Origin of the sequence: Streptomyces sp. NPDC005722, from assembly GCF_040630935.1 — a bacterium.
Taxonomy (GTDB): Bacteria; Actinomycetota; Actinomycetes; order Streptomycetales; family Streptomycetaceae; genus Actinacidiphila.
Map to the genome: position 1 here is coordinate 115,344 of NZ_JBEXYN010000011.1, position 57,671 is coordinate 173,014.

General features: G+C 70.1%; 46 protein-coding genes, 1 tRNA gene and 2 pseudogenes (1 of these 49 only partly in view). 24 read left to right on the forward strand and 25 right to left on the reverse strand.

Annotation, left to right across the window (positions count from 1 at the left end; genetic code table 11):
- Positions 1–105: 105 nt before the first annotated feature.
- From ABZ479_RS15665 to ABZ479_RS15680, 4 genes are all read right to left on the reverse strand, one after another.
- Positions 106–747 (reverse strand): carbonic anhydrase, encoded by a 642-nt coding sequence (locus tag ABZ479_RS15665; protein ID WP_500462099.1) that lies wholly within the window; start codon positions 745–747, stop codon positions 106–108.
- A gap of 217 nt (positions 748–964) precedes the next feature.
- Complete coding sequence (locus ABZ479_RS15670; protein WP_500462100.1) at positions 965–2,146, reverse strand: metal-dependent hydrolase family protein; 1,182 nt, start codon at positions 2,144–2,146, stop codon at positions 965–967.
- Positions 2,147–2,428: 282 nt separating this feature from the next.
- On the reverse strand, positions 2,429–3,427 hold the full coding sequence (locus ABZ479_RS15675; RefSeq protein WP_500462101.1) for an AraC-like ligand-binding domain-containing protein: 999 nt from the start codon (positions 3,425–3,427) through the stop codon (positions 2,429–2,431).
- 105 nt (positions 3,428–3,532) lie between these two features.
- Positions 3,533–4,543, reverse strand: a complete 1,011-nt coding sequence (locus ABZ479_RS15680) for a zinc-binding dehydrogenase (RefSeq protein ID WP_500462102.1) — start codon at positions 4,541–4,543, stop codon at positions 3,533–3,535.
- Between the two features lie 563 nt (positions 4,544–5,106).
- On the opposite strand from ABZ479_RS15680, the gene ABZ479_RS15685 reads away from it, so the two are divergent.
- Positions 5,107–5,634, forward strand: coding sequence for a YbhB/YbcL family Raf kinase inhibitor-like protein (locus ABZ479_RS15685; RefSeq protein WP_500462103.1), 528 nt, complete (start codon positions 5,107–5,109; stop codon positions 5,632–5,634).
- A 152-nt stretch (positions 5,635–5,786) separates the two neighbouring features.
- Here the strand turns inward: ABZ479_RS15685 and ABZ479_RS15690 are convergent, their stop codons facing one another.
- Together ABZ479_RS15690 and ABZ479_RS15695 are read right to left on the reverse strand one after the other, a co-directional pair.
- Complete coding sequence (locus ABZ479_RS15690) at positions 5,787–7,049, reverse strand: hypothetical protein (RefSeq protein WP_500462104.1); 1,263 nt, start codon at positions 7,047–7,049, stop codon at positions 5,787–5,789.
- Positions 7,042–8,583, reverse strand: a complete 1,542-nt coding sequence (locus ABZ479_RS15695; RefSeq protein ID WP_500462105.1) for an alkaline phosphatase D family protein — start codon at positions 8,581–8,583, stop codon at positions 7,042–7,044. The genes ABZ479_RS15690 and ABZ479_RS15695 overlap by 8 nt, the downstream gene beginning before the upstream one ends.
- Positions 8,584–8,902: 319 nt before the next feature.
- Between ABZ479_RS15695 and ABZ479_RS15700 the strand changes: the two genes are divergently transcribed.
- On the forward strand, positions 8,903–9,145 hold the full coding sequence (locus tag ABZ479_RS15700; RefSeq protein WP_500462188.1) for a hypothetical protein: 243 nt from the start codon (positions 8,903–8,905) through the stop codon (positions 9,143–9,145).
- Between the two features lie 196 nt (positions 9,146–9,341).
- Here ABZ479_RS15700 and ABZ479_RS15705 read toward each other — a convergent pair whose 3' ends face one another.
- On the reverse strand, positions 9,342–9,950 hold the full coding sequence (locus ABZ479_RS15705) for a hypothetical protein (protein WP_500462106.1): 609 nt from the start codon (positions 9,948–9,950) through the stop codon (positions 9,342–9,344).
- Positions 9,951–10,109: 159 nt separating this feature from the next.
- Between ABZ479_RS15705 and ABZ479_RS15710 the strand changes: the two genes are divergently transcribed.
- Positions 10,110–10,643, forward strand: coding sequence for a Type 1 glutamine amidotransferase-like domain-containing protein (locus ABZ479_RS15710; protein WP_500462108.1), 534 nt, complete (start codon positions 10,110–10,112; stop codon positions 10,641–10,643).
- Between the two features lie 150 nt (positions 10,644–10,793).
- On the opposite strand, the pseudogene ABZ479_RS15715 reads toward ABZ479_RS15710, so the two are convergent.
- From ABZ479_RS15715 to ABZ479_RS15735, 5 genes and pseudogenes are all read right to left on the reverse strand, one after another.
- Positions 10,794–10,933 (reverse strand): annotated as a pseudogene (locus ABZ479_RS15715) (PEP/pyruvate-binding domain-containing protein); the annotation flags it as partial.
- Between the two features lie 104 nt (positions 10,934–11,037).
- Positions 11,038–11,625 carry a tetratricopeptide repeat protein gene (locus tag ABZ479_RS15720; RefSeq protein WP_500462109.1) on the reverse strand — a complete coding sequence of 196 codons (588 nt, stop codon included), beginning with the start codon at positions 11,623–11,625 and terminating at the stop codon, positions 11,038–11,040.
- Positions 11,626–11,760: 135 nt separating this feature from the next.
- Positions 11,761–11,952: pseudogene (locus ABZ479_RS15725) on the reverse strand (hypothetical protein); the annotation flags it as partial.
- A 224-nt stretch (positions 11,953–12,176) separates the two neighbouring features.
- A tRNA-Met gene (locus tag ABZ479_RS15730) sits at positions 12,177–12,254 on the reverse strand.
- A gap of 53 nt (positions 12,255–12,307) precedes the next feature.
- Positions 12,308–13,327, reverse strand: coding sequence for an NAD(P)-dependent alcohol dehydrogenase (locus ABZ479_RS15735; RefSeq protein WP_500462110.1), 1,020 nt, complete (start codon positions 13,325–13,327; stop codon positions 12,308–12,310).
- A gap of 117 nt (positions 13,328–13,444) precedes the next feature.
- Between ABZ479_RS15735 and ABZ479_RS15740 the strand changes: the two genes are divergently transcribed.
- The gene (locus ABZ479_RS15740; RefSeq protein ID WP_500462111.1) at positions 13,445–14,110 is read left to right on the forward strand and encodes a TetR/AcrR family transcriptional regulator; all 666 of its coding nucleotides are present in this window, start codon (positions 13,445–13,447) and stop codon (positions 14,108–14,110) included.
- A 236-nt stretch (positions 14,111–14,346) separates the two neighbouring features.
- Here ABZ479_RS15740 and ABZ479_RS15745 read toward each other — a convergent pair whose 3' ends face one another.
- Together ABZ479_RS15745 and ABZ479_RS15750 are read right to left on the reverse strand one after the other, a co-directional pair.
- Positions 14,347–16,296 (reverse strand): phospholipase D family protein, encoded by a 1,950-nt coding sequence (locus ABZ479_RS15745; RefSeq protein ID WP_500462112.1) that lies wholly within the window; start codon positions 16,294–16,296, stop codon positions 14,347–14,349.
- 12 nt (positions 16,297–16,308) lie between these two features.
- Positions 16,309–16,899: a hypothetical protein gene (locus ABZ479_RS15750; protein ID WP_500462113.1), complete on the reverse strand. Its 591-nt coding sequence runs from the start codon at positions 16,897–16,899 to the stop codon at positions 16,309–16,311.
- A 1,101-nt stretch (positions 16,900–18,000) separates the two neighbouring features.
- Here ABZ479_RS15750 and ABZ479_RS15755 point away from each other — a divergent pair.
- From ABZ479_RS15755 to ABZ479_RS15765, 3 genes are all read left to right on the forward strand, one after another.
- On the forward strand, positions 18,001–24,459 hold the full coding sequence (locus ABZ479_RS15755; RefSeq protein ID WP_500462114.1) for a hypothetical protein: 6,459 nt from the start codon (positions 18,001–18,003) through the stop codon (positions 24,457–24,459).
- 1 nt (position 24,460) lies between these two features.
- On the forward strand, positions 24,461–28,084 hold the full coding sequence (locus ABZ479_RS15760; protein ID WP_500462115.1) for a hypothetical protein: 3,624 nt from the start codon (positions 24,461–24,463) through the stop codon (positions 28,082–28,084).
- 814 nt (positions 28,085–28,898) lie between these two features.
- Positions 28,899–30,971: a serine/threonine protein kinase gene (locus ABZ479_RS15765; RefSeq protein ID WP_500462116.1), complete on the forward strand. Its 2,073-nt coding sequence runs from the start codon at positions 28,899–28,901 to the stop codon at positions 30,969–30,971.
- A gap of 117 nt (positions 30,972–31,088) precedes the next feature.
- On the opposite strand, the gene ABZ479_RS15770 is transcribed toward ABZ479_RS15765, so the two are convergent.
- The gene (locus ABZ479_RS15770) at positions 31,089–31,319 is read right to left on the reverse strand and encodes a hypothetical protein (protein ID WP_500462117.1); all 231 of its coding nucleotides are present in this window, start codon (positions 31,317–31,319) and stop codon (positions 31,089–31,091) included.
- Positions 31,320–31,742: 423 nt separating this feature from the next.
- On the opposite strand from ABZ479_RS15770, the gene ABZ479_RS15775 reads away from it, so the two are divergent.
- The 6 genes from ABZ479_RS15775 (at position 31,743) to ABZ479_RS15800 (ending at position 37,516) form a co-directional block, all read left to right on the forward strand.
- Positions 31,743–32,516 carry an SDR family NAD(P)-dependent oxidoreductase gene (locus ABZ479_RS15775; RefSeq protein ID WP_500462118.1) on the forward strand — a complete coding sequence of 258 codons (774 nt, stop codon included), beginning with the start codon at positions 31,743–31,745 and terminating at the stop codon, positions 32,514–32,516.
- 235 nt (positions 32,517–32,751) lie between these two features.
- Entirely contained in the window at positions 32,752–33,351 is a 600-nt protein-coding gene (locus ABZ479_RS15780; RefSeq protein ID WP_500462119.1) for a molybdopterin-dependent oxidoreductase, read from the forward strand.
- A complete protein-coding gene (locus ABZ479_RS15785; RefSeq protein ID WP_500462120.1) occupies positions 33,321–34,076 on the forward strand; it encodes a ferredoxin reductase in 756 nt (251 codons plus the stop codon). The genes ABZ479_RS15780 and ABZ479_RS15785 overlap by 31 nt, the downstream gene beginning before the upstream one ends.
- A 279-nt stretch (positions 34,077–34,355) precedes the next feature.
- Positions 34,356–35,762 carry an FAD-binding oxidoreductase gene (locus ABZ479_RS15790; protein ID WP_500462121.1) on the forward strand — a complete coding sequence of 469 codons (1,407 nt, stop codon included), beginning with the start codon at positions 34,356–34,358 and terminating at the stop codon, positions 35,760–35,762.
- Between the two features lie 147 nt (positions 35,763–35,909).
- Positions 35,910–36,248 (forward strand): ATP-binding protein, encoded by a 339-nt coding sequence (locus tag ABZ479_RS15795; RefSeq protein WP_500462122.1) that lies wholly within the window; start codon positions 35,910–35,912, stop codon positions 36,246–36,248.
- Positions 36,249–36,625: 377 nt separating this feature from the next.
- Positions 36,626–37,516 carry a COG4705 family protein gene (locus ABZ479_RS15800; protein WP_500462123.1) on the forward strand — a complete coding sequence of 297 codons (891 nt, stop codon included), beginning with the start codon at positions 36,626–36,628 and terminating at the stop codon, positions 37,514–37,516.
- A 116-nt stretch (positions 37,517–37,632) separates the two neighbouring features.
- Here ABZ479_RS15800 and ABZ479_RS15805 read toward each other — a convergent pair whose 3' ends face one another.
- Together ABZ479_RS15805 and ABZ479_RS15810 are read right to left on the reverse strand one after the other, a co-directional pair.
- Complete coding sequence (locus ABZ479_RS15805) at positions 37,633–38,571, reverse strand: M56 family metallopeptidase (protein WP_500462124.1); 939 nt, start codon at positions 38,569–38,571, stop codon at positions 37,633–37,635.
- A gap of 10 nt (positions 38,572–38,581) precedes the next feature.
- Positions 38,582–38,965, reverse strand: a complete 384-nt coding sequence (locus ABZ479_RS15810; protein WP_500462125.1) for a BlaI/MecI/CopY family transcriptional regulator — start codon at positions 38,963–38,965, stop codon at positions 38,582–38,584.
- Between the two features lie 142 nt (positions 38,966–39,107).
- On the opposite strand from ABZ479_RS15810, the gene ABZ479_RS15815 reads away from it, so the two are divergent.
- From ABZ479_RS15815 to ABZ479_RS15825, 3 genes are all read left to right on the forward strand, one after another.
- The gene (locus tag ABZ479_RS15815) at positions 39,108–39,764 is read left to right on the forward strand and encodes a DedA family protein (RefSeq protein WP_500462126.1); all 657 of its coding nucleotides are present in this window, start codon (positions 39,108–39,110) and stop codon (positions 39,762–39,764) included.
- A 131-nt stretch (positions 39,765–39,895) separates the two neighbouring features.
- A complete protein-coding gene (locus tag ABZ479_RS15820) occupies positions 39,896–40,732 on the forward strand; it encodes an undecaprenyl-diphosphate phosphatase (protein WP_500462127.1) in 837 nt (278 codons plus the stop codon).
- Positions 40,733–41,041: 309 nt separating this feature from the next.
- Positions 41,042–41,248 (forward strand): hypothetical protein, encoded by a 207-nt coding sequence (locus tag ABZ479_RS15825; RefSeq protein WP_500462128.1) that lies wholly within the window; start codon positions 41,042–41,044, stop codon positions 41,246–41,248.
- A gap of 626 nt (positions 41,249–41,874) precedes the next feature.
- On the opposite strand, the gene ABZ479_RS15830 is transcribed toward ABZ479_RS15825, so the two are convergent.
- Complete coding sequence (locus ABZ479_RS15830; RefSeq protein WP_500462129.1) at positions 41,875–42,459, reverse strand: hypothetical protein; 585 nt, start codon at positions 42,457–42,459, stop codon at positions 41,875–41,877.
- A gap of 184 nt (positions 42,460–42,643) precedes the next feature.
- Here ABZ479_RS15830 and ABZ479_RS15835 point away from each other — a divergent pair, with 184 nt between their 5' ends.
- Together ABZ479_RS15835 and ABZ479_RS15840 are read left to right on the forward strand one after the other, a co-directional pair.
- On the forward strand, positions 42,644–43,045 hold the full coding sequence (locus tag ABZ479_RS15835) for a hypothetical protein (RefSeq protein ID WP_500462130.1): 402 nt from the start codon (positions 42,644–42,646) through the stop codon (positions 43,043–43,045).
- A gap of 343 nt (positions 43,046–43,388) precedes the next feature.
- Positions 43,389–44,285 carry an NmrA family NAD(P)-binding protein gene (locus ABZ479_RS15840; protein ID WP_500462131.1) on the forward strand — a complete coding sequence of 299 codons (897 nt, stop codon included), beginning with the start codon at positions 43,389–43,391 and terminating at the stop codon, positions 44,283–44,285.
- A gap of 108 nt (positions 44,286–44,393) precedes the next feature.
- Here the strand turns inward: ABZ479_RS15840 and ABZ479_RS15845 are convergent, their stop codons facing one another.
- The 6 genes from ABZ479_RS15845 to ABZ479_RS15870 all read right to left on the reverse strand — a co-directional run bounded on the left by ABZ479_RS15845 (position 44,394) and on the right by ABZ479_RS15870 (position 49,681).
- Positions 44,394–45,053, reverse strand: coding sequence for a hypothetical protein (locus ABZ479_RS15845; protein WP_500462132.1), 660 nt, complete (start codon positions 45,051–45,053; stop codon positions 44,394–44,396).
- 211 nt (positions 45,054–45,264) lie between these two features.
- A complete protein-coding gene (locus tag ABZ479_RS15850) occupies positions 45,265–46,113 on the reverse strand; it encodes an ABC transporter permease (protein WP_500462133.1) in 849 nt (282 codons plus the stop codon).
- A gap of 69 nt (positions 46,114–46,182) precedes the next feature.
- The gene (gene efeU / locus ABZ479_RS15855) at positions 46,183–47,031 is read right to left on the reverse strand and encodes an iron uptake transporter permease EfeU (protein WP_500462134.1); all 849 of its coding nucleotides are present in this window, start codon (positions 47,029–47,031) and stop codon (positions 46,183–46,185) included.
- A gap of 19 nt (positions 47,032–47,050) precedes the next feature.
- The gene (efeO, locus tag ABZ479_RS15860) at positions 47,051–48,211 is read right to left on the reverse strand and encodes an iron uptake system protein EfeO (RefSeq protein WP_500462135.1); all 1,161 of its coding nucleotides are present in this window, start codon (positions 48,209–48,211) and stop codon (positions 47,051–47,053) included.
- A 142-nt stretch (positions 48,212–48,353) separates the two neighbouring features.
- On the reverse strand, positions 48,354–49,313 hold the full coding sequence (locus tag ABZ479_RS15865; RefSeq protein WP_500462136.1) for a M56 family metallopeptidase: 960 nt from the start codon (positions 49,311–49,313) through the stop codon (positions 48,354–48,356).
- Positions 49,310–49,681, reverse strand: a complete 372-nt coding sequence (locus tag ABZ479_RS15870) for a BlaI/MecI/CopY family transcriptional regulator (RefSeq protein ID WP_500462137.1) — start codon at positions 49,679–49,681, stop codon at positions 49,310–49,312. The genes ABZ479_RS15865 and ABZ479_RS15870 overlap by 4 nt, the downstream gene beginning before the upstream one ends.
- A gap of 150 nt (positions 49,682–49,831) precedes the next feature.
- Between ABZ479_RS15870 and ABZ479_RS15875 the strand changes: the two genes are divergently transcribed.
- The 3 genes from ABZ479_RS15875 to ABZ479_RS15885 all read left to right on the forward strand — a co-directional run bounded on the left by ABZ479_RS15875 (position 49,832) and on the right by ABZ479_RS15885 (position 52,268).
- A complete protein-coding gene (locus ABZ479_RS15875) occupies positions 49,832–50,506 on the forward strand; it encodes a DedA family protein (RefSeq protein WP_500462138.1) in 675 nt (224 codons plus the stop codon).
- Between the two features lie 7 nt (positions 50,507–50,513).
- Positions 50,514–51,242: a phosphatase PAP2 family protein gene (locus tag ABZ479_RS15880; RefSeq protein ID WP_500462140.1), complete on the forward strand. Its 729-nt coding sequence runs from the start codon at positions 50,514–50,516 to the stop codon at positions 51,240–51,242.
- A 153-nt stretch (positions 51,243–51,395) separates the two neighbouring features.
- The gene (locus ABZ479_RS15885; RefSeq protein WP_500462141.1) at positions 51,396–52,268 is read left to right on the forward strand and encodes an AAA family ATPase; all 873 of its coding nucleotides are present in this window, start codon (positions 51,396–51,398) and stop codon (positions 52,266–52,268) included.
- Here ABZ479_RS15885 and ABZ479_RS15890 read toward each other — a convergent pair.
- A complete protein-coding gene (locus tag ABZ479_RS15890; RefSeq protein WP_500462142.1) occupies positions 52,171–54,096 on the reverse strand; it encodes a glycoside hydrolase family 35 protein in 1,926 nt (641 codons plus the stop codon). The two genes, ABZ479_RS15885 and ABZ479_RS15890, sit on opposite strands and share 98 nt — an antisense overlap.
- Before the next feature lie 50 nt (positions 54,097–54,146).
- On the opposite strand from ABZ479_RS15890, the gene ABZ479_RS15895 reads away from it, so the two are divergent.
- The 3 genes from ABZ479_RS15895 to ABZ479_RS15905 all read left to right on the forward strand — a co-directional run.
- Positions 54,147–55,163, forward strand: a complete 1,017-nt coding sequence (locus ABZ479_RS15895; protein ID WP_500462143.1) for a LacI family DNA-binding transcriptional regulator — start codon at positions 54,147–54,149, stop codon at positions 55,161–55,163.
- A 264-nt stretch (positions 55,164–55,427) separates the two neighbouring features.
- Positions 55,428–56,753: a carbohydrate ABC transporter substrate-binding protein gene (locus tag ABZ479_RS15900; protein WP_500462144.1), complete on the forward strand. Its 1,326-nt coding sequence runs from the start codon at positions 55,428–55,430 to the stop codon at positions 56,751–56,753.
- Between the two features lie 152 nt (positions 56,754–56,905).
- Positions 56,906–57,671 carry the 5' portion of a carbohydrate ABC transporter permease gene (locus ABZ479_RS15905; RefSeq protein ID WP_500462145.1) on the forward strand. It continues 176 nt past the right edge of the window, so only the first 766 of its 942 coding nucleotides appear in the window; it begins with the start codon at positions 56,906–56,908; its stop codon lies beyond the right edge, outside the window.

The window sequence follows — 57,671 nt, forward strand, 5'->3', positions numbered from 1 at the left end:
GCGCACTCCGTCGGTTCCCCTACGTGCACGGTCCTGCTCGATCCGCATGAGCAGCGGTTGTTCCCCGGGCGCAGGTGTCTGCCACAGGCAGCCTGACCGTTCCGCTCAGGACGTTGCGGGGACCGCGGCGTCGAGGCCGCGGGACGCGACGAGTTGTGCGCTGCCGTCGGCCAGCCGGTAGCACAGGCCCACGACGGCGGCCTGTCCGGCGGTGACCCTCTCGGCGAGTGACCGCGACCGGTCCAGGAGCAGGTCCACGGTGTGCCTGACGTGCTCGGCGAGGATCTCCTCCGGCTCGGTCCGTCCTGCGGCCCGTGCCGCCAGGACACTGGGGGTGACCCGCTCGACGACGTCCCTGACGTACCCGGCTGGTACCACGCCGTCCTCCAGCGCGGCGCACGCGGCGCCCACCGCGCCGCACGAGTCGTGCCCGAGCACCACGACCAGCGGACAGCCCAGTACGTCGACGCCGTACTCGATGCTGCCGATCACCTCCGCGCCCATGACGTGCCCTGCGGTGCGGACCACGAACAGGTCACCCAGGCCGCGGTCGAAGATGATCTCGGCGGCCAGCCGCGAGTCGGAGCATCCGAACAGCACTGCGAAGGGCTGTTGGGCGGGGGCGATCTCGGTGCGACGGATCGCGTCTTGATTGGGGTGCTCGGGGGCCCCGGTGACGAAGCGCTGATTGCCTTCCATCAGCAGGGCGAAGGCGTCGTGAGGCATCGCAATCGGGATACTGGTCATGGCGGCAGCCTATGAGCCGGCACCAGTCGTCGCATCGTCAGACCGGGCGCTCTCACCCGGCCGGACCAGCCCCGTCGGCTCCGAGCCGGCGCCGCATACGGTGACGGCGTCGGTGCCACACGCCACGTGCCGGCTCGCACGCCCGCCGGAGCAGGAGCGCGCGGGTCGAGGCGAAGGTGTTGCGATCGTCCTCGACCCGCTTGACGCTCAGGGAGCGTCAGCGCGCCCGGACCCCGGACCGGAATACCGCCGTGACGTCCAGCAGTGCTGCCGCGTCAGATGATGGGTCGCCGCTGACAACGAGCAGGTCGGCGTCGTATCCAGGACGAAGGTGCCCCTTGCGCGAGCCGAGACCGGACGCCTCGGCTGCCAGCGCGGTGACTGCGGACAATGCCTCCTCGGAGGAGAAGCCGAGGGCGAGAAGCTCGGCAACCGCATGGGGGAGGACGTTGTGCGGCTTGAAGGGGGCTACGCCGGCGTCGGTGCCCACCACCACCCGCGTGCCCCGCTCATGCAGCGCCCGGTAGCCGGCGGAGATCTTCGCGAACTGTGCAGAAATAGCCGCCGGCGCAGGCACGGTCGGATCGAACCCCAATGTCATGCTGGCGAACACATCGCTCTGCGCGATCGTGGCCAGCACCTCCTCGTCGGGGGCGAATCCCTCGGGCGTCATGAAGCTGACGTGCTCGAGCGTGTCGACGCCCGCATTGACCGCGTCGAGGATGGCCTCGTTCCCGTGTGCGTGCGCGGCCACGGGCAGGCCGATCTTGTGTGCCTCCTCCACGACCGTGCGCAGTTCGTCCGCGGTGTACTGGGAGGCGTACATCGGCTTCGATCCCGGTGTCATGTGGCCGCCGCTCGCCATGATCTTCACCACGCCGCATCCCTGCCTGCGGCGCTCCCGCACGGCGGTCCGCAAGGCGTCGGTTCCCTCGGCCTCGCCCCCCAAGAAGTGTCCATGCCCGCCAACGGGGGTCAGCGGCGGCCCGGCGGAGACGATGTGCGGGCCCAGGGCAGGATGCTCGTCGAACTCCTTTCCGAGTACGACCGACAGAAAAGCTCTGTCGCCAAGGTCGCGGACGGATGTGATGCCGGCGGACAAGGCGCTGGCGGCCGCTCGCTGCATTTGTTCCAGCAGCCCGTCATCATCGGTCTTGATCAGTGCGGTGACCGGGTCAGCGCTGGCGTCGAGAGCCAAGTGCATATGAGTGTCGATGAGTCCCGGCAGGATACAGGAATCGGCACCGAAGTCGAAAACCTCTGATACGTAGGGGTCGCTATGCATCTCATAGGCGCCGGCCACCTTGTAAATTCGGCCATTCTCAACGAACAGCGCGCAGGGTCCGGACCATGCCATCCCGTTGAACATCCGGCCGGCTTGTATGACGTATTTGCTCACGTTCGCAGACTAGCCATGAATCCGTTGACAGCCGCACGAAACCGGCCCGCTGGCACGATCGGTCATATCCTGTGGCACACATTGCCACCAGCGCGAAAGGAGGTGCCTCGAGACTCGCACGCAAGGCCGCAATGCAAATAACTACGCCGGGTCATCGTGCTCGACTTTGTGCGTCGCTACGGCGTCCTTGCCCGCGGCTGCGGACTCAGTCACTCCATCCTGCGGCTCGCGTTCTTACGCCGGGTTTGGCGTCCGGTGGACTATGAGTCCTATGGCGACGGGCTATTGGGCCCGAAACGGCTCCACCGAGTGCGGGCGGGGGACACCGGGCTGCTGGTCGCTTGCCTTCCGGTAGGCCCCGGGGGTTGTCCCGGTGGTGGCACGGAAGGCACGGTGCAGTTGCGCGACACTGCCGAAGCCGCAGTCCCGGGCGACGCCGGCGAGCGGTCGTTCCGGCGTGGTGCGCAGGACTTGTTGGGCACGGGTCACCCGCAGCCTGCGGATCAGCTCGGTGAGCGTCTCCGCGTCCGCGGACAACGTGCGAAACAGGGTCCTGCGAGAGATACCGCAGCCGGCCGCGACGGCCGAGGCGTCCAGAGTCGGGTCGTACGCATGACGTCGCACGAAGCGGTGAATCCGCTCGCGCGTGAGGGCAGAGGCACTGGCTTTCGCGATACGGCCCTGACCGGCCCACTCCAGGGCGTAATTGAGCAGTCCCAGTGCGTGCGGGACCATGGTCACGGCCACTGCCGGGTCGAGGCGCTGCAAACCCACCAAGAAGTCGGCGACGAGCCCGCCGGGCCCGGCACTGCCGAGCTCGACCGCCGTCGCGTCAGTGAGTACCCGACCGGGAAGCCATGATCGGGGTACCTGGACGGCCAACTGGGAGAACGCGCCATCGGAATCGAGAGCGTAGGGACGGGAACTGTCAAGAAAGGCCATCCCACCGGTTGACAGGGCAACGAGGCGCCCGTCCTGCCGTAGGCGTGTGACACCTTCCCTCTGGATGTAGGCCAGTACGAAGTCTTCTTGGTCGAGGGCGATCAGACGCCTCGTCCGGAAGACTTCCTGCTGCCCTGAAGACACGATGGCCAACCCCAGGCCGTCCACCACGCTGCGTTCGATCCGCCCTGCGAACGGCGCTCTCCCCGAAGTCCTGGCGGCGAGACGAACAGAGCAGGCATCACAGATGACATCCGACCAGTAACGGAACGCATCGACAGAGTCCACATTCGCCGTGGACCAGACTTGACGTATCGGGGCCTGTGCTTCTGCGTTCATGCAATCCAGTTTGCACTGCGTCCACCTTCTGCCGTGTGCGGCAGGCGGCGCTGAGGGGTGCCCTGTGCTGTATCAACCATTCACTCAGCACGAACGCTCGGACCGTCAGTCGAAGACGATGACCATGCGCCCGACGACGTCGCCGCGGCCCAGGGCCTCCAGGTTGTCGTTGATGTCCTCGAGTCCGACCTTGGTGACGTTGTGCTTGACGAGGCCCGCTTCGGCCAGGGAGAGCACCTCGACCAGGTCCAGGTGGTTGCCCCAGAAGGAACCGAGGTAGGTCAGCTCCGTCCCCACGAACGGGAACTGCTTGTGCTCGACGTGGTGGCTCATGAGGCCGACCGCCGCCAGCACACCCTCGGGGCCCAGCAGGTCGAAGCCCATGGAGATGGACGCGTTGCTGCCGACGCAGTCCAGGATGGCGTCGATCGTCCTGCGGCCGGTGAGCTGCTCCAGTTCGTCCTGGATGGCCTCGGTGGACTTGTCGCGGACGTTGATCCCGTGGTCGGCCCCGTTCTCCTTCGCCACGTCTAGCTTGTTGTCCTTGCGTGCCAGCGCCACCACGGTCGCTCCGCCGCCGAGCAGCTTGGCGTACTGGACCGCGTAGCTGCCCAGGCCTCCGATGCCCGTGACGGCCACGGTGCGGCCCGGACCGAGCTTGCCGGTGTCCCGGAGCTTGCGCATTCCGCGGTACGGGGTCATGCCCGCGTCGGTCATCGGGGCGAGGACCTCGGGCGTCTTCGCCGCGTTCTCCGAGACGGGGATCGCGTGGCGGCCTTCCACGGCCATGTACTCGGCGAAGCCTCCGGGGGGCCCGAAGCCCACCCACCTGCCGTTGCCGCTGCACAGCTGTTCGTTGCCCTCCCGGCACTGGCGGCATGTGCCGTCGCCCCAGCTGGGGTTGACCACGACCATGTCGCCCTCGGAGTACCCCACCGACTTCGGTACCGCGCTGCCCATACCGGCCACCCGGCCGGTGACCTCGTGGCCGGGGATGTAAGGGAGCTCAACGGGGAACGGTACCTCGAAGTAACCGTCGAGGAGCTGGTAGTCACTGCGGCACATGCCCGTCGCGGCGACCTTCAGCAGGATCTCGTCCGGCGCCGGGTCGGGCATGGGGACGTCTTCGATTCGAAGGGGCTCCTTGTATCCGTGCATCCGAGCTGCTTGCATCTGCATGGCGCTGCCTCGCTTTCGCCGACAAGTACGGGTTACGTGCCGCGCAGCGTGACGGGCTCGGGTTTCGTCGCAGACCACCGCAGCCGCCCCCTACCTACCTCCAGGTTCCTGCGTCCGCCGCCACGACGCATCCCGGACGGAGCGTGGCACGGCACCGCCGACGGCCGGCGAATCGGGATCCGGTCACGACCGGTTCTCGCCGTGGTTCGCTCTGCACGGCCCACGGTGGTGGCGAGCGGGGCCCACGGTGCTGTGCCGGGCCGGGTGGCCGGGCAGTCGCGGTCTACGCCCCATCGACGCCGTAGTGGTGGCGATGATCCGCCGGCCCTGGCTGCTCGCCTCGCCCGGCGACCGGCACGGCGACATCGTCGTGGCACTGACGCCAACAGCCGCAGGGGCGCCGTAAAGTCAATACATCAGGACAAATTGCCAACTGGCAATAGCGGTCGTAGCGTTGATCGGGGGCAGGACCGGGCCGGGCGTGGATGCGGAGGCTCACCATGATCAAGCCCTACGGTCCCTACGACTTCATGCCGCAGATCCCGGACTTCGCGGTGAACTCGGAGTCCGTCGCCCACGGTGGTCAACTGGCCCTCGAGCAGGCCAGCGGCATTCTGGGAGCGGGTGGGTCGGACATCTCACCACAGCTGAGCTGGACCGGATTCCCCGACGAGACGCGAAGCTTCACAGTGGCGATGTTCGATCCGGACGTACCCACCGCCTCGGGCTTCTGGCACTGGGCGGTGGCCAACCTCCCGGCTTCCGTGACCGACCTTCCGGCCGGGGCCGGAGACGGGAGGGACCTTCCCGGGGGTGCGGTGACACTTCGCAACGACGCCGGCCACCGCAGGTACCTGGGTCCGGCCACGCCGCCGGGCAACGGCCCCGACCGGTACTTCCTGGTCGTCCATGCCGTCGGCGTGGACGAGCTGGACGTGTCCGAGGCGACGTCCCCTGCGCTGATGGACTTCCTCCTGTTCACCCACGCCATCGCGCGGGCCACGATGTACGGCACCTTCGAGAGATGAGCACGGCGCCCGTGGTCTCGGGCCTGTGAGTCACCGCGTTTCCTCACGGACGCCACCCGGTTCCGGGCCACCTCGCGGAGGTGTTCCGACAGAATCGACTGCCGGATCTCCCCACGGGGTGGCCCGGTGGACGTCCGCGGATCGAGGGGACGTCACCAGTCCGAGTTGGTCGCCCCCAGGCTCAGCAGGACCTGGTCGAAGGTGTTGCCGTCGTTGTCGTCGGTGTACGCCATGGAGAGTGTGCCGAACGGGGAGGAGGCCAGCGCGAGCTGCTCCTGCCGGCCGGTCGTGACCTGGCTGACGGACTGGGCCGGCAACCGGCCGGCGGAGGTGCCGTCGGGGTTGAGGCCCCGGGCCCAGACCGCCGGATCGGTGCCGGCGACGCTCCAGCCGACCACGGCGTCGCGCTGGTCGTCGATGCCGACGGTGGGGTTGCCCGCTCCGGCACCGCTGGACACCTCGACCTCGGCCGAGCCGGCCGTGCCGGTCGCGGTGAACGACCGGGCCCAGATGCCACGGGTCCCGGTGTGGTCGGACTCCCACGCCACGGCGAAGTCGCCGTTGAAGTTCGCGGCCACGGCCGGACGCTGCTGCTGCCCGTCGGCGATGCTGTTGGCACTGCGGCGGCTGAGGGTGACCGCCCCGTTGGCCTTGGCCAGCTTCACCAGGCCGATCTGGTAGGCGCCGTTGTTGTCGGTGTCCTCGTCCCAGACGACGACGGCGTCGCCCGAGGCGGACGTCGCGATGTCGGGGTTGTGGTGCGCGCCGCCGGTCGCGTTGACCGTCACCTCGTAGGCCTTGGTCGTGGTTCCGGTGAACCCCGCCGCCTTCACCGTCGCCGCCGCGGTGCCCTGGATGTCCTCCCACACCACGGAGAACGCGACCGCCGTGGTGCTGTTGGGCGCGCCGTCCGGATCGACCGCGACGCGCGGATGGATCTGCTGGCCGTCGGCGCTCGCGTTGGCCTGGCCGGAGCCGAGGAGCGCGCCGGCCGGGGAGAGGACTCGGTAGGTGATGTTGTAGAACCCGTTGCCGTCCGGGTCCTCCGCCCACACGACAACTGTGTTGCCCCGGTCGTCGATGCCCACGTCGGGCTGGAGATGCCGCCAGGCCACGCCCGAGGTGCCGCCGGCCGAGAGCTTCTTCTCGTACGCCGAGACGCCGTTGCGGTACATCCGCACCCACACGTCGCTGTGGGCGTTGTCGCCCGGGGTGGCCGAGTCGCGGTCGTCCTCCCAGACCACCGCGGTGTCGCCGAGGCGGTTGGCGGCGATCGAGGAGGTGTCCTGGTCACCGGCGGAGTCGCTGTTCGCGGTCGCCCAGGACGAGGGCCCGGCCGCCGAGGCCGGGGAGATCATGGCGAGGACCGCGGCGAAGCCGGCAACGGTCGCGCCCAGTACGGAGAGCTTACGCATCGGCCAACCCCGGCTGTCCGTCGTGAATGACAAAGGTCCGCGCGGTCGTCGCCGCCGCGCCGTGTTCGGTCACCGTCGCCACCGACCGGAAGTCGGCTGTGAGCTGCGACCGGGTGATGTGCGTGCGGACGTAGCCGCGCCGGTTGGAGTAGAAGCGCAGGTGCGGGTTGAGGGATCCGTTGGGGATCGCCGTGGTGGCGGTTCCGTTGCCGGTGCTGGTGATGGAGGTGCAGACCAGCTCGGAGCCGATCGTCGCCGACGACGGGTTGGCGTAGTCGGCCTTGAGGTCGTTGCCCCACGACGCGTGCACGTCACCGGTGAGGACGACCGGGTTGCGTACGCCGCGGTCGATGATGCCCTGCTGGATCCGCGCCCGGCTGCCCCGGTACCCGTCCCAGGCGTCCATGTTCATCGCGCCCGCCGAGTTCACGTTGCGGGCGAAGAAGACCTGCTGGCCGATGAGGTCCCAGGTGCTCAGGTGCTGTCCGAGCCCGTCGAGCAGCCATGCCTCCTGGGCCGGGCCGGTGATCGAACGGGACGGCAGATCGGCGTCGGCGCAGACCTTCGTCCCGTCGCCGCAGGCCTGGTCGTCGCGGAACTGGCGGGTGTCGAGCATGTGGAACGTGGCGAGGGTGCCCCAGCGGACCCGGCGGTAGAGCTGGATGCTGTTGCCGGAGGGGGTCGCGGCGGCCCGCAGCGGCATGTTCTCGAAGTAGGCCTGGTACGCGGCGGTGCGGCGCGCGGTCCACTGGGCCGCCGTCAGCGCGGGGCTGCTGTCGGCGCGGACCATGTTGGCGTAGTTGTTCTCCACCTCGTGGTCGTCCGGCACGACCAGCCACGGCGCGATCGCGTGCGCGGCCTGCAGGTCGGGGTCGCTGCGGTAGAGCGCGTAGCGGCGGCGGTAGTCGGCCAGCGACACGATCTCGCTGCCGAGGTGCTGGCGCACGGCGCCGGAGGTGGCGCCGCCCTCGTAGATGTAGTCGCCCAGGTGCAGGATCAGGTCGGGTCGGTCGTCGGCCATGCGCCGGTAGGCGGTGTAGTAGCCCTGCTCGTAGTGGGCGCACGAGGCGAAGGCCATCGTGAAGTCGCGCCCGACCGTGTTCGGAGCCGGCGCGGTGCGGGTCCGGCCCACCGGGGAGATGAATCCCTGGGCCCGGAAGCGGTAGTAGTACTCGGAGTCCGGGGCGAGTCCGCCGGCCAGTACGTGGACCGCGTGGGCCTGTGCGTAGCGGGCGGTGAACGTGCCGGAGCTGACGAGGCTGGTGAAGTTCTGGTTGGTCGACACCTGCCAGTCGACGGCGACGTCGGCGTTGGGCATGCCGCCCTGGCCGTCCGCGTTGGTCGGCGTGGGAGCCAGACGCGTCCAGAGGACCACGCTGGCGTCGTCCGGTTCGCCGGAGGCGACACCGAGGGTGAAGGGGAAGGGAGTGGAGGCGGCGGCCGACGGCTGGGCCATCGCCCCGATTTGGAGCGCTGCGACGCTCGCGGTGGTGAGCCCGCCAAGGATGAAGATGCGGCGACTGAGGTTGCTCATGGCCGCAGATGCTCGCGGCCACGGGTGAACTTCCCGCCCTGCGACGGGAGCGGTCAAGTGACATGATCGAACCGCGAGTTGGTGGGCATTTATACGGATGTCGCGGGCGCTTGAGCCGGCGCTCAGCCGCTGATCAGCCGTTGCGGTTCAGCCGCGCTGTTCACATTCCCGGCGTCTGTTAACCACCTGTCCAATGACGGCTCTGACGCGCAACCCGTCCTTCATCTGCCGGCATGCCTCGGCCAACGAGCAGCACGCCCGTGACCGGGCTCCACGGCATTCACCGTGGAGCCCGGCAGGTCGCACCTGACGGCGTCTCATCGGGCTCATATCGGGCGAGAACACATTGGAACGGTCCGCGCTCGCGCTCTCCGCGATCGCCGGGGCGTGGCTGACGCGGAAACTGATCGGGCACACGGCGTTGGTGGAGACTGACCCCGACGAACTGGCCCGGCGCCTGGAATACCTCTTGCGGACCCTGTCGGAGGACACCCTGCCGGAAAGGCAGTGCCGGACCCGCTCCCCGGCCCACCTCGACGACTCCGCGCGCTCGTCGGCGTGACGGCCGGACAGCGAGGAGTTCACCTCGCTGAGGGCCCGCAGGGGCAGACTGTCCGGTGCGGTCATCGCGCTGATCTCCTTCGAGGCGTCGACTCTTCCGAGAACAGGCGGGCGGCCGGCAGCCAGGCCGGGAACGTCATGATGAAGGAGAGAAGGTCTTACCGGGCTGGGAGCGCTTCAGGATTTTCCGATGCGCTTCAGGACTCAGCCAGGCGGTGGCCGCTCGCGCCGGTATCGGAGTCTCTTCGGAAGTCCGACATGGGCCCGGTCACGCCGTAGGTTCCTTCGTGGAACCTGAAGACGGAAGGCCAGGGGTCGGCCTCCGCACGGAAGTATCCCGCGTAGTCGGGTTCGTCGACGTGCGGAGCCAGCAGTTCGAGGAGCGATACGACGTCGTCCAGCAGGTCCGGCCGGAGGACGCGGACGAACAGGCCCCAGGCATCGTGACCGCCGCGGGACTGGCGTTCCAGACGCGCGAACTCCCCTCCGGGCAGGGGCCTGTCGGTGTCCGGATTCGGAGTCAGCAGCGGATGCGGGTATTCATCGGCGCCGACAGCCGCGGGCCGGTCGGTGAGCAGGCCCATGTGCCAGCGCAGGGTGTCCAGGACCGACTGAGGGGCGTCGTCCTTCAGGAAGCACGTGAAGACCATTTCGTAGCGAATGTTCACGGGGACATTCTGCAGGTCGGCCGAAGGCATGACCTGGCGGAGGGATCGGGGAGAACCACGCCCGGCGACCCGGGAGCCTCCGAGAAGGTTGCCCGAACCACGATGAATTCCAGCACGGTTCCGGGTCTTCAGGTACATCCACCTTTCGCGCGCGAATCGGGAGACACCTTGAAGCTCTTGCTCACCTCAGGCGGCGTTACGAACCCGAGCATCCGTTCGGCCCTTGTGCAGCTTCTCGGCAAGCCGATCGACGAGTGCCACGCCCTCTGTGTCCCGACGGCACAATGGGGTCACCCGATGTGCGGTCCGGCATCGGTACGGGGCCTCGCAGCCGGCGAGCCCCGGTGGCAGCACCTGACAGGCCTGGGCTGGGCCTCGCTCGGCGTCCTCGAGTTGACCGCACTGCCCACCATCGGCGCGGAGCGGTACGTCCCCTGGGTCCGGGAAGCCGACGTGCTCCTGGTCGACGGCGGCGACGCGACGTACCTGTGCCACTGGATGAGGGAGTCGGGGCTGGCCGATCTGCTGCCTTCGCTGCCCGACACGGTCTGGGTGGGGGTGAGCGCCGGAAGCATGGTCATGACGCCCCGGATCGGCAGCTACTTCGTCGAGTGGCAGTCCGCGCCGGACGACCGCACCCTGGGAGTCGTCGACTTCTCGATCTTCCCGCACCTGGACGCCTTCCCGGGGAACACCCTGGCTGACGCTGAGCGCTGGGCCGCCGACATCGGCGGCGCAGCCTACGCCATCGACGAACAGACGGCCATCAAGGTCGTCGACGGCTCCGTCGAGTTGGTCTCCGAAGGGCACTGGACGAAGTTCGGGTCATAGGGCCACCGGGCAGGGTGGCGCACTCGCGCCCGTCGCGGCCTGCCTGGGTGTCGCACAGGCCGGGCGCAAGTGCTGCGATGACAGGTCCGCCGATCGGTTCGGTCCCAAGTGAGCGTTGCCGGCGCTGCCGCGCTGTGGTGCGGCTGACGCGGCCAGTACGGGCGGTTCGACGCCGGTGGTCAGGAACCCCCGGCCGGCCGGGTGGGGATCGTGAAGCCGGGCGGTACGGGCAGACCGATCCGGGTCATCTCGGCCGGCCCCGAGCCCTTGCCGCCCAGCAGGTCGGCCATGATCCGGTCGCCGTCGGAGAAGTCGCACACACATGGAGGATTTTCCAACCCCCTTGACTGGAGAGCACGGCGTATCTTCTCCAGGGCGTGCCTACCAGCGCAGTTCACCGTGCCGGTCCAGGGTGCTGTCGACCACCTGTTGTCCCAGTCGGCTGATCACCATTGCTGGAATCCATCCCTGCCCGTTGTCTCGCGGCGGCTTCGGCTCGGTCAACCAGCCTCAGCGCGGTCTCGGTGGCGACGACAAGGGAGGGGTCTCCCTTCGTGCGCCGCTGACGTAGCGCCATCTCCAACAGGTCGCGGGCCTCCTCGGCCCGCCCTTGGTCAAGGCGCTGCTTGCCCAGGTGCTGGAAGCAGAAGTAGAGCATGTCCGGAGCGTGACCCTCGCAGAGATGGAGGGCCTGTTGGTAATGAGGCTCCGCGGCCTCCAGATCACCGAAGTAACGGTAGGCGTCGCCCAGGTTGATGTGGATGGCGATGGCGAGCTTGTCATCGGCGAGCGCCAGCGCCCGCTCCAGCGTGCTGATGGCCTCGGTGTGACGGCCCAGCACCAGCAGCCCTACGCCTGCTCGACGCAGTAGCGCGGGTTGTTCACGCGGCCTGGCCAGCAGGCCGGCCACCGCTCGGGCCAGGGCTTCCCGGTCGGTGGGGACCATGCGGCCGCACTCGTCCAAAGCGATCAGGTCCTCCACGCGGTCCCGCCTTCGACTCGTTGGCCGGCCATCGGTCGTCGGCCGGATCCGTGACGAGAGGCTACGGAGCCGGGCCGAAAAGAAGATCGTCAAGGATGATGAAGACGCGTTGCCTCGCTCGACGCCATACTGGAACTACAGAACGGGCCCTTCACTGCTGCCCGCCGCGGCGGTGAGATGGAGGGTTAGGGCCGCCTTGACCAGGACGGTGATGCGGGTGGTGCTGCAGCGGAGCTTGCGCAGCAGCCGCCAACACTTCAAGGCGGCCATTGCCTGCTCGGCGACGGCGCGGATCTTGGCGTGGGAGACGTTGACTGCCCGCTGGCCGTGACGTGTGCCGGAGCCGCCGATGGGTCTGCGCGCACCGGGCCAGTGACGTGGCGGGTGGCTGCCGGCCACCGCCTGGATCCTCCTCTGCAGCGCGATCGCCGAAGCCTCAGGGCTCCTGACCGTACGCACCGGGTCGAGAAGGTGTCCCGGCCAAAGCGCCGGCGGGCCATGTACAAGACTTCGGCCCCTGCCCGACAGGAAGTCAGGCAGGGGCCGAATGTTGGTAGCGGGGGCGGGATTTGAACCACGCGACCTCTGGGTTATGAGCCCAGCGAGCTACCGAGCTGCTCCACCCCGCGTCGGTGCACCCAGTCTACGATCCTTGGGCGGCTCGCGCAGGCATTTTACGGCGTCACCCGGCGGGCATGGCGAGCGCGAGCTTGCCTGTGACGCGGCCGTCGAGGAGGTGCCGGACGGCTGCGGCAGTCTCGGCGAGCGGGTAGACGCGGTCCACGACAGGGCGGAGCGTGCCTGCGTCGACGAGAGCGGTCAGGTCGCGCAGCCCGCTTGCGGCCTCTGAGGCGATGAAGGTGCCGAGATGCCGGTCGGTGAAAGGAGAGCGCACCTGGGCGCGGAGCTGCCGATCGGTGCCGCCGAGCCAGCGGCCGTTCGTCTCGCCGCCGGTGATGACCAGTCTGCCGCGGGGTGTGAGGGCACGGCGCAGATCCCGCAGACCGCGGTTGCCCGCGATGTCGATGATGACGTCATAGCGCTGTAGGCCGGCGAGGAAATCCTCGCGCGTGTAGTCGATCACGTGGTCCGCGCCCAGCGCCCGTACGGCCGCGAGCTTGGGGGTGCTCGCGACGGCCGTCACCCGGGCGCCGAGTCCATGGGCGAGTTGGACGGCGAAGGTGCCCACGCCGCCGGCGGCTCCCGTGATCAGGACGTGTTGGCCTTCCTGGACCTTGCCGTTGTCGCGAACTGCCTGGAGTGCGGTGAGCGCACTGACGGGTACCGTCGCCGCCTCCTCGAAGGTGAGTCGGGTCGGCTTGGGAGCGATCCTGTCGGGACGAGCGGCGGCGTATTCGGCGAACGCGGCGGCTGCCGTGCCGTAGACCTCGTCGCCGGGCGCGAACACGGTCACGTCAGAGCCGACTGCCTCGACGATGCCGGCGATGTTGCGGCCGGGATTGGGGAGCTTTGGCCTTCGCAGCCCGCTCACGGCGCGGATTGGGTACGGCAGGCCGGCCATCATGTGCCAGGTGCCCCGGTCCACGCTGGAGGCGCGCACTCGCACCAGCACCTCGTCCGGCCCGATGGCGGGCTGGACGACCCGCGCCGTCCGCAGCACGGCCTCCGGATCGGCGCCGTAGCGCTCCTGCACGACAGCGGCCATCGTCTTCGTCTCGCCGGTGGTGATCGGCTCGCTCATGTTTCGCATCATCACTGCCCCCGGTTCCGCTCCCCATGATACTTACGCCGTAAGTAGAGCACTTACGGCGTAAGGTCGTCAACGCTGGGAGACCCGAGAGAAAGAGGCCCGTCCACCGTGACCCGACGAACCACCTCGCGACCGAACCGTGAGACGCTCACCCGGCAGCGGGTTCTCCATGCCGCCGTCGAACTCGCCGACTCCAGCGGCTTGGAGACGCTCAGCATGCGCAAACTCGGCGAGGCTGTCGGGGTCGAGGCGATGTCCCTGTACAACCACGTGGCCAACAAGGAGGACCTGCTCGACGGCATGGTCGACCTGGTCTTCGGCGAAGTCGAGTTGCCCGTGCCGGGTGCTGACTGGCGACAGGCGATGCGACAGCGGGCGATCTCCATGCGCCTGGTGCTGTCCCGCCACCGCTGGGCCATCGGGCTGATGGAGTCGCGGTCCACTCCAGGCCCGGCCACTCTGCGTCACCACGACGCCGTTCTCGGCTGCCTGCGTCAGGGCGGGTTCTCGCTCGAGCTGACCGCCCACGCCGTCTCGGTTCTCGACAGCTACATCTACGGGTTCGCCCTGCAGGAGAAGACCTTGCCCTTTTCCTCCCCGGAGGAGACCGCCGAACTGGCGGATTCCATCATGAGCGCATTCGGCGATGGCGAGTACCCGTACCTGACCGAGATCGCGACCGCTCACGTCATGCGCCCCGGGTACGCCTACAGCGACGAGTTCGAATTCGGACTGGACCTCATCCTCGACAGCCTTCAGCGAGCGGCGGGCTGACGGGGGGAGCGGCGCGCCGGCCGCACGGGTCACAGGTCAAGCGGGGAAACCGGGGCGTGCCGGCTGGACCCACGGGGCCGGGGTCGCCCACGTCCACCCCGCGGATCCCCGTAGTACAGCGGCCGGAGTGCCGCGGGCAGGGCCCTGCCACGCAGCCTCGCCAGGGGTGACGGTGCCGGTGAGGCGCTCGGGCGTTGACTACCGCCCGAGCGCCGACACCACCCCGGAAGGGCTGCTCAGCATGTGGTGTTGGGGTTCAGGAATCTGCGCACGAAGGCCTCGGGGTCGGGAACCAGGTCCGCGACGGTGCCGAGGTCCAGGCCCGGCACCAGCGCGACCGCCGGCGCGAGTGGGCCGAGCACCACGGGGGCCAGGGACTGCCAGTGCTCCATCTGCTGGACCGAGCGCAGCAGATCCCGCAGCGTCTCGCGCCAGTTCACTGCGGGAACCCGCGGTGGAACAGGGAAGTTGACCAGGTGGCCGATCTTGCGGCCCCCCGTGGGCATACGGCCCAGGCCTGTCAGCGCGTCCTCATGCAGCGACGGGTCCTCGTTGAGGTGTTCGCCCCAAATCTGCTTGCGCAGCTTACGGACGGACACGCCGACCCGGTGTGGGGCGCCGCCCATGGTGCCGTCGACGAGGTTCGTGTCGAAGACGCCGAGCTGCAGTTCCGAATCCGTCGTGTGGGAACGGGAGTTGAGGTTGGCGCTCCCCGCGGAGACGTACTGGTCGTCGACGATCATCAGCTTCGCGTGGACGTAGATCTGCAGCGTGGTCGCCGCCTGCTCCAGATGGAAGCAGTGGACGTTCGCGGGATGTGCGGCTGCGATGCGCTGGAGCACCTCGGCGCGCATCGCCTTGTGGACGTCGCCGAGCCCCGGCACGTCGAAATCGCGGGCGGTGACCAGGATGACCTGGACGCCCCGGGCTGCGGCGGCCCGCAGGTCGTCGACGAGCGGCGAGGGCCACAGGTACTGGTCCTCGATGTAGATGTAGTGCCGCGCCCGGCGGATGGCCTTGCGGTAGGCGGCCGTGACGGTGAACTCACCACCCGGCAGGAAGGAGTACACCCCTTTGCAGGTCAGGGTCCGCAGGACCTGTACGGCCTGGGTGCCTGAGGTGGCCGGCGGCCTGGGTGCTTCCGACGCGGGGATCGGCACGGGCGTTCCGTCGATACGGCTCGGCGGAGTGGGGTCGTTCCAGCGCTGGACCAGGGACTGCCAGATCTGGCCGACGGCAGGCCCGAACACCGCGCACTGCACATCGTGCCAACCGGGCAGCGAGATCTTCTTCCCCAGGAAGTCCGGTTCCCGTTGCCGTATCGGCAGATCGCCGTGGGCGGCGTTGTCCCAGCGGTCCAGGCAGATGTCGATCCCGCCGACGAACGCCGCCGCATCCTCAGCGGTGCTGCCTTGCACCACCGCGCACTTCTGGTGGTGGGAGCCGAACTGGCCCACCCGGGCGTCGAGGACCGCCTGTGCACCTCCGGCGACCAGCGCGGTCCGGAAGTCGAAGTTGTCCTTGGACGGGAGGCTCGGAACCCTGGGCCTGCGCACGGGAAGCGTGGAGAAGTGCGAGCCGTACAGGAGCGCGCGTACGACGATGCCATTCGCGCGGAGCTTGAGGAGCCGCTCGAGGATCCCCGGTGAGCCCGCGACCGTTGGGCGCAGCACCTGCTCGGGCGAGAACCGCCAGCCGGCGAACAGCACCCGGTTCCCGGCCGTCAGGGCATCCAGCCGCGAGGCCAGCGTGTCGTAGTATCCCTCGGCGTCGACGAAGAACAGGACCTTGTTGCCCAGGGTGAAGGCGGGGGAGCGGAAGGGGCCCATCTCGGCGCCGGTCAGCAGCCAGTCCTCCGGGGCGACCGTCGGCACGGGCGGGCGTTCGGCCGCCGCGCACATCTCGTCCAGCTTCAGGACCGTCGACGGGCCGACGTCGTCGATCACCTCGGCCGAGGGGGTACCGAGTACCTCGACCTTGAACCGGGCGACCGCGCCGGCGGTCTCGTTGCCGTAGTCGCCGTCCGCCCCGAACCGGGGCAGACAGCCAGGGTCCCAGCCGAGGAGCGCGATCTGTACCTTTCGTACGGCCGCGTCGTTCCGGTTTCGGGTGCGTGAGATACGGTCCTGGTCCTGTGCGATGGACTCCAGCAGTGGATCTCCGGCGAAGAGCGCGGAGGCAAGCATCCCTGTTCTCCTTCACTGAGGCGCTGACGGCTGGGGCGGCATCTCTGTGGCGAGGCCGGGAAGGAAGGCAGGCTCCAGTCGTACCTGTTCCCTGTCGGCCAGGTAGCGCTCAAGTTCCCGCGGCCGGTAGCCCGGGGTGCGGTCGTAGCGTTCCTTGGCGGAAACCGCCAGGTACTCATCTCCGTCGGGCTCGCCTTCTTTGCCCGTGGCACTGCCCAGGGGCCGGTGGAACGGCTTGGTCAGGCGGTACATTCCCGTGCGTGAGGTGTGCAGTTGGCCCGAGCTGTCCGGCCGTACACGGAAGCCGATGCTCTGCTCCGGCTGCATCGCTTTCGGCCCGGCCGCGCTGAGCGCGTCGGTGTGGAACGTGAGCCCGTGTCTGCGAGCCTGGTCGACCATCCACAGCAAGGTGATGTCGGACAGTCCTGCTTCCTGGTAGCCGCCGCCGACATCAAAGCCGTTGGGGTGCTCGACCCGGGAGCGGTAGAGAGCCCAGGCCGCAGGGATCCGGTCCGCGTGGTCCCGGCGCGGGATGCCGCAGTTGCGCACCATCCCCGCCGCATTCCAGGTGCCGTCGCAGCAGACGCCCAGACGCTCGGGCATGACCATCCCCCCTCGCGAGGGCACGGAGCGGCGGCCGACACCGCGTCCATGCTCGCATCACTGAGTGAACCGTGCCATGCGAAGGGCTGCGGCGCGAGATGCTCGTCGTCAGGCCACGGTTCCTCTACGCTCATGGCCGTACGTGGTGAGTCGTCAGCCGACAGTCACCTGACGGCGCTCTCCCTCGGTGACGTAAGGTACGTCCGCTGCGAAATGGACTTGATGGCCGGGGCGGAGACGGTCCATCACGACCTGTACGGGGGCGTCGCGGAGGCATGGACCCGCGATGCCCGCTTCGTTCACTCTTTGAGTGGGGACCGTCCGTACGCTTCGTCACCGATGAGAACAGGGTGCCGACGCTCCGGCTGATGCCCCGTCGGCTGGGCCCGTCTGGTGAAGCGGGGCTCAGGCAGGCGGCGCGCCGGCCGCGACACACTGCCGGGCACCGGGGTGGTCGACAGCCATTTCGGGTCTCTCGAGGAACCGGTGCCCTGCGCACACCCCTCCCGCTGCGGCTGAACGCGCCGAACGTGTCCACCCGGGATGCCGCGGCCTGTGGCGCTGTCCTCCGGGGCCACCGTGCTGCAACAGCTCGTCTGCGACGGCAACGCCGACCATGTGCTGTTCCCCGACCGCGCGGTGGAACGCGCCGAGCGGATCATCGGTTTTCAGAATCCGGTGGGGTCGACAACACCTTTACAAACGCTTCCGGCACGTCCCCAGAGTCGGCTCGGACCGCGGACTCGATCGGCCCGGGTCAGGGAATAGCAGGGCAAGAGTGAATTCGGGTGCGTATCGTTCGAACCCGAGGCGGGGCTCGGACCGGGGGGTTGCGAGATGAGTCTGTGGGACCAGCTGGCACCTGCGGCACGCGACTCCGGTGCTCTCACGGGGCTGCGGCAGATGTTGCAGGACATGGGGCTCGCCACGGATGTCGACGAGTTAGCCGGACCGCCCCCTCAGCGGTCGATGCGGGGGGAGTGGAGCCCATCGGGGGGACGCGGGTTGAGCCTCGATCCCGGCACCGGCCGTTTCACGCTGGGGTCGGCGGAGCGGACCCCAGAACTCCGACAGACACCGATCGAGTTCCCGGATCCCAGGGTGACCTTCGAGTTGCTGGTCGACCTGGACACTTCCGGCGGCTCGCCGACCGGGCCGTTCCGGATGACGCTCACCATGCCGAACGCGATCGCGCGGCTTCCGTTCCTGCGCGGCGCGAGGCTCGACGCCCGGGGCATGCTCGAAGAGGACCCCGCGTACCCGGACGTGCGGTTCCTCCTGCCGCGGCTGACGGTCGAGTGCCGGTGGGCAGGTGCAGACACGGGGCTTACGACGCGACTCGCGTCCGCGTCGACCGTACCGCCGGGTGGCACCGACCCGGCGGACGTCTACGAGTTCGTGCGCATGGAGCCACCGTACGCTCTCGTGGGGTCGGGCGGCGTCATGGGTTTTGGGTTTCGCACCGCCGCCCTCGATCTGAGCGGTGTCAGCAATCCGCCGGGTGCCGCCCGCGCGATGCCGCTGGACTGGCAGGGCTTCTGGCTGCCCGAAGCGCGCCTGTTCGTCGCGCCCAGCGGCATGGAGGGGCTCGCTGTCAACGCGGGGGTGCGGGATCTGTGGATCGGGCTCGGGCGGGACGCCGGAGTCACCGGCGTCTTCGAGGCCGAGGTCGTCCAACGGGGCAGCAACCCGCGGGTCAGGGTCCGGTTCCAGGACGACGCGGGTCGCTGGTACGACGGTGCCGGGCCCGACGTGGCCCTGCCCGAACGGTCGACCCTCCTCGTCGACGCGGTCGGCGGCCTCGCCCCGTACACCTACGCCCTCTCGGTGGACGGCACGACGACCACCCGGGACCGGGCCCCGGTGACCACACCCGTGACCGGCGGCATCCCCCTCCAGATCACGGTGACGGACGCGGCGGCCCACACCACGACGCTTTCGCTGACAGCGACCCGCCGCCCGGTCGCCGGGGCCGGCCCCGGCCCGGCGGGCGTTCAGCCGGTGACCGCCGACACCACGAGCACCACCGGCTCGCGCATCGTCGTCACGGCCCAGACAGCGACCACCGCGGTCGTCCGCCTCGAGCCCGACGGCGGCGACATCACGTGGACCTGGGACGGTGGAGGCAGCGCCAGCGGGGCCACCGCGACCATCCCGGTCCCGGGTGACGCGACGGACATCACCGTCGGTGTCGTCGCCGACAGAACCCGCGCACCCGGCGCACCGGCCGAGCTGCACTGCTACTTCCGCTTGGACCACCCGGGCAAGGCCGAAGACGGCCTGCCGTCGGACGTGAACTTCGCATACTCGTGCAACCCCGACAACACCCGCACCCGCAAGGCGCTCCCCGACGGCACTTTTGAGCCGGGCTCCGAGCCATTCCTCGGCGGCCCCAACGAGGCCCGTCTCAAGGCGCTGCCACCCGGCACCTCATTCCTCGTCGACGGCTTCGCTTCCTACGACAACGACTCCAGCACGACCGCGCGGCTCAACAACCTTGACCTGAGCGCCCGGCGCCGCGACGCACTCGTCCACCTCCTGTCGAAGTCGGGCCACGGCGCCACCGTGACACGTGGCACAGCCCACGGTTCCGAAGCGCACCTCGCCGCGGGCGGCGACCAGGCCCAGCGCAACGCGTACTGGCGAGCCACCGCGATCGTCACGGCGCCGAGCGGTGTCACCGAGAAGGTCCATGCCACGTTGCAGCGCGCCGCCGCCCCTCAGCCGGCACCGGCCGACCAGGTCGACCCCGAACCGGCGCGGACGCCCGTCCCCGACTGCTTCCGTACGATCGGCATCCGCGTCGAGCTGGTCCGCAACGCCTTCGTCCGCGCTGAGGTCTACGGAGAGTTCGACGTCCGGACGGCCGCGGAGATGCGGCTTGCGGCCAACTCCGCCGGCAGGATCCCGCCGCGGACCAATCCCGGCGATGGTATCTGTGCCTTCCTCGTCCGACTGCGCATCGACGAGCAGCGCACGGCGTGGACCGCCTCCGGCGACTTCCAGGCTCTCGACAGCGACCTCGACGGGCTTGCCAGGCTCGAACGCCCCACGTCCGGCTGCGCCACCGGCACGGACGTGATCGGCGCGGTCGCCGCGCTCGCGCCGCTGCTCGCCGTCGCGACCCCGCCGTCACCAACCGCCGGTGAGCTGGTCACGCTCGGCGTCGCCACCGGCGTGGTGGTGGCACTTGCCGCCGCCGGCCGGATCAGCACGAAGTACGTCATCCTGCGCGGCGCCGAACTCGTCGCCTCCGACGGCCCTTCAGGCACGGAGGTCAGCGTGCTGCTCGACGTGGAAACGGGGTTCTTCTTCGACGCCGGGCTCGTACGGGTGCCGCAGGACCGGCCGGTCGTGGCACGGTACAAGGCGGTCGGCCTTCGGTCGACGTGGAACACCCGCCCGGCAGCCGGCGGCGTCGAACACGTACCGCTGTGGGCCTTCGACCCGACGAGGGGCTACAGCCTCGACGTGCCGAGCGGCGCCCTGGTCACCCGCGATCCGTTCGACCAGATCCTGCGGGTCCTCGGATTCCGCGTCTCCCGCGACAACCCTGCCTACGTCGAGGCCGAGCTGGGCATCGGTTTCGACCTCGGCATCGTCGACATCGACGCCGTCCGTGTCCGGCTGCGACTGGACGCGGTCGAGCCCCCGCAGATCACGGCCTTCGGCGCCACCATCAACGTGCCCGGTGTGCTCCATGGCTCCGGCTACCTGTCCCTGCCCGGCGACGGCGGGCTCGAAGGCGCCTTCGACCTGACCGTCGTGCCGCTGAACATCCGCGCTGCCGCCACGCTGAAGATCGCGCAGAAGGGCGGCGCCACCGGTGTGTTCGTCGGCCTGGAGGTGGAGTTCCCGGTGCCGATCGTGCTCGGCAACTCCGGCCTCGGCGTGTTCGGCGTCCTCGGCGGAGTGGGCGTCAACTTCAAGAGGATCGAGTCCGCAGGTGTGCCGGCGCCCGCGCTGAAGTGGCTCGAGGAACAACTGCCGCGCCCACTTGGCGTGCTGGCACCGCAAGGCTGGGAGCCTGACCCGGGGAGGTTCGCGTTCGCCGCGGGCCTGCTGCTCGGCACCCTCGAGGGCGGCTACGTCGTCCACATGAAGGGGGTCGTGATCCTCGAGCTGCCCGGGCCACGGCTGCTGCTGGTCATGAAGGCCGACGTGCTCAAGACGCCGCCTGCGCTGAGGGGCAGCGGGACCGCCACCTTCGTCGCCGTGCTCGACCTCGACTTCGCCCGTGGCACGATCACCGTCGGCCTCGCCGCGGAGTACACCGTCGTCGAGTTGCTGCACGTCCGGGTCCCGGTCACCGCGTTCTTCGACACCCGGCACGTGTCGGACTGGTTCGTCGACCTCGGGACCTTCAACGAGCCGGCCACGGTGCGCGTCTTCGAGTTCATCGAAGGCACCGGGTATGTGATGGTGCACGGCGACGGCATCACCCATCCGCGGCTGCCGGCCGTGGCGACCAGTGGCCTCACCGTGGCCGTCGGCTTCCATGCGCAGTTCGTCTGGGGCAGTACCGGCGCGGGCCTCTACCTCAAGGTTGCCGGTGGCTTCGACGCGATCCTTTCGTTCAAGCCGTTCGCGCTCGGCGGCATCGTGGAGATCTCCGGCGAGCTTCGGCTGTTCGTCGTCAGCATCGGCGCCCAGGCCCGGCTCACCGTGCTGGCCGGGCGCGGCACAGTGGACGGAGTCGATGTCGAACGCACACACATCAAGGGCGAGGTGTGCGGCACGGTCGACTTCTTCTTCTTCAGCGTCTCCGGCTGTGTCGGCTTCGAACTGGGCGACCCCGACGTCCCGGAACCGGAGCCGCCACCGCTGGTCAGCGGCGTCGCCCTGGTCAGCCGCTCGCCCGCGCTGGTCGAGGGCAGCGCCACGGACCGGGCCGTCGACGGCAAGCTCGTCGACGCCCGCGACCTGGCCGACCAGGCCGGGGCGGATCCTCAACCGGTGCCGCTGGACGCGATCCCCGTGGTGCTGTTCGACGTACCGGCCGGCATGGCGCCGGACCTCACCGTGCTCGGCCGTACCGTCCTGGGCAGCAACGGCCAGAGCGCCAACCCGTGGGTTCGCCGGGGCCGCCAGTGGTGGCGCTACCAGGTCACCGCCGTCGAACTCGACGGCGCGCTCTCCCCGGGGGAGACACCCAGTGCGTGGTGGGCGCGGGGCAATCCGGGCGACGCGCAGCACGGTCCGGCGCTCGCCCTGCTGTCCTGGCTGCCCGAACCGCATCCGCGCGCGGTGCCCTACGGGGAACGGCTCACCGCCACCGTCAGGGAGCAGTGGGGCCGGATATGCGATCCCGCGGCCCAACCCGCGCCCGTACTGTGGACGTTCCACGAACTGCCCACCGGCCCGAGCCCCGTCGGCTGGACACTGGACGGACAGCCCTGGCCGGATCCGCAGGACACCGTGCGCAGCACCACACCGCCGGCCCGGCTCCGGGTCACCGAGCGCTGGCGGTGCGGCATCGGGCCGGCCGACCGGCTGCGCGGCATCGAGGCGGCCCGAGTCATCGGTGACGTGGTGCCGTGCCCCGACCCTGGGCGGCCCGCCGAGCCGACCCTCCAGGGTTGGGCCACCGGGCAGCCAGTGGGGTTCAGCCGTGCTGCCGGGATCGACGCCGCCGTACTCCTGGAGTGGAGCCAAACGGTCGCCGACGGTGCGACGCTCCACGACCTTCGCGCCGCGCACGTCGCCAAGGGCTGGGACCCGCGGCTCGCCCGCCAGTCGCTCACCTGTACGGGCAAGCTGCTGCGCTCACCGGCGGGGGACGGCAGCCGTCCGATCCTCTCGGGGGACCTCGACGACGAGAAGGCCGTCGTCAGGGCGTGGGAGGACACCCGGTTCCGGCCCGGTGACCTCGGCGACGCGGTGCAGTTCTCAACCGTGGCCGCACTGCACGCGTTCACGGCGCTGATGCTGGTACCGCGGTGGTCCATCGAAGGGCTGCTCGTAGTGCGCTCCCTCGACGCATCAGGCGCCGTGCTGGGCGAGCAGCGGGTCGACGCGTCGGCGCTCGTCACAAACGGCAATCCGCTGCCCGGGCGGTGGACCGATCCGGCCGGCCCGTGGGCCGAGCGCGTCGAGCGTGCGGGCCGTATCGCCGCTCGGGTCGCGGCCCGCGAAGACGGGCTCGTACTGGTGCTCGTTCGCGGCGACGTGCCGCGCGACACACTGACCGTGGAGATCGGCTGGGATCGCCGACGTACGCAAGGCGATGCGCCCGCATTCCACGTGCTCGCCCTCGAAGGGCTCCTGGCGAGCGAGGTCGACCGGTACGCATGGGACGACTCCACGGCCTCCACCCGGCGCGGGGCACTGCAGGCCGCGCTCACCCAAGGCCCGGACCAGCACGCACTTCTGACGCCCGGCACGCCGTACACCCTGCGAGTGAGGTGGCGGGCGGCCCATCTGGCGCAGGACGAACTCCCGCCCGTCACACCGGAGCCGGCCTGGGGGGCCGAGCAGACCCAGGAGTTCCGTTTCGTCGCGCAGGGCGTCGCGGAGGTGCCATCGCGGCTCGAGCCATGGGTGCTGGCCACGACACCCGGGCCGGACGACCGGGGTGTCTTCTGCGACGAGGTGGTCCGACTGGCGTTCTCCTCCGCTACCGTCGACAAGCTGTTCACCGCGTACGGCCAAGAGCTGAGGGTCGTGGTGCGCGCCGCATCCGGGCGGCACCCGGCCCCGCCGGGCGGCGGTCCGGCCGGCCCGCGCCTCCTCGACTTCGCCACCGCGCGTCCCACCACGAACCTGGCGATCTACACGCCGTGGGAGCAGACGGTCCGCGAGGTTGTGACCGGGGAGTGCCTGCCGGAATTCGGTGAGCGGGTGGACCACCGGGTCGTCGACCTGCCATACGTGTTCGAGCCGTGCACGGACCACCTGCTCGACATCGAGCGCGTGCCCAGCGGCTCACCGGTCGGCGCGACCGGGGTACGGGTCTTCCGGGTCGGCTTCACCACCTCACGGTTCCGTTCGCTCGCCGAGTTCGCGGGCATGTTCAGGGCCGCGCCCGTCGAGCACCTCCTCGTGCGCGATCCGGCACCGCTGACGACGCTGCCCGCCCGGCCGGCCGGCAGCACGCTCGACGAGACCTTCTCGGCGGCGGGGCTGGCCGTTCCACAGGTGCCCCGCTACCCACGGATCCAGGTGCTGTGGACCGGTGCCGCCACCCCGCAGCCGGTGGCCGTCGTCGTCGAGTCCAATGAGCCGATGTGGCGCTCCCGGCCGATGCCGACTGTCGTGACCGGCCCGGCCGACGCTGCCGACCCGGCGCACCAGTGGTGGGCCGCGCGGCCGGCCGACTGGCTCGCGCTCGAGCAGATGACCGCCGTGCCCGGCCCGGACGAGCCCCCGCTCGCGCCGGTCGGGCGGATCGTGCGCGGCCCGGGCGACACCCGTGCCCTGCTGCTGCTCGGCCCCGATGCCCGCGGCAGCGAAGTGCGGTTGGGATTCCGGCGGCGCACCGACCCGCTCGCCGGTGTGCCTGACGACTTGGTCGACGCGGTGCCGGTGCTGCTGGGTGCCGCGCCCTGGGAGGAGAGCTGACATGGCGGGCCGGATCGCCAGCGTGTCCCGTTTCCGCGCCGAAGGCGTCGTCGCCCCCTGGCCCCAGATCGCCAGACGACACCTCCAACAGTTCGACCGGCCGGCCGACCGGGAGCGTCTCAAAGGGCGCTTCGCCGAGGTCCACCTTCGGTGGGCCTGCTCCGACGTGCTCGGCGCACCGCCCGGCCCATTCCGCGTCTGGGCGCGCAAGCCGCAGCGGCGCCCCGCCGACGTGACCGTCACCGCGACCAGTCACCCGCTCGGTGTGCTGCTGCAGTGGGACGGGCACAGCGCGGTCACGATGGAGGTCGAGTGCACGGCCGTGGACTCGGCGCGCGCCGTGGCGCTATGGGGGTTCCGTGGTCCGGTCGGCCCGCTGGCGGCCGTGGGTGTCGTGGCGGCCAACCCCACGGTCGGCGAGGGGGTCTCCCTCAGCCTCCGCACCGGCGGCATGACCCACGCGCTGCTCGTCAACGGCCGCGACCCCGACGTACAGGTGGACCACCTGCGCGATGTGATCGACGACGACGGCTGGGTCGAAGTGGAGCGGGTGGGACTGCCGGTGGACGCGGGCCGATGGGGCGCCACCACGTACGACGCGGGACCGCAAGGTTTCCTCGGCGCTCCCCGCGACCCGGCCGACGCCGCCGTGGAACGCCTGCGGCGCGGCGGCCCGCCGATCGGCTGGTGGCCGCTGACCGAAGCCGGCCGCATCGCGCCCGAATGGGAGCCGCCCGACCCGGCCGCCCTGGTAGGCGAGGTGCGCACCGTACTGCTCCCACAGATCGAGCCGCTCTACGCCCCAGGGCTGCCGCCCTTCCGACAAGCGGCCCTCCAGCCCACCCTGACCGTGCCACCTCCCGAGCAGGACGGCCGAGCTTCCAGGCAGCCCTCACAGGCCAGGACGCCCTTGCTGGGCGCGCTGCTGGTCGCCGGCACCACCGACCCGTTCCTCGCCCTGGCCACCGGATTCGGCACCGCGTATCCGCTGGACGAGCGGGAACAGTTCGCCGGGCAGGACTTCATGGTAACCGCCGACTACCCGGACACGCCCGAGGGCGGCCCCGCGACCTACGCGGCGGTGGTGCCCTGGCCCAGCCGACACGGCGACACCGCTGCGGTCACCGGACTGTCGGCCGCACGTGAGGGCCTCGTGCGCCCGGCCGCGCGGGACGAGCCCTGGCGCGAGACCGTCCGGCTGCGCTGGGACCATGTGGAGTCCAGCGCGCTGCTCGGCCGGCCCAGCGGCGTCGCGCTGGCCCGGTACGCCACGACCGGCGGCACGCAGGCCGAGCCGATGACCGACAAGCGGGACTCCGGCGGCCGGCACACCCCGGTGCCCACCCGGGCGCCGTCTGCGCCCGGCGCCCCGCCGGCCGACCACGAGGTCCAGGTCGACATCGCGGCGACGATCCCGATCGGCAGCGGCGGACGCTCGGCCGGCTACGCGGTCGCCGTCCAGGACGTCTTCGGTGTGTGGTCCCAGTGGGAGGACACGCGCTACGCCGGAGACGAGCCGGTCGCGTCCTCCCCGCGGGTCCTCGCAGTGCGCCTGGACACGGCGTACAAGGGCTCACCCCTTTGTCCCACCACGTTGGAAGTGCACCTCGCCCTCGACTGGAGCACCCGTACCCCCACCCGGCTCGACGTGTTCGCGGTGCTGTTCCCGGCGCCCTCCACCAGTGCCGAACCGCCGCCGGGGGTCACACCCACCGGCCCGCCGCCCGCGGGGTGCCTGCGGCTCGACGTGTCCCTTCCGTTCTCGGGGGACACACCCGTGCCCTCCTCGGGGGTGACGGTTTCCTGCCTGGACCCCAAAGGTGAGGTGGAGGTCCCCGCCGGGCCGGCACAGTCCGACGACGCCCGCCGCTACCGGATCACCGCCACCGTCCCGCAACTCGACTTCGGGTCGAACCAGCACTGGGGCGTCGCCCTGTGGGCCCGCGAGGACATCGCGGTGCTGGGCGGGCCAGGCCCGCTCTCTCCCAACGGGGGGCCGGCACGGGCCTACGCCGCCACACCAGTGCCACCGATGCTGCCGCCACCGCCGCCGCTACCCGGCGTCCCCGTGGGGAGCTCACCGGACGCGGACGGCCACAGCCACGTGCGGGTGGCCTGGTCGACGCCGGCCGGCGAGGTGTCGCGGTTCGTGGTGTACGAGGTCGCGGAGACGGCGCTTCGTACCGCGGCCGGACTCAGCCCACGCGCTGCCGACGGCACCGTACCGGGTGCCCGGCTGGCGGCGTTGCGGACGGCCTATGACGGTCTTGCGGGCGCCCAAAGACGGGCACTGTTCCGCAGGGTGCGCGAGGCCGGTGCCGCGGCACGCGAGGCCGACCTGACGCTGCCGCGCGGCTCCACCGACATCCACCTCTTCGGGGTCACCGCGGTCGGTCCCGCCAACGTGGAATCGCCCTGGCCGTCCGACCACACCCACCTGAGGGCGTTCATGGCCCCGCGCATCCTCGCGCCTGCGGCACCCACGGTGACGCCTTCGTACGGCCCGGTCGGCACGGCGATGGGGGTCCGGTTGGAGGTGGCCAGTACCTCGGCCGTACCCGTCGATTCCTTCCTGCTCTTCCGCACCCGTTCGCCTTTCGCTGCCCAATCGGCGCAGACCATGGGGCCCCCGTTCGCCGACATCGAGGCGACGAAGGTGACCACGGACCCGCCCACGCCGACAGGCGGGCCGTGCTACACGAGCACATGGAGCGGCACGCTCCCGGAGTCGTGGGAGCCCTGGCTCGTGCGCGCGGTCGCCGTCCCCCGCCGCGGGGTGCCGGTCGACGCCGTCGTGGGCACGCCCTCACCCGGCTCGGCGACGGTGCCCGTCCAGCTGCCGCCCTCCGCGCCACCCGACCTGAGTGCCCTCGTCACCGACGACTGGGACGGCACGGGCATCGTCGTCTCCACCAACACCACGGCGCCCTCGTCCCCGACACCGCTCGGTCCGCACCTGCTCAGCGTGTCCGTCGAGGCCGCGGGCACCGAGTTGTTCCCACGCCTGGAGAGCCCGCTCGACGCGCTGCCCCTCGCGGATCCGGCCGGGCGGCCCGCCGGCGCGGACAACGGCCCCGTGCTCGTCCGCGGTCCGCGCGCATCCGGTCGTACGCCGCTGGCCGTGTGGTTCCGCCGGTCCGCGGTGACCGATCCGGTGCGGGTGACCGTGCGCTTGGCCGACCCCTTGGGCCGAGTCACCGTCGAAGCCGTCGAGGTGCCTCCCGGACCGCTCGGCACGCCGCCGACACTTGACATCCTCGAAGCCTTCGAGCTCGCGGGCCGCGGCGTGTTCCTCCGGTTGCGCAGCGACGCCCCCGTCGTCGACGGAGGCGCCGGTCCCCACCTACTCTCCGTGGTGGCCACCCCCCGACGGGCACCCAACGGCCCGCTGTTGCCGCTGCCGCGTCCGATGAGCCTCACGGTGCCGCTGCCCGATGTGCCCACCGTGGTCCCGGACCGCCCGTTCTTCACCAGGGCCCCGATCCAGGTTGCGCGCACCAATGACCAGTCGCCTTACATGTACGAACTGCTGGTGCGCACCGGCGCACCGCTCCTCGTCGCGGTCGCCGTCGTCGCGCCCGACGGCCTGCGTACAGACCGGCGGACAACTGTGGCTCTCGGCTGATGCCGTGCATGCGCTCTCCCGGATCCTCGACTTGTAGTGCACGGTCTTTTGCCGTGACGGGTGAGAGATGATCGGAGCCGAGCCACTGGCAACCCTGGCGTCGCGACGTCCGCCTCGGGCGACGCCGTCGTCGTCTGGGACGAGGACACCGACACCAACGGCTCCTACCCGATCGGCCCGGTGAAGGTGGCCAAGGCGCACGGAGCGGTCACCATCAGCCGCCGCAGTGCCGGCAGCCTCGGTGACGAGCAGCGTCAGCGCCCGGCATCGGGGCGGCGATCGCTCAGATGTTGCTCAAACCTGGCTATGCGTCCGGTCGGGCTGGGAATCATCGGAGCGAGGTGCGCGGGGGTTTGTGCGGCCGACTGTTACGGCACCGTCAGCGGTGACAAATGTCAACGGGGGATGACACGGGGATGGTGGCGGAGTTCCGGACGAGCCGGTTACCGGTGGGGGAGCGGTTTGCCTGCAGGCGCAGCCAGACGACCGGGACACTGCTCCGCCATACGCTGCGCAATGAACATGCGTCAGGCCTCCGGGCGGAGTTTTATCCGCTGGAGCTGGGTGCCGTGCACATTTCCGGGCTGCGGTACCCGCGGCTGGAGACGCACCGGCCGGCGAAGCCGATCAGGCGGTTTGATCCCGAGGACCACCGGCTGATGCTGAACCTCCGCGGTGGCCACCGGATCGTCCAAGGAAGTTAGGACACCTCACATGCCGGCGGGAGGGAGGCGCACTTACCCCATCCGGAGAGGTGACCACCCGTGGGCAACAACCCCGGGTGAAACGGTACGACGCGGAGGGAGGACCTTGGGTGGAAGCGCTGCGGGCGGGGAGGGACCCGAGCCGGGTGGGGCCGTACGAGCTGCTCGCCAGGCTGGGCGGCGGGCGGATCGGCAAGGCGTACCTGGGCCGATCGCCCGGCGGCGAGTCGGCGGTGGCGGTCAGGGTCGTGAACCGTGAGTTCGCGGCGGACGAGGCCTTCCGGAGCCGTCTCGCGGAGGGTGCCGCCGGCTTACGGGGGGTCACGGACGGCACCTTTCATGCGGCGGTAGTGGACCTGGACGCGGAGGCCGAGCGGCCGTGGCTGGCCAGTGTCTTTGTCGCGGGGCTGTCCTTGGCGGAGGCGGTGGACGAGTACGGAGTGCTGCCGCCGGAGTCGGTGGCAGCTCTGGGAGTGGGCCTGGTCCGGGCCTTGCAGGTCCTGCACGCCGCAGGTGTTGTTCACGGGGGCGTGAAGCCGTCCACCGTCATGGTGACCACCGACGGTCCGCGCCTGGTCGATCCCGGGCTGGTACCGGCCGCGGAGGCCAGCGCCTTGGCGGAGCGCGGGGTGCTTGTGGAATCCCCGGAGTTCATGGCGCCGGAGCAGCTCTTCGGGAACCGTTCCCAGGCGGCGAGTGACGTGTTCCGTCTGGGGGCCGTGCTGGTCTTCGCCGCGACTGGTCACCCGGTCTTCGGAGAGGGATCCCGTCATGAGCTCGCCCGCCGGGTGGAGGACGAGGAACCAGACCTGGAAGGTCTCGTACCGCCGCTTCGGGAACTGATTGCCCGCTGCTTGGCCGTGGAGCCGGCTGACCGGCCTCTTCTCACCGACCTGCTGGGCCCTCTGGCCGCCGTCGCCGGCCCGGCGGCCGCGGCGGACGACGTCGGCGGGCCACGGGCAACGGATTGGCTGCCTGCGCCACTCGCGGCCGCCGTACGCGCCCACCAGCAAGCGGCAATCGCCCCGCAGCACCCGATGGTTTCACGGCGCCACCTGATCACGGGTGCGCTCGCGTGGACCGCGATAGGCACCGTTGCCGCGGGTGCGGGGACCGTCGCCTACAAGATCCTCCGTCCGCCCCGAGTGGAAGCGAACTGGTACGGCGGCGTGCAGCGGGGCTTGACGATGAATCTGCCGGCGTCGGTGCGGGACGGGACTTTGATCGGCCCGCACTTCTCCCTGCGCGTGCGGGGTATCGCCGTGACGGAGGAACTCTCCGAGCTGGGGGCAGCGGCTCTGAGGCTGTACAAGGCTCGGCATGCGGCGGAAGGTCAGGAGTTCGTCGTCGTCACCTTTGCCGAGGTCGAGGACGCGACGCCCTGGCGAAGGGGCCTGACCGAGACGTCGCAGAAGAAGGTCTCCCTCACTGTGGAAACCGGCGGCCGCGCACGTCTCGTCAGCACCTATCCGTCCGGACTGGACAACGAGACGGTAGGACCCGCCACGCTCGCTCTCAGCGTGCCCAAGGGCGCACCGGTGACGCTGCGTGTCACCGACGAGGGCCGCACCCAGAGCATGGACCTGCGCACCGGGGAACGCGGTGGCGACGCTGTGGCCGCTTACTACAGGCCGCTGCCGAAGCTCAAGGTCACTGCGGAGGACTACGAGGCCTTCGGACTGGTATCACTCGTGAACAGCCGTCCTGTGCGGATGGGCGTGCGCTTCGCCGAGACCGAAGCCTATGTGGGCCCGTGGGTGCGGCCCGGGGGCTGGGCCCGGCCGGGGCGCTGGTGGCTCATGCTCCGATGGGCCGAGGTGTACACGGGGTTTGCGACAACGGAGCAGCTGCGTAACGAGTACGACAGGAGCAGGATGTCGCTGTCCGGCCAAGTCCACTACGGCAAGAGCTTCACCCTGCACTCCGGCGGCAAGACCTACCAGCCCAGGGGGGCGGACACCATCGATTGGACAGAGTCCGAAGTGCCTTCCCTGTACAGCCACAGCGTCGTCTTCGACGTGCCCGAAGGCTGGCACGAAGGCGGCACCCTCGTCTTCCGCCCGAAAGTCTCACTCTCTACCGGTCTTCTGAACGTGGAAACGGGCGAGTTCGTCGCCGGACCGGTGACTTGGGACCGCCGCTTCCCGGAGCACCGGATCACGCTCACACCCACAAGCCGGTAGCTCGCTGCGCCTGCTGTCCAACCCGGGAGCTGATACGACGCGACGAACCGGCCCCGGCGCGCCCATTGAGGGCGTGTCGGGGCCGGTTCGGGGGCGGTGCCGGTGCCGGCTACCGGGTCAGCGGTGGCACTGCTTGTGGGCGGGGCGCCAGGTACGGGTCCAGTGGCCGGGGTGCCAGCGGTGGTGCCGGTCCCGGAAGCCCGGGTGCCACTGCCGTGCCCAGTGGCCCGCCGTCTTCATGCAGTGGTGCGACGCTTTCGGCGGCCGGTGGTCCTGCGGAGCGGCTGACGCGCTCCCGACGGTGCCGAGGACCATGCCCGAGGCCAGGGCCACTGTCGCCGCGCTCATCGCCGCAGCCCTCTTCAACCCATTGATCATGTTCAGGCCTTTCCGTGCGAACCGGGAGCCGAGGCCCCGGCACTGCCCGGACCGTTCGCCCGGGCATGCATTGATCCTCACGCTCCGGCGTCGCTCGATCACCGCATGACACCGCCTCTCATGAAATCCCATGCAATTTCTCATCTGTTTCAAAGGCAGGCTCGCCGTGAGCCGTCGCGTGCGTCCTTCACGTCGAGAACCTTGGTCGGATCCCGCTGACCGTAGGACGGGTCCACGCACCTCCTGTTCGCCGGACGGACGGCGAGGCCGCTGCGAATGGCGCCGTAGATGACTCGTAGAGCTGCTGTAGATCCTGCGGTGGCAGGCTCGAGTGCACACAGGCAAGCACACAGGCAAGAAGTGCTCGCCGCTCAGTGTGGAGAGTGATTTCGTATGGCCACGGACTTCGAAGGTAAGAAGCTCGTCGTGATCGGTGGCGCCAGCGGCATGGGCCTCAAGGCCGCCGAGGATGTGATCGCGGGGGGCGGCAGTGCGGTGATCGTCGGCCGCCCGGGTCGGAAGCTCAACGACGCCGTCGCAAGCCTGTCGCGCTCCGGCAGCGCATGGTCGATCGAGGCCGACCTGGCCGACTGGGACCAGGTCGTCGAGGCGCAGAAGCAGTTGGCGGAGGACCACCCCGATGCCACCCTCCTCGTCAACTCGGCAGGGTTCTTCCTGCCCAAGCTCTTCCTCGACTACGAGGTCGAGCACTACGACTCGTACCACGACCTCAACAGGGCGACGTTCTTCCTGACCCAGACCGTCGTCCGGGCCATGGTCGCCGGCGGTCAGGGCGGCGCCATCGTGAACGTGGGCAGCATGTGGGCGCACCAGGCCCTCGCGGTGACACCGTCATCGGCCTATTCGATGGCCAAGGCCGGCCTGCACGCCCTGACGCACAACCTGGCCATCGAACTCGCCAGCGAGGGCATCCGCGTGAACGCCGTGGCTCCCGCCGTCACCAGGACGCCCCTGTTCGAGAAGGTCTTTCCCGAGGACCAGTTGGACGATGCGCTGGAGCAGCTGAGCGGCCTGCACCCGCTCGGCCGGGTCGGCACCCCGCAGGACGTGGCGTCCGCGATCGTCTTCCTCCTCTCGGAGGCCTCGAGCTGGACCACGGGCGCCATCCTCAACGTCGACGGCGGAGTCATGGCGGGCCGCAACTAGCGGCATCTCTCACCCCCCACCCGGGGCAGCTACCCAGCACCCACCCCGGGCGGGGCAGCCACATGGCGTCGATGACGGTGCCCGCGCACGAAGGAGCCCGTAGGCGGGCCATCCGAGAGCGACGCTCGAATGGGCATCTGTGGCCGCGCCGGCACAGGTAAGAAGTCGCCTCCGCCGGGCGCTCACCTCCGTAGACGCCCGCAGGGCTCACACCGGACGAACAAGGACGACGAACATGGCGTTCATCTCGCGTGGCTTCCACGGCCGAAGGCCGCCGGCCGGCACGAAGCTGCCGCCCGGGCAGTACGAGACGACCGGCTTCCCGGTGCTGTCCGCCGGGCCCACGCCCCGCATCCGGCGGGACGACTGGAAACTGGCCGTGACCACGGAAGCCGACAAGCAGCACGTGTGGGACTGGGCGGGCCTGATGGCACTCCCGGCGGAGTCCCCGACCGTCGACCTGCACTGCGTGACGAAGTGGTCGAAGTTCGGCACCCAGTGGCGAGGCGTGTCGCTGGACGTCCTGCTCGCGGACGTGGAGACGGCCGCAGAGCACGTCCTCGTCGGCTCGTACGGGGGCTACACCACGAACATCCCCCTCGCCGACCTGGTCGACGGCAAGGCATGGATCGTCTACGGCTACGGAGGCGAGGACCTGGCGCCGGAACACGGTGGTCCCGCCCGGCTGCTGGTCCCGCACCTCTACCTGTGGAAGTCCGCGAAGTGGGTCCGTGAGATCCAGCTGCGGCGAAGCGACGTGCCCGGCTTCTGGGAGAGCGCCGGGTACCACAACTACGGAGACCCATGGCGAGAGCAGCGGTACCAGGGAGACTAGGCGACCGGCTCCGGTGGCGGACCGCCGAAGTGACGGGTCGGCGCGTGGAGTCGAAGACGGCCGTCACCCTGACACTGGACGTGCCGGACTGGCCCGGACACCTGGCCGGCCAGCATGTGGACGTCAGGCTGACCGCGGAAGACGGCTACAGCACCCAGCGCAGTTACTCGATCGCCTCGGCCTCCAACGGCCGGACCCTCGACCTGACGGTCCAGCGCACGCCCGGCGGGGAAGTGTCGCCCTACCTCGTGGACGAGCTCGTGCCCGGGGACGGGCTGGAGCTGCGCGGGCCTGTCGGCGGCTGGTTCGTCTGGAGGCAGCAGCAGACGGAGCCGGTTCTGCTGGTGGCGGGCGGATCGGGACTCGTGCCTCTGATGTGCATGATCCGCGCGCGGAAGGCCGCCGGCAGCCGGACCCCCTTCAGGTTGCTCTACGCGGCGCGGACCCCGTCGGACGTGTTGTACGGCTCCGAACTCCGCCAGGGGGCGCCGGGGCTGGATACGACGTACCTCTACAGCAGGGAAGCCCCGGAGGAATCACGGCGCCCGCCGGGGCGCATCACCCCTGAGGACTTGGCCCGCGGCGGCTGGCCCCCCGACTTCGAGCCGACCTGCTACGTCTGCGGGCCCACCGGGTTCGTCGAGAAGGCGGCCGCCTACCTGGTGCTCCTGGGGCATGCGCCGGAGCGGGTACGTACCGAGCGCTTCGGCGACAGTGGAGGTTGAGAGGGCGTCCGAGAGTCGCTGGCAGGGCCTGTGCCCGAAGTCTCGGTCGTTGACGTGACCGTCGCGACGAGCGCCGGCCCGCTGCCCGGGGCGCCGGCCGGCACTGGACCGGCGCCGGGGTACCCCAAGGGCTTATAGATGGCATCTGTAATATAAAAGTCCACCGCCTGCCCATCAGGCGCACGGCCCTGCCGGCGCCACTGCACCACCGATTCGCACGCGCGGGATCACTCATGGGCGACCGCCCAGGGACCCCGCGGCACAATCCACGAGGACATCATGATTTTTGACGACCGCTTCAGACCCGTGTCGGCTGCGGAGGCGGCCGAACTCGCATCGCTGGTGTGTGGCCCGGTCCTGCTGCCGGGCGACGAGGGCTACGACGCAGAATGCGAGATCTACAACCTCAACCTCTCCCTGGAGCCGGCGCTCGCGGTCGGCGCCGCCGACGCGTCCGACGTGCGGGCGGCGGTCTCCTTCGCGGCCCGCCACGGCCGGCCCGTGACGGTGAAGACCACGGGCCACCAGCAGGTCGACCCCGCCCGGGGCGGGGTACTGATCAGCACCCGGCGCATGAAGGGCATCACCATCGACGCCGACCGGCGACGCGCACGCGTCGAGGCCGGCGTGATCTGGCAGGAGGTAATCGACCAGGCGGCCACCGTCGGCCTCGCCCCGGTGAGCGGGTCGGCGCCGCTGGTCGGTGTGGCCGGCTACACCCTCGGGGGCGGACTCAGCCCCGTCCTCGGCCGGAGCCTCGGATACGCGGCGGACCACGTCCGCTCGCTGGACGTGGTCACCGCCGACGGCGCGTTGCGGCACGTCACGGCCGACACCGATCCCGAACTGTTCTGGGCCCTGCTCGGGGGCAAGGGCAACTTCGGGGTGGTCACCGCGCTGGAGTTCGACCTGTTCCCGCTGACCCGCTTCTACGGCGGCGGCATCCACTTCCCCGGCGAACACCTCGCCGACCTCCTGCACACCTGGCGCACCTGGCAGTCCGACATGCCGGAGGAGATGTCCTCCTCGCTGGCCGTACAACGCCTGCCCCCGCTGCCCGAGTTGCCGGAACCGCTGCGCGGGGCGTTCGTGGTCCACGTGCGCTTCGCCTTCCTGGGCCCTGCGGCCGAGGGCGAGCGGCTGATCGCACCCCTGCGCGCGGCCGCCCCCACGCTCGTCGACACCGTCGGCGAGATGCCCTACACCGCCATGGGCGCCATCCACCTGGACCCCCCGACGCCCATGCCCTACTACGACCGCACGACCATGCTGCGCGCCTTCCCCGCCGAGGCCGCCGACACGCTGGTCGAACTGCTCGGTCCCGGGTCGGACTCCCCGCTGGCGAGCGTCGAGATCCGCATGCTCGGCGGCGCACTCGACCGGCAGCCCGCGGTGCCCAACGCCGTCTCGACCCGCGGCCTTCCCTTCGTCCTCTTCGGCTTCGGCGTGGGCGGCCCCGACCAGGCCGGGTTCCTCGGTGGCGCACTCGACGGGGTCATGAAGGCGATGGAGCCCTGGGCGGACGACCGCAGGATGGTCAACTTCCTCTCCACCGAAGAGGCCACCGACCCCGAACAACTGGAAGAGGTCTACGGCACCGACCACTTCCGGCGCCTGACCGCCACGAAGAAGGCCTACGACCCGGCCAATACGTTCAGGGTGAACCACAACATCCTGCCCGGCTGACGTGCCACCTGGGGCCGGACTCATCTGTCCGGCCCCAGGTGGCCCGGCCACGGTCGCCCACGCCGCCTGGCAGCGCCCCGGATTCGGCGCTGCCAGGCGGCGTGGGGTGTGCCGCGGATACCCGTACACGGTGCCATCAACGCTCTCGTGTCGGGCCGCGCGGTCGCGTGGCGGCTGCCGTGCCAGGTCCTGGACGTCCTGCTCGACAACGCCCACCGGCACGGACGCGGCACGGTGCGGGTGACGGTGCGGGAGCTCGGGGGAGTGCTCGCTGTGGACGTGGAGGACGAGGGCACGCTCACGCTGGATCCGACCGTCCTGTTCTCCCGCGGCACCACCACCGGTCAGGGCAGTGGCATCGGACTGGCGCTCGCCAGAGAGATGGCTGCCGCCGCGGATGGCCGCCTCGCCCTGACCCGCGACCGTCCGACGACCTTCACCCTGCTGCTGCCCCACCACGGCGAAGACCTCCGCGGAGCGTCATGACACCCGATCCGGGCCACGCGGCCCGGATCCCGGACGCCCGGCGTGCCTTGCCGTCGTCCGGCCATGGTCCGCTCGTAGACTGCAGCCGAACGTCTACACATCTGTAGACGAAAATGCGGGGCGCCGGCTGCGAGGCACCCGCTCTCTCAGCGAGGTCGCCGGCCATGCCCTTCGCGATGCCTGAAGCAGCGGACCCGGTACGCCCGGACCGCCGACTGGACGACGGCCCGTCCGGCGCGGACTCAGGCCTGATAACAGGCTGAACCCGCCCCGGGACGCCCCGACGGCAGGAGGACGGCCAGGGGCGGCGATTCCGTGTCCCGCATGGTTCCTCCATGCCGGTCGACACTCATTCGCGACACTCCGGAGGGACGGAGATGGAGAAACCGCAGACCCTTGCCCTGACGCCCGCCGCCGGCATCGACGACCGTGCGGGCATCGAGGCGCCCAGGAAACTGCCACAGGTCACCGCCGCCTTCTGGATCATGAAGATCGCCGCGACGACGCTCGGCGAGACCGCGGGCGACCTCTTCGCCCAGACGCTCAAGATCGGCTACTTCCTCACGACCATCGCGCTGCTCGTGATCTTCCTGGCCACCCTGGCCGTGCAGCTCCGCTCGCGACGCTACAGCCCCTTCATCTACTGGACGGTCATCCTCTCGACCAGCACGGCCGGCACCACGATGTCCGACTTCATGAACCGTGACGCCGGCGCCGAGTACCTCGCCCACGGTTCGACGTCCCTCGGCTGGGGACCCCAGGGGCTGGGTCTGGGCTACCCCGCCGGCGCCGCGATCCTCGTCTCCCTGCTGATCGCGGTCTTCGCTGCGTGGCGGCTGGCCAGGCTGCCGTTCACCCTCCAGGACATCCACACCTTCCGCGCCGAAACCCTGTTCTGGACGGCCATCCTCGTGTCCAACACCCTGGGCACCTCGATGGGCGACTTCCTGTCCGACAGCTCCGGACTCGGCTACGCCGGCGGTGCACTGCTCATCACCGGGCTGCTCGTGTGCCTGTTCGCCCTGATGTACGTCCCCGCCGTACCGAACGTGCTGTTGTTCTGGATCGCCTTCGTGCTCACCCGCCCCTTGGGCGCCACCGCAGGCGACTTCCTGACCAAGCCCACCGCCAAGGGCGGCCTCGACCTGGGCACCGCGGGCTCCTCGGCCGTGCTCCTGGCAATCCTGTTCGGGTTCATGGGGTACGCACATCTTCGCGGGCACCGGAGCGCCGAAGAGCAGGGCGGGAGGCCCGCACCGACGCCATGACGACGTGCCGGGCCCTCCCCACCGGTCCCCGGTGAGAGGCGTCAGCCGGAAGAGCGCCGGAGCGGTGACTCGCACTGCCGCCCCCGATGCGAGGCCCCTTCGGACCGCGGGCTCCGCTACCCGGCGCCGACGACTTCGAGCAAAAGGTGGAGGTCGTGCACGGCGTCAACGGTGGACAGGGCCGCCACCGCCAGGACCGCGGCAGTAACGGCAGCCAGGGCCGGGTGGTGGCGAAGCGGCGGAGCGAGAAGGGCGGCGACCCGGCGGGGCACGGGCCCGGCGCCGGCGAGCGCGGAGGCGCGGCGACCGAGGATGCCCAGGGACGCCCACGCGGGCCGGGCGGGAGCGCGATGGGCGGCGAGGGCGGCCCGGCCGACCGTATGGGCGACCCGCCTGCGGTCACCGGTCCTGGCGACGGCGTTCTCGTCGGCCCAGCGTTCGATCGTGTACGTGACGGCGGCGGCGAGCGGCCGCAGGAAGGGATTGGCCGCGGCACCGAGCTGGGCCAGGGCGACGAACGCGTAGTGGTGACAGGTCAGGTGAGCGCGTTCGTGAGCCAGCAGGATGTCGCGCTCGGAGGCGTCCAGGGTGCGCAGCATGCCGGTGGAGACCACCACGCGGCCGGGCAGGCCCGGAACCGCGAAGGCGTCGGGGATCTCGTCGTCCACCACGACCAGGCCGTCGTGCGCGGGCATGCAGGCCGCTTCCAGCGCGGCGGTGGCCAGCGAGTGGGCGCGAGACCAGAGCATGCGGACGGCCATGACGACCGCAGTGCCCAGGAGCAGGCCGGCGATCAGCGCCACGGACATCTCGGCAGGGTCGTTGCGCTGTGCTGCCCGGGCGGACCAGTGCCCGAGGTCCGCCAGCTGGGGGACGCGGATCAGGCCGGTGACCGCCAGCAAGCCCAGCGAGACCGTGCTCGCCATGCCGAGGACCACGCAGACGGAGGTGAGCAGCCAGGTCGCCAGGCGCGGATCGCAGCGTTCGGACAGCGGTCGCGCCCCGAGCGGGGCAAGCAGGGACAGCAGCAGCGGGAGGTAGACGGCGATGCGCATCCGGGACCCTCTACGGATTCTGGTCGGGGCCGAGCAGCTGGCGCAGCAGGTCGGCGTCGGCGTCCGACAGCCCGTCGGCGAAGCGGGCGAGGACGGCCTCGCGGTCCGGCCGCTCCTCCAGGACCGAACGCATCCGCCGGGCGGCGAACCCGGGCTCGTCGGTCACCGGGGCGTAGGCGTAGGCCCGGCCGCGCTGGGTGCGGGACAGCAGCTGCTTGGTGTGCATGCGGGTGAGGATCGTCACCACGGTGCTGTAGGTCAGCTCGCCGCCGAGGCGTTCGGCGACCTCGCCGGGGGTCAGCGCGCCGTCGGCCTGCTGGAGCAGGCCCAGGATCTCGGCCTCGCGTTCGCCGTTGGCCCGCTTGGGGCCACGGCCCTGTGGGGGAGTGCCCATGGAGTTTGCCGGTCCTCCTCACATCTTCTACAGTCGTGTAAAACTTCTACGGCGGTGTAAAACCCGCCGTCCCCCGAGTGTGCCATGCGCCCGCACCAGAAAGCACAGCCCCCTGGCCGCGCACGGCAGGAAAGGCTTACCAGTGCCCCTCGCCCTCAACCCGCTGGACGCCACATCGCTGCTGACCGCGTTCGGCACGGTAGGCGTCTTCCTGGTGCTGTTCGCCGAGACCGGACTGTTGATCGGCTTCTTCCTGCCCGGCGACTCCCTGCTGTTCACCGCCGGGCTGCTGTGCACCACCGGGACGGACGGCCTGCACCTGTCCCTGGCCCGGGTGCTGGTGGCGGCCGTGGCCGGGGCCCTGCTCGGCGCGCAGACCGGCTACCTGATCGGCCGCCGTACCGGACGGACCCTCCTGGCCCGGGCCCGCAACCGGCACCTGATCGACGGCATGAGCCGGGCCGAGGACCTGCTCGCCCGGTACGGCCACGGCAAGGCGATCGTGCTCGCGCGCTTCATCCCCGTCGTCCGGACCGTGCTCAACCCGCTCGCCGGCATCGTCCGCGTACCCGCCAGGACCTTCGCGCTCTGGCAGATCACCGGTGGCCTGGCCTGGACCGTCGGTCTCGTTCTCGGCGGCTACGCCCTCGGCGCGAGCGTCCCCAACGTCGACCGCTACCTGCTCCCCATGGTCGCCGTCATCGTCGCTCTCTCCCTGCTGCCGCTGGCCCTGGAACTGCTCCGCTCACGCCGCCGCAACCGCACCGGCACGGAGACGGCCCAGGAGCCCGTGGCATGACGATCACTTGATCCACAACGGCCGGCCCGCACCTACGGCGAACTCTTCGCCGACGGCGTCGCTGCCACCACCCGCGCCTCCGCCACCGTCCCGCCCGCGCCACCCGCACCGCATCACAGAAACGGACCCAGATGAGCGCCATCAGCATCGGCCAGGCCGCAGTCCTGGGAGTCGTCGAAGGAATCACCGAATTCCTCCCGGTCTCCTCCACCGGCCACTTGAAGATCACCGAAGGACTGATGGGCATACCCGTCGACGACACCTCCGTCGTCGGCTTCACCGCCGTCATCCAGGTCGGCGCGATCGCCGCGGTGCTCGTCTACTTCTTCCAGGACATCGTCCGCATCGTCTCCGCCTGGGGCCGCGGCATCCGCAACCGCGAGGAGCGCCACCACCACGACTACAAGTTCGCCTGGTGGGTCATCTACGCGACCATCCCCATCGTCGCCGTCGGTCTGGCCGCCAAACCGCTCGTCGAAGGCCCCCTCGCCTCGCTGTGGGTGGTGGCCGGTTCGCTGATCGTGGGCAGCGGCGTGATGTGGGCGGCCGACCAGATGGGCCGCCACAAGCGCGGCGAGGACGACACCAGCCTCAAGGACGCCATGCTGGTGGGCAGTTCGCAGATCCTGGCACTGCTCTTCCCCGGCTTCTCCCGCTCCGGCGCCACCATGTCCACCGCGCTCGTCCTCGACCTGGACCGCGTGGCCGCGACCCGGCTCTCCTTCTTCCTCGGCATCCCTGCCCTGACCGGAGCCGGCCTGTACGAACTCAAGGACGCCGTCGGCGCCGGAGTCGGCGCCGCCCCCCTGCTGGTCGGCACCGCGGTCTCCTTCGTCGTCGCCTACGCCTCCATCGCCTGGCTGCTGAAGTTCGTCGCCAAGCACTCCTTCAACGCCTTCGTCGCCTACCGCGTCGCCGTAGGCCTGCTGCTCCTCGGGCTCCTCACCACCGGGGTGCTCACCGCGTGAGGCGGTCCGGGGGTGTGCTGCAGGACACTGAAGCGGGGCGGCACGACCCGTCCGCCGTTGTGATGGGCCGGCCAGGTGCTCAGTGAGACGGCCTGACCAGCCCCATCTCATAAGCGGTGATCGGGTCTGCTGCACGATCGGGTGACATCTTGACCTGACCCACCTCTCAGATTTCAGTTTTGGTGGCTAACTGACAGCCCTTCACGGAAGGCTGGCAGCCATGCCTCGTCCCTATCCTCCGGAGTTCCGGGCGCGCGCCATCGCGCTCATCCCCGCGGCCAGTTAGCCACTGCAGCTGGAACCCAAACCGTGGGGCAGGTCAACCTGTCACCCGAACCTGCATCAGACCCCAGGAACCAGGGCTGGCTCGGCGAGGTCGCCGCCATTGAGACCACCATGGCCGCCGCCGCCCAGAAGCTGGAGGCCATGCGCGACCGTGCAGCCCAGCCGTCCACCGTCCACCTCGGCATGCCCGACATCCGCAGCAGCGTTGGTCGCATTACTCCGGAGCTGTGACACACACGGCCGCGCAAGAAGTCAGCATCCTCGGGAGGGGCGGCCCCTCGACCTAGACACCCGCGTAAAGCCGTCGGTGCCACCATCGGTACGGCCTCCCGCTCCAGTCCACCCAGTGGCTTGGATCAGGATTGTGCAGTGTCCTGCTTCGGAATTCCGCATCAAGACTGGCAAGTAGTCGTCGCAATTCGGCGCGTGCCGGAAGCGGGAGCATGCCCACTATGTCCTCCAACGCGTCCCTGACCACTGCGACATCGTCGTACTGGCACCCAGGACAGGCCGGGCACTCCGAGGCAGTCAACCTCAGCTTCCGGCCCGGCTGGCGCAAGAACTTCCGGTAGCTGGAGAGGAATTGCGAGGTTCGCCCAGGCTGGACCTCGCAGCTGTGAGAGCTATGTTCCACCAAGTGAATCGCGGCACTCGTGTCAGCCGACAGACGGTCGATGGTGGGCAGTTCACGTGCCCACTCGGGCGGTTGGCGCTCGCGCATGGCGCGGATTGCATCCGGGCGCTTACGCGGCATGAGCCTTTCTGGTGATCATCATGGAGGCCATCCTGTCATCAGCGGTACTTGACGCGCCAGAGCGGTGGCTGCTGACCCCAGACGAGGGCACGACGAGACGGGTTCAGGTGCGCGGGGGCAGTACCTCGATCACGGTGGCCGTGCCGACTACAGGTCGGGCTTCGTACATGGTGATGACATCGCCGCACTTCAGATGTCTCCACTGTTCGGGGCTCAGGGGAGCCAGCCGAACATCGGCAGTCTCTCCCGGGCCGAGCTCCTGCGCGTACTCCACCCACAGCCTTGCGATGCTCAGTTCTCGTTCTCCACCAGCATTGCGGTTGCCGACGTCCCACATCGGCCGGAGTCGACCGTCTCCGGAAAAGGCAGTCCGGCGTCGACCCTCCTGCGCACCCACCAGGCTCAGGGTTGCCCGGACGGTGCCGTGTTGGAGCTCCCAGCCCCGCCACTCGCACCAACGGCCACTGCGGTCGAGCATCATCTGGCGAGCAGCCTCGGCGAGGAGTTCCCAGAAGTCCACCGACACGGGGTGGACATCCCCGATCTCGATGAGAACGCTGAGCACCATCTCCCACTCCTGGCGCCCGATGTCCTCGCGAACATCCCCAACCGTCTGCCCGTTCTCTGCTACGGCGTCCTCGGACAGCAGGTCCACGGCCCGCCGAAGGAGTGTGAACGCGTCATCCATGTCTAGCATTGTCCCCTGTCCCCGGAAGCCCGTTCACCCGCGACAAGGCAGGAGTCAGCCGCACGACACGCCCGGATGATTCCAGCAGGCGAGATTTCTGCCCACTACTTTCAGCAACTCGACGGCGATCCACCCCACCGGGCGGCCAGCTGGGCTAGTTCGGATAAGCCTGCATCCGCTGCCGATGCTGCGCATCGACCCCAAGATGCTCGGCCGCCTCGACGAGATCGAAGCCGACCTCCATACCCGCCGAGCCCACACTGAGACCGAGTACTGGCTCGGCGAGATCGACATCGACCCGACCCTCACCTTTCCGGCGCGGCAAACGCACCGACGCTCACCGGTTGGCCCAGCTCACCCCGGTGGACCTTGGCATGCCCGCCATCCCGGCGGGCTCGCGCAGCCGTCCGGTCCGCCGGTGTCGTTGACCGGCGTCTCCGCGGGCTCAGCTGCCCACGGCGCGCCTTCGCGGATCACCGCACTGACCGCCGCCCGAAAGGGTGCGGGCCACCACCCCGTGACGCGCTCCCGCAGGGCGCGGCGGACATCGCGTGCGGCTTCTTCACCGCCGCGCTGCACGCCATGAGGCGCGACATCCCGGTCGGGCGCCGGGCGCCGGCCGTCTTCCACCGGCCTGCGCCACCGCGGCGACCCGGAGAAGGGGCTCGGCGCGCAGGGCTCCCGACGTGCGATGGACCGCTCGTGTGATCGGCGTCGCGGGCCCCGCGCTTCTTTCGTGTCGCCGTCGAGCGGTGAGCTAAAAAGGCATGCGTACGGACCTGCCGGGACGCGGACGAGGCCGGTGCCGCGATCCGCCTCGGAGAGCGGCGACGGTACAGAGGACGGCGAGACCCCCGCTCACCCGCGGTCGCACGGACCACCGGATCGTCCGCAGCCGGCTGTGGACAGCCCTTCCGTATGGAGATCGCATGACGTCCTCGACCGACAGAACCGTCCTCGTCACGGGGGCCACCGGATCCACCGGACAGGCCGCCGTCCAGGAGAGCCTTGAGCTCGGAATGCACGTGCGGGCTCTTGTCCGCGGTCATGACGAACGCTCCCAGGCCCTGGCCGATCTCGGCGCCGAGGTCGTCGTCGGCGACCTGCTCGACATCAACAGCCTGGGGGCGGCCCTGGAGGGCGCCGACGCGGCCTGCTTCATCTTCCCGATCCATCCGGGGCTGATCCAGGCGGCCGTGAACTTCGCGCAGGCGGTGAGGGAGACGGGCGTGCCCGTCCTGCTCAACCTCTCCCAGCGTTCCGCGGATCGCGCGGCCGTCAGCCCGTCGTCACGCGACGAGTGGCTGGCGGAGGAGGTCTTCAACTGGGCGATCCCGAACGTGACGCACCTGCGCCCGACGGTGTTCCTGGACCAACTGCTCTACCCGTGGATTCTTCGACCTCTCCAGCAGGGCGTGCTGCGGGTGCCGGCCGGTCGGGGCAGGTGCTCGCCCGTCAGCGCGACGGACCGTGGTCGTGCCATCGCCGTGCTGCTGAACGAGCCCAGCAGGCGTGTCGGAAAGATCACCGACCTTTCCGGCCCCGTCGAGATGGACTTCGCACAGCTGGCCGCCGAACTGTCGGAGGCACTCGGCAGGGAGATCGTCTACCAGCCCCCTTCGGTGGAGGAGCTCGGCGCCACTCTCCGGGAGGGCGGCCGATCCCCATACATCGTCGAGAGCGTCACCGGCATCTGGACCGAATACCAGGCGGGTGCCATGGCCGGCTCCGACAACAACGTCGAGAGGATCACGGGCAGGCGGGCCATGAGCGTCGGCGAGTTCGCCCGCGCCCATGTCGACATCCTCAACTCCTCCGGCTCCTGACCCGGCCGGCCGCCTACGATCGCTTCGATCCCCTCCAGTGGTCCGGGGTGGCGCACCGTGGGGGCGCATGGACAACGTCCGTACGCACCACCGGATCCGGCCCACGGATCAGTTCTCGTCTCGCGGCTGAGGTTTCAGTACCGGGTCGTCCATGCGCACCAGTCGGTAGCCATGGCTCGTGCTTGCAGGCCGTCCCGGGCGGCGCGGGCGATAGGAGGCTGGGACGAAGTGCTTGGATCTTCGTGGCTGGAGCTTGCGTGCGGCTCGCGTCATCGCGGCGAAGGCAGGGGAGGTGCTCAACAGCCGTCGGAAACCCGATGGGGTGAGTCCCGCCAATCGGGCGGCGGTCTGCCAGGTCGCGCCCTGGCCGATCGCGAGGACCGCGACACGGACCATGGCAGGCGTTGCGGCTCCTCCGGGCCGCAGACCGTGGGCGGCGGCCAGCGAGGCCGCCGAGGTGACAGCGGCGGCGAACGCCGGATCCTGGTCCAGCCAGGTCTGCAGGATCCGAGGCGGCACCCCTGCCCACACCGCGGCGGACTCCTGCCCCAGACCGTGGGTCACCGCCTGCAGCACGTCAGCCATCCTGGACACGGTGGCGTCCCGCTGACTGGGCTTCTCGCCCACCGCCTTGCCCAGTTCGTATTCCACCGTCTCGCGTGCACGCAGCCACGCCATCACCTCGGCGGCCGCTCCATCGGAGTCCTGAGCGACGTGCTCGTCGGATTCGCCCGCGGTTTCCCGGGTCCGGCCGCTGCTGTGCGGCACGCGCGCGCGTACCTTCGGCAGCCGGCCCTCGTGCATCGACGAGCCGTCCGCAGGTGGAGACCCGTCCGGCTCCTGCCGCTGGGACTCGTGTGCACCCGGCGATTCGTCTGACGGTCCGTGCGGCTCCCCGCGTCGGTACATGGGGTGAGTTCAGCCTCCTCTACGGTGCGTGGAAGTGGCGCCCGCCAGGTCGCGGCGGGAGTCAGGCAGGTCAGCCGGCGGCGCGGCGTCCACGGCCGATCAACCGCCGGGCCTGCGGTCGGTCCGGGGCATGTGGTCTCGTGTGACCGGGTGGAGCGGTCAGGCGGGCTCGGGCGATCAGTTCCAAGGTGGTGGCGACGGCCACGGCCTGTACGGCCATCAGGGCGATGAGTACGAAGAGCTGGACGGCGCCGGCTGTGACGGGGTCGGCTCCGCCGAGCAGCATCCCGACGAACGCGCCGGGCAGCGTGACCAGGCCGACGGTGCGGGTCTGGTCGAGCCCGGGCACGAGCGCCTCGGAGGCGGCGGGGCGGGCGATCTCCGTCCGGGCGTCGCGTTCGGTCATGCCCAAGGCGAGAGCGGCCTCGACTTCGCCGTGGCGCAGCTTCAGCACGGTCAGGCTCTGCCGCCCGGCCAGGACCGTTGCCGTCATCGCGCCGCCGATGAGGATGCCGGTCACCGGGATCATGGCGATGCCGCGCAGCGGGACCAGGCCGGTGGCCAGCAGAGCCACCACGGCGGGAACCACCCCGGCGGCGATCGGGACCGCGGTCCACCACCAGGTGCTGTTCGAGGTGATGCGCCGCCCGGCGGTACGGACAGCCACCGCGTACATCAGCAGCAGGAACACCGGCAGACCGGTGGGGGAGTGGGCGACCCAGCCGATGGCGGCGGAGACCACGGCAAGCTGAAGGGCGGCCCGGACCCCGGCGGTCAGCACCTCCCGGGCCCGGCTGACGCCCTGATCGGGCGACAGCCGGGCCACCGCGACCACGGTGACAGCGACGGCGAGGAACACGGCCAACACCCAGGCGAGGGTCGCGTTGACCGGGAGCAGAGCGGCCGAGGCCGTGGTCATGGCATCACCGGGGGAGTGAGGGGGATGGGCTGGACCGGGCCCGCCCACCGGGCCGGTTGAGGCTCGCCGCTACTCCGCGGGCGAGGGCTGCACCGCCTTCTGAGATTGCGGTGCGGACCGGGTGCGCTGCGGGGCGAGGAACAGGACCATCACCGGGATCAGGTACAGCGCCCAGACGATCACCTGGATGAGGGTGGGGTCGGGCTGGAAGTTGAAGACGCCCTTGAGCAGGGTGCCGTACCAGGAGTCCGGCGGGATGGTGGTGCTGATGTCGAAGGCGAGGTGGCGCAGGCCGGGCAGGAGGTCGGCTTCCTGCAGGTCGTGGATGCCGTAGGCGAGCACGCCTGCGGCGACGACGACGAGCATGGCGCCGGTCCAGCGGAAGAACTTGGCCAGGTTGATGCGCAGGGCTCCCTTGTAGAACAGCCAACCCAGGACGGCGGAGGTGGCCAGGCCCAGCAGGGCCCCGATGAGGGGGCGGATGCCGTCGCCCGTGGCCTGGACCGCGGTCCAGATGAACAAGGAGGTCTCCAGCCCTTCGCGGCCCACTGCGAAGAACGAGGTCACGACCAGGGCGCCGGTGCCGAGGGCCAGTGCGGCGTCGAGTTTGCCCTGGAGTTCGCTCTTGAGGTGGCGGGCCGTGCGCCGCATCCAGAACACCATCCAGGTCACGAGCGCGACCGACAGGATCGACAGGCTGCCGCCGAGGGCTTCCTTGGCCTGGAAGGTCAGCGTCGAGGAGCCGAACTGCAGCAGGGCGCCGAAGGCGAGGCTGAGGCCGACGGCGAGGCCGACGCCTGCCCACACGGGCGGCAGTTGGCGCCGGTTGCCGGTCCTGACGAGGTACGCGACGAGGATGCAGACGACGAGGCTGGCCTCGAGGCCCTCACGCAGGCCGATGAGGTAGTTGCCGAACATGGGGCGCTGTCCCTTTCCGCTACTTGGTGACGACGGCGGCGGCGAGCTTGGACAGCGGCTCGGCGAGCGCGTTCACGCCGTCCGAGAGGTCCTTGCGCTGCGCCTCGGCGACCTTGTCGTAGGAGACGTACTGGTAACCGCCGGATCCGGTGCGGTACTTGTCCAGCAGCGCGGTCAGAGCGGCGAACTGGTCGTCGAGTTCGTCGGCGAGCGCGGGGTCGCTCTTGGCGGCGATGGGCTTGAGGAGTTCGTAGGGCTTCCGGGCGCCCTCGAGGTTGCCCTTGAAGTCGACCAGGTCGGTGTGGGAGTAGCGCTCCTCCTCGCCTGTGACCTTGTTGTGGGCGACCTCGTCCAGCAGGCTCTTGGCGCCGTTGGCCATCGACGTGGGCGTGATCTCGGCGGTGCCGACCTTCTTCACCCAGGTGTTCAGGTCGCTCGTGAGCAGGTCGGCGAGTTGCTTCTCCCGGTCGCCGATCGTGCCGTCCTTCCACAGCGCCTTCTCCAGGCGGTGCCAGCCGGTCCAGTCCGTGGCCGGGTCCTGGCCGGGGTCCAGGCCGTCCTCGCGGACGTCGACCTTCGGGTCGATGTCGCCGAACGACTCGGCGACCGGCTCGGTGCGTTCCCAGCCGATCCGGGAGGGGGCGTACAGCTTCTTCGCAGCCTCCACATCGCCGGCCTTCACCGCGTCGGTGAACGCCTTGGCCTTCGGGAGGGTCTCCTGGGCCTGTGCGAGGACGTAGCTGCGGTAGGCGGCGACCGCGGTATCGGCTTCGGGGCTGCGCTCGGCGGCTGTGGTGTCCTGGCCGCCGGTGGCTCTCACCTTCTGACGGATGCCGTCGCCGGTCATGCCCGGCTTGCAGGCGATCTCGTAGTCGCCGGCCTTGATCTCGGTCGTGAGGGACGTCCTGGTACCGGGGCCTATGTTCTCGCGCTCCGCCGCGATCCGGTCATCGGGGTAGAGCACGTACACCTCGGTGACCTTCGAGCCCTTGTTCTCCACGTCCAAGGTGACGTGCCCGGACGGGAACTCGGACCTGGAGACCTCGCACGCGGTGTCCGAAGCCGTCACCTTGACCGCACCGTCACCGCCGGCGGCTTTCTGCGCGCACCCTGACAGCGTCACAACCGCTGCCACGGTGACGGAAGCGCCGGCCAGCAGGCGGCGAGGGGTGGCGGACATGGGGGTGCCTCGATTCACGCGGGGAAGACAGGGCAGACAGGTAGCCCAGCCGCGCTGGAGTCTACTGAACTGTAGACGCTAAGGAAAGGCTGTCCTTATCTCCCAGGTGAGGTCTCGCAACGGCACCATCGCGACAAGGGCGTCAACGCAAGGACATAGGGCAGTGGGAGGGGTCTTCCCCCTGCGCCACCTCGACCCCGTCGTGCAGCCAGATCGCGCCGATCGAGGACGAGGTGGCCGCAGCACCGCACACCATGACCATGGCCAGCACGACCGGGGCGATGTGGCGCGTGGGAGCCTGCGCGAGAAGAGCCTTCACCCGGGCGGGCACCGGACCGCCGGCCGCCCCCGTGGCGAACGTGGGCCGCTCGGCGCGTTCCCGATTCCGTGTGACGGCCAAGGCCGCCCGGCCCACCGCCTGCGCCGTCAGCTTCCGGTCGCCGGCAGCCCTCGCCGCGGCCTCGTCCGCGGCCCGCTCGGCAGCGAACGACACCTGCGAGACGACCGCGGCAAGTCCCGGGTGACACCAGCCGGCAAGCTGGGCGACCATCAGGAACAGATGATGACGCCCGGCAAGGTGCGCACGCTCATGAGCCAGCAACGGCTCACGTTCCTCCGGAGCAAGAGCGCGGAGCATGCCGGTGGTCACCACCACCCGGCCCGGGCGACGGCGAGTACCCGGCAGGGCGTAAGCGTCCGGACGAGGATCATCGACCACGCACAGACCTCCGGCCTCCGGGGCGCCGGCCACATCGCCGTGCGCGATGCGGAACCGCCGCACCTCCGCAATCGCCCGCCGCACACCGGTCACACAGGAGACCGCGAGCGCCCCCGCGGCCAGAGCCGACACGGCCATCACAACAAAGGCCGGACCGGCCTCGAGAGGCTGAATGACCTCCGCCAGCTCCGCCACCGCCGGCACCTTCAACGCCAGGGGAAGCAGCAGGACCCCCAGACAGGCGACCACCCCGATGGCCAGCGCCGCCGAGGTCGCGGTGACCACCCACAGCGCCACCTCGGGCCGCACCTGAAGCACGGCCCGCCGCGCCAGCGGCACCAGGACGAACGGCAACACCAGCGGAACCAGCAACAAGGAGATCACTGACCGCCCCCGTCCAGCAGGCGCCGAAGCTCGGCCTCGTCCGCCGCACTGAGCCCCTCCACGAAACGGGCCAGCACCCGGCCGTGATCCTCGTCCTGGTCAAGCTCCCGATGCATCCGGCGAGCGGTCAGCCCATGGGAATCCTCCACCGGGAAGTACACGAAGCCGCGCCCCCCAGGGCTGCGGTCGACGACCCCCTTCTCGTGAAGGCGCGCCAGCAAGGTCGCCACCGTGGTGCGTGCCAGGGGCTGCGGCATCGCCGCCCTGACCTGCGCCGCCGACTGCGGTCTCCCTGCGGCCCACAGCGCCGCGAGCACGCTGGCCTCCAACTCGCCCGCAGGGCGCCGCTCGCTGTCCGCGTCCGCCATGGAACTGTCCTCTCCCCTAGATCGTCTACAGTGCTGTAGACGACTACTGGCCTGTAGACACCGGTAGTGGCCGGCCCTGACGCCACCCCCGACACAGGCTCTGGCGGACGGCAACCGGCACCCCACCCATTATCGAAGGGGCCCGCGCCGATGATCCTCCCCCACCCCTCACCACCGCAGGCGGCGGACCTGGCCGTGAACCTGCTGGACGCCCAGTCCCTCCTCGCCGCCTTCGGCACACTCGGCATCGCGATCGTCCTGTTCGCCGAGACCGGCCTGCTCATCGGCTTCTTCCTGCCCGGCGACTCCCTCCTGTTCACCGCCGGACTGCTGTGCGCCGGCTCAGCCGCCACCCCAGGACACCTCTCGCTGCCCTGGGTCCTCGCCGCCGCCGCGACCGGAGCCCTGACCGGAGCCCAGACCGGCTACCTCGTCGGACGACGCGCCGGGCCGGCCTTCCTCCACCGCATGAAGTCCCGCAAGATCCACGAAGGCGCCGACAGAGCCGGAGAGATCCTCCAGCGCTACGGATACGCCAAGGCGATCGTCCTCGCCCGCTTCCTCCCGATCGTGCGCACCGTCCTCAACCCGCTCGCCGGGATCCTCGCCGTCCCGGCACGCACCTTCACCCTGTGGCAGATCCTCGGCGGCCTGCTGTGGACCGTCGGCCTCGTCCTCGGCGGTTACGCGCTCGGTGCTTCCGTCCCGAACGTCGACCGCTACCTCCTGCCGATCATCGCCGTCATCGTCGTGATCTCCCTGATCCCCGTCGGCCTCGAACTGCTCCGCTCCCGGCGCACCCGCCGCGCCGAAGGCGGCGCCTGAGACGCCCATGACCAGCAACAGCACCCACACCCGTACAACCGGCGAAGCCGAACCAGCCCCACGCGGCAGCCGGGTTCTCCGCTACGCCCTCGCGGCGACAGCCGCTTTCGCGGCACTCGCGACCAGCATCCTGACCTCGGATGCCGGAGCGCTTCCCGCAGACCTGAGCATCCATCGGATCCTGCTGGAAAACCGCACTCCGCCGACCGTGACCGCCCTGCGCGCCGTGACCGCGACCGGCACTGGCGTCTATCCCTACCTCCTGGCCCTCGCCGGCGGAGCCATTGCCGCGCCCACCGCACGTGCCCTCGCCGCACGCCGGCCGGCGGTGCGCACCCTCCTGCTCTGCCTTGCCTTCGCCGGGTGGCTGGCCCTCGGGCAGGCGGTGAGGTTCGCCCTCATGACGGCCATCGCCCGGCCGCGGCCCCCCGGCGAAGACTGGATCACCCACGCCTCCCGCTGGTCCTTCCCCTCCGGCCACGCCACCACCTCGGCGATGGCCGCCGGTCTCCTCGTCGTCGCATTCCTCGCCCGGCGCCCCTCCGGGTGGAGAGTGTGGGTGATCCTGACGCTGTGCTGGGCCGCGACGGTGGGAGTGAGCCGCCTATGGCTCGGCGTGCACTGGGCCAGCGACGTGGTGGGCGGGTGGCTGCTGGCCACCGCCTGGATTCTCCTCGGAGGCGTGATCGCCGCAGCTTCCGGCCTTCTGACGACACGCCATGGGAGGACAGGCTGACCGCAAGCGAGCCGCCATCCGCGATGGCCGGCTGATCCGGCACTGTCTGCTGCCGGGATGGCCTCTTCATGACGGCGGGACCCGAAGGCAGGGCAGGAAGCGTGTCGCTGGTCCACGGATGGTCGGTCGTGGCTCCAATGGCGGAATGGGTGCGTGGCTGGCCATCCGGGGCGGATCGTTGCTTTCTATGGTTACCGGGGCGGTGTGGGGCGCACGATGGCACTTGCGAACCTTGCCGCGCTGCTGGCCGCCAACGGACTGCGTGTCCTTGCCGTTGACTGGGACGCGTTCTTCCGGTGGCACAACGGTGGAGCGTTCATGCGCGACATGCGCGCGGATATGGCAGCGCGCTACGACTACGTCCTTCTCGACAGCAGTTCCGGGGTGACCCCGTCGGCTTTCGTCTGTGCGCTGCAGATGCCCGATGACCTCATCTTCTGTCTCGGCATGCATCCACAGAGCATCGTGGAGAGCGGCGCGATCGCCAGACGGGTGTCGGAGGGGCGACTGGGGCGCAGGATACGTATCCTCCCCGTCCTCACAAGGATCGACGAAGGCGAGAAGGAGAGGGCGGATCAGCTACGCGCACTTGCCTGCCGCGAGTTCGCGGGGTTTCCGGCGGGGATGACCGAGGCCGAGCGGAGACCGTACCGGAGCCAGGTCGAGCTCCCCTACCGCCCCTTCTACTCGTCCACGGAAATGCCGGCGATCTTTGGAGATGAGGCCGGTATCCCCGCCAGCTGGTGCGAGCAGATCCCGACGCCGTCGTCCTCGAATGCAGCCTCACCAAGGACGCCGGCGTCGCTTCCGAGGGCGCCGGCTGCCAATCTCCGGCGTTCCCCACCCTTGCCGGCCCGTTCACCGAGCCGGACGGGTTCGTGCGGGAGACGGGCGCGGCCCGAGGAGCGGAGAGGGCGCCCCAGCCCGGTCAGTCGAACTCTTCGACGTACTCCTCGGTCGGGCCCAGTTCGGGTTCGTCCCGGAGTTCCAGGGTGTCCCCGAGGCCCTCGAGTTCGAGGACGGTGACGGTGTTGACGCCCGCGTGCAGCAGCGGCGCCGGGCAGTACAGGGTGACCTGGGGGCCGATGTCCCAGTGGCGGCCGAGCAGGAAGCCGTTCACCCAGACCAGTCCGTGCACCGATCCCGGCAGGGCCAGGAAGGTGTCGGCGGGCGTGTCGGCGTGGAACTCGGCGACGGCGAACCCGGCATCCGTGCCGGTGGTCGGGCCGGCGCCCGCGTCCAGTGCCGCCGACAGCTCCCGCTCGGACCACTCGGGCAGTGCCACCGGCGTGCTCTCCCAGCCCTGGACCATGCGCCGGTCGACCAGGACGGGACCGAGCAGCCCCTTCGGGCGGCCTACGTTCGGACCGTAGTTGACCCTGCCGAGGCTTTCGACCAGGACGTCGAGACGGACGGTCTCCCCGGTGCCGGTGATCTTCAGCTCGGGGGAGTCCGCGTCGGCGACGCCGAGATAGAGCCCGTCGGCGAAGACCAAGGCGCGGTCGCGGACGTCGGTGAAGACCAGCCGGTGTTCGCCGGCAGGGATGCGCGGGCGGGCGGTGCAGCGCGCCAGGCCCGCCTCCAGGCCGAGTCGCTCGAAGGTGGCGGGCCGGGGCGCGGCCGAGGTCTCCACCGGTACGGCGCGGAGCGCTGCGTCGAGGCCGTCGAGCAGGCCGGCCCGGCGCACCAGCGCGACCCGGGCCGGCGGGAGGACGGGAAGCCGCTCGGGGGAGCGCAGCGGCCCGGTCGCGCCCAGGACCTCGCGCATGGCGTGGAACTTCGGCGTGAAGCGACCGTCCTCGGCGATCGGCGCGTCGGAGTCGTAACTGGTGACCACGGGCTCGAGCCGGCCCTCGGTCTCGTTGGCGCCGGCCCACAGACCGAAGTTGGTGCCGCCGTGCGCCATGTAGATGCTGACGCTGCCGTGGTCGTCGAGGATGCCGCTCAGGGTGTGGACGGCGCTGTCGACACTGCGGACGTGGTGCCGTTTGCCCCAGTGGTCGAACCAGCCGTTCCAGAACTCGGCGACGACGAAGGGCTCCTGGGGCCGGCGGCTGGTCAGCAGCTCGCGGGCTTCCTGGGGCTTGGAGCCCAGGGTGGCGGCGGTGAGGGTGCCGGGGAGCGTGCCGCCGTCCAGCATCAGTTCGGTGGGGCCGTCGGCGGTGAACAGCAGTTCCGTGATGCCGTGCTCGGTGAGGGCCTGGCGGTTCCAGCGCAGGTAGGCGTGGTCGTCGCCGTAGGAGCCGAACTCGTTCTCCACTTGGACGGCGACGACCGGTCCGCCCCGGGACGCCTGCAACGCGGCCAGGCGCGGGACCAGGTCGCCGAACCAGCCGGCGACGGCCGAGGTGAACTCCGGGTCGGAGCTGCGGATCGCGAGGTCCTTGCCGGTCAGCCAGCTGGGCAGGCCGCCGTTGGACCACTCGGCGCAGATGTAGGGACCGGGCCGGACCACGACGTCCAGGCCTTCCTCTCCCACCGTGCGGATGAACCGCTCCAGGTCCCGCCAGCCGTCGAAGCGCGGCGCGCGGTCCTCCCGGGGCTGGTGGAAGTTCCAGGCCACATAGGTGTCGACGGTGTTCAGCCCGAGGTCGGCGATCCGGCGGACGCGGTCGCGCCAGAGATCGGGGTGGACCCGGAAGTAGTGCAGCGCCCCGGACAGGATGCGGTGGGGGATCCCGTCGCGGTACAGGCGGCCGTCTCGCCAGGACAGAAGTGCGGGAGAGGCGGCCGTCGCCGCCGCGCCCGAGGGCGCGGCGAGGGCGGTCTCGGCGGCTTCGGCCGGGCGCCGCGGCGGGCCGATGTTCGTCGTGGGCGACTCGTTCACCGGGGGAGCGTATGTTATCGATGACATCGATAACAAGCCTGCTAAGGTCCTCCGAACCGATCGGGGGAGGGAACACCATGAACGAGGACGCCTCGCGGCCGCGGCAGCCGAGCATGGCCGACGTGGCCAGGATCGCCGGAGTGTCGGCCCAGACCGTCTCGCGCGTCCTGCGTGGCTCACCGAACGTCAATCCCGAGACGTCCCGGCGGGTCCTGGCCGCCGTGGAGCAGATCGGCTACCGCTTCAACACCGCCGCGCGGACCCTGTCGTCCGGCCGCAGCCACACCATCGGCCTGGTCCTGCTGGCCTCCGGCGGGTACTACTCGCGCTCGGCGGTGACCGCCGGTGTGGAGTCGGCTGCGGGCGAGGCCGGGTACGCGGTGAGCATCGCGACGATCTCCGCCCTGGACGTGGGCCTGATGGAGCGTTCCCTGGCCAAGCTCGCCGACCAGAACGTCGACGGCTTCGTGATCGCGGTGCCGCTGATCTCGGTGACCCGCAAGATGGAGGAGATCACCCGGGACATCCCGACCGTCACCCTGGACGGGTCGCGGACCGCGGGTGCCCGGGTGCTCGGCATCGACCAGCGCGAGGCCGGCCGGATCGCCACCCAGCACCTCCTCGACCTGGGGCACCGTCAGGTCTGGCATGTCTCCGGGCCGGACGAGTGGATCGAGGCCCGGCAGCGCCGGGAGGGCTGGCAGGAGTGCCTGGGGCAGGCCGGGATCGAGGCTCCGCCGCCGCTGGAGGGCGACTGGTCGCCCGCCTCCGGTTACCGGCAGGGGCAGATCATCGCCATGATCCCCGAGGTCACGGCGGTCTTCGTGGCCAGCGACGAGATGGCCTTCGGGGTGATCAAGGCGCTGCGCGAGCGGGGCCGGTCGGTGCCGGAGGACGTGTCCATCGTGAGCGTCGACGACATCGCCCTGGCCGCGTTCTGCGCACCGCCGCTGACCGCGGTACGGCAGGACTTCTTCGGCTACGGCGCCGCGGCCGTACGGCTGTTGCTGGACCCGGACGCGGGTCCTGAGGAGGCCGTGGGTACCCCCACGCTCTCCGTGCGGGCCTCCACGGCGCCGCCGCGCGCCCTCTGAAGGGCGTCCGTGCGGCGCTCACGAGCCGGGTATCGGCTGTGAGCTGATCCGGCGGCATCCAACCCCTTGCGCCCGTCATGTGATCGGTGCCAAGGTACCCAGCATGTTATCGGTGCCACCGTAACAACGCCGGGTCGAACGTCCACCGGATCCGGGGTGCGGTGGCGTGGTGCCCGCGATGCGAAGGGCCCCGGACGGGGTCCGTGGCGGGCCCGCACCGCCGCTCAAGTCAGGTGGGCGTACGTCCATGGGAAGGACCCCCAAATGAGGAGATCGTTCGCCTTCGCCGGCACCACGGTCATGGCGCTCTCGCTGCTCGTCGGCTGTTCGTCCGCCGGCGGCTCGGACTCCGGCTCGGGCAGGACGACCCTCAAGGTCGCCGCTCTCGAGGGCGGCTACGGCAAGGACATGTACCACCAGGTCATCGAGGCCTACGAGTCCTCGCACCCGGAGGTCGACGTCCAGCTCCAGATCTCGAAGAGCATCGAGGACGAGATCACGCCGAACATGAAGGCCGGCAAGTACCCGGACGTCGTCGTGCTCGGCCAGGGCCGAAAGGCCGGTCTCACCGAGACCCTGATCAAGGACAAGGCGCTGGAGGACCTCACCCCGGTCCTGAAGACCAAGGTCCCCGGCGGGACGCAGACGGTGGGCGAGAAGCTGACCGACGGCATCGTCGGCAACCTCAACACCAACCCGTACGGCACGGACAAGACGTACCTGATGCCGATGTACTACTCACCGACCGGCCTCTTCTACGACAAGGGCCTGTTCAAGGAGAAGGGCTGGGACGTCCCGACCACCTGGGACGAGATGTTCGCGCTCGGCGACAAGGCGAAGAAGGGGGGCATCGCCCTCTTCACCTATCCGACCGCCGGCTACCTCGACTCGTACTTCTACGCCCTGCTCGCCGACGTCGGCGGGGAGCAGTTCTACCAGGACGTCATGACGTACAAGCAGGGCATCTGGAAGACGGCGCAGGCCAAGCAGGTCCTCGACATCACCACCAAGCTGCTCGGCTACGCCGAGAAGTCCACCGTCGGCTACGCCAACGAGCAGGACTTCACGAAGAACCAGCAGTCGATCCTCGACAACAAGGCGCTGTTCATGCCGAACGGCACCTGGATCACCGGCGAGATGGCCGACGCGCCCCGTTCGGACGGCTTCGCGTGGGGCCTGACCCCGCTGCCCTCGGTGAACGAGGGTGACACCCGCTACCTGACGACCTCGGTCGAGTCGGTCTGGGTGCCCAGCGCCGCCAAGAACAAGGACGCGGCGCAGGAGTTCATCGCCTTCCTGTACTCGGACGAGGCCGCGAAGATCTTCGCCAAGTCGAACGCGGTCCAGCCCGTCAAGGGCCTTTCGGACAGCCTGACCGGTGAGAGCGCCGCGTTCTACTCGCTCTACGACGACACGTCGGTCTCCGCGCTGGTCGGCGGCTTCGCCTCGACGAACCCCGTCGAGGGCGTCGACATCAAGTCGACCCTGTTCGACACCGCCAACAGCATCATCAGCGGCGACACCACCGAGGCCAAGTGGCAGGCGGCGCTGGACGAGGCCAGCGAGAAGCTGCGCCAGGCGGGCAACTGACCGGCCCGGCGGCGGCGTGGTCCGGCCGGGCCGCCGCCGGAGCCTTCCCCATCCGGTGAACCTCCGGGTTCGCCAGTACCACTTCGTCTGACCGGAGGACCGGCACGGTGACGACCCTCTCCACCCCACCCCAAGAAGCGGCGGCACGCCCCGTGAGGAAGACCGGGAGGACCTTCCGCCGCACCCGGCCGGGTGCCCCCGCCCGGACCCGCGAGCGGGGCGACACCCGCTTCGTGCTGGCCTGCCTGCTTCCCGCGCTGGTGCTGTTCGCGGTCTTCATGGTCTACCCGACCGTGAACGTGTTCCGGATGTCGCTCTACACCTGGAGCGGTTTCTCCCCGGACATGAAGTTCGTGGGGCTGGACAACTTCCGCCGTCTGCTGGAGGACCAGCAGTTCGTGCGGGCCTTCCAGAACACCGTCACCCTGCTGGTCGTGGTGACCGTGGTGACCATGGGCATGGCCCTGTTCCTCGCCGCGATCATGACCCGGCAGAAGCTGCGGGGCAGCAACCTCCTCCGGTTCGTCCTCTACGTCCCCAACATCCTCTCCGTGGTCGTGATCGCGGCGATCTTCTCCGCCGTCTACGACCAGAACAACGGCCTGCTGAACGGCACCCTGCGGGCGGTGTCCCCGGACACCTGGCAGCAGGTCTGGCTGGGCGACCAGAAACTGGTGCTCTACTCGGTCGGGATGGCCATGGTCTGGCAGTCGCTGGGCTACTACATGGTCCTCTACATGTCGTCCATGGCGAGCGTCCCCGAGGAGCTGTACGAGGCGAGCTCCCTCGACGGGGCCTCCGCCGTGCGGCAGTTCTTCTCCCTCACCCTGCCGCTGATCTGGCAGAACCTGCGGACCTCGCTGACCTTCTTCGTGATGAGCGCGGTCAACCTCAGCTTCGTGCTGGTCCGCGCGATGA

Bases quoted from the DNA above. Each gene is read 5' to 3' on its own strand.
- ABZ479_RS15665 (WP_500462099.1), bottom strand. From the start codon at position 747: ATGACCAGTATCCCGATTGCGATGCCTCACGACGCCTTCGCCCTGCTG.
- ABZ479_RS15675 (WP_500462101.1), bottom strand. From the start codon at position 3,427: ATGAACGCAGAAGCACAGGCCCCGATACGTCAAGTCTGGTCCACGGCG.
- ABZ479_RS15680 (WP_500462102.1), bottom strand. From the start codon at position 4,543: ATGCCCGACCCGGCGCCGGACGAGATCCTGCTGAAGGTCGCCGCGACG.
- ABZ479_RS15685 (WP_500462103.1), top strand. From the start codon at position 5,107: ATGATCAAGCCCTACGGTCCCTACGACTTCATGCCGCAGATCCCGGAC.
- ABZ479_RS15690 (WP_500462104.1), bottom strand. From the start codon at position 7,049: ATGCGTAAGCTCTCCGTACTGGGCGCGACCGTTGCCGGCTTCGCCGCG.
- ABZ479_RS15695 (WP_500462105.1), bottom strand. From the start codon at position 8,583: ATGAGCAACCTCAGTCGCCGCATCTTCATCCTTGGCGGGCTCACCACC.
- ABZ479_RS15705 (WP_500462106.1), bottom strand. From the start codon at position 9,950: ATGTACCTGAAGACCCGGAACCGTGCTGGAATTCATCGTGGTTCGGGC.
- ABZ479_RS15710 (WP_500462108.1), top strand. From the start codon at position 10,110: ATGTGCGGTCCGGCATCGGTACGGGGCCTCGCAGCCGGCGAGCCCCGG.
- ABZ479_RS15735 (WP_500462110.1), bottom strand. From the start codon at position 13,327: ATGAGCGAGCCGATCACCACCGGCGAGACGAAGACGATGGCCGCTGTC.
- ABZ479_RS15745 (WP_500462112.1), bottom strand. From the start codon at position 16,296: ATGCTTGCCTCCGCGCTCTTCGCCGGAGATCCACTGCTGGAGTCCATC.
- ABZ479_RS15750 (WP_500462113.1), bottom strand. From the start codon at position 16,899: ATGCCCGAGCGTCTGGGCGTCTGCTGCGACGGCACCTGGAATGCGGCG.
- ABZ479_RS15760 (WP_500462115.1), top strand. From the start codon at position 24,461: ATGGCGGGCCGGATCGCCAGCGTGTCCCGTTTCCGCGCCGAAGGCGTC.
- ABZ479_RS15770 (WP_500462117.1), bottom strand. From the start codon at position 31,319: ATGAGCGCGGCGACAGTGGCCCTGGCCTCGGGCATGGTCCTCGGCACC.
- ABZ479_RS15775 (WP_500462118.1), top strand. From the start codon at position 31,743: ATGGCCACGGACTTCGAAGGTAAGAAGCTCGTCGTGATCGGTGGCGCC.
- ABZ479_RS15780 (WP_500462119.1), top strand. From the start codon at position 32,752: ATGGCGTTCATCTCGCGTGGCTTCCACGGCCGAAGGCCGCCGGCCGGC.
- ABZ479_RS15785 (WP_500462120.1), top strand. From the start codon at position 33,321: ATGGCGAGAGCAGCGGTACCAGGGAGACTAGGCGACCGGCTCCGGTGG.
- ABZ479_RS15790 (WP_500462121.1), top strand. From the start codon at position 34,356: ATGATTTTTGACGACCGCTTCAGACCCGTGTCGGCTGCGGAGGCGGCC.
- ABZ479_RS15800 (WP_500462123.1), top strand. From the start codon at position 36,626: ATGGAGAAACCGCAGACCCTTGCCCTGACGCCCGCCGCCGGCATCGAC.
- ABZ479_RS15805 (WP_500462124.1), bottom strand. From the start codon at position 38,571: ATGCGCATCGCCGTCTACCTCCCGCTGCTGCTGTCCCTGCTTGCCCCG.
- ABZ479_RS15810 (WP_500462125.1), bottom strand. From the start codon at position 38,965: ATGGGCACTCCCCCACAGGGCCGTGGCCCCAAGCGGGCCAACGGCGAA.
- ABZ479_RS15820 (WP_500462127.1), top strand. From the start codon at position 39,896: ATGAGCGCCATCAGCATCGGCCAGGCCGCAGTCCTGGGAGTCGTCGAA.
- ABZ479_RS15830 (WP_500462129.1), bottom strand. From the start codon at position 42,459: ATGGATGACGCGTTCACACTCCTTCGGCGGGCCGTGGACCTGCTGTCC.
- ABZ479_RS15835 (WP_500462130.1), top strand. From the start codon at position 42,644: ATGCTGCGCATCGACCCCAAGATGCTCGGCCGCCTCGACGAGATCGAA.
- ABZ479_RS15840 (WP_500462131.1), top strand. From the start codon at position 43,389: ATGACGTCCTCGACCGACAGAACCGTCCTCGTCACGGGGGCCACCGGA.
- ABZ479_RS15850 (WP_500462133.1), bottom strand. From the start codon at position 46,113: ATGACCACGGCCTCGGCCGCTCTGCTCCCGGTCAACGCGACCCTCGCC.
- efeU (WP_500462134.1), bottom strand. From the start codon at position 47,031: ATGTTCGGCAACTACCTCATCGGCCTGCGTGAGGGCCTCGAGGCCAGC.
- efeO (WP_500462135.1), bottom strand. From the start codon at position 48,211: ATGTCCGCCACCCCTCGCCGCCTGCTGGCCGGCGCTTCCGTCACCGTG.
- ABZ479_RS15870 (WP_500462137.1), bottom strand. From the start codon at position 49,681: ATGGCGGACGCGGACAGCGAGCGGCGCCCTGCGGGCGAGTTGGAGGCC.
- ABZ479_RS15875 (WP_500462138.1), top strand. From the start codon at position 49,832: ATGATCCTCCCCCACCCCTCACCACCGCAGGCGGCGGACCTGGCCGTG.
- ABZ479_RS15880 (WP_500462140.1), top strand. From the start codon at position 50,514: ATGACCAGCAACAGCACCCACACCCGTACAACCGGCGAAGCCGAACCA.
- ABZ479_RS15890 (WP_500462142.1), bottom strand. From the start codon at position 54,096: ATGTCATCGATAACATACGCTCCCCCGGTGAACGAGTCGCCCACGACG.
- ABZ479_RS15895 (WP_500462143.1), top strand. From the start codon at position 54,147: ATGAACGAGGACGCCTCGCGGCCGCGGCAGCCGAGCATGGCCGACGTG.
- ABZ479_RS15900 (WP_500462144.1), top strand. From the start codon at position 55,428: ATGAGGAGATCGTTCGCCTTCGCCGGCACCACGGTCATGGCGCTCTCG.